This is a genomic window from Helicobacter cetorum, from assembly GCF_900198405.1.
GTDB classification, from domain to species: Bacteria; Campylobacterota; Campylobacteria; order Campylobacterales; family Helicobacteraceae; genus Helicobacter; species Helicobacter cetorum_C.
Window position 1 is genome coordinate 1 of sequence record NZ_FZMR01000008.1, and the last position, 57,671, is coordinate 57,671.

The window sequence follows — 57,671 nt, forward strand, 5'->3', positions numbered from 1 at the left end:
TTTAAGCAAACCTTAAGCTTTTAATGGTTATTATTTCACTTCCTTGTTTCAACAAGAGCTTTTAAAAAAGTCTTTTAAATACAAGGATAGCTTATTAAAGCAAACGATCTTTGAAAACTAAGCAAAATTTTAAGGAGTTCTTTTTAAAAGGAATATTCTAAATAAATTAAGAGAGATTTAATTCTTTCTTTTTGTTTTTACAATATTTTATTTGGGTTAGCATTTTGTTAAACCTTTAATTTTAAAAAGTTTCTTTCTTTTTTGTATTGTTGTAATACTTAAGAACACAACCCGTTTTATTTATAAAACGAGTTCTTGTGATACGCATTTAAAAAACGAAAGAGCTTTAGGACAAACACTTTTTTTATGGAGAGTTTGATCCTGGCTCAGAGTGAACGCTGGCGGCGTGCCTAATACATGCAAGTCGAACGATGAAGCTTCTAGCTTGCTAGAAGTGGATTAGTGGCGCACGGGTGAGTAACGCATAGGTTATGTGCCTCTTAGTTTGGGATAGCCATTGGAAACGATGATTAATACCAGATACTCCCTACGGGGGAAAGATTTATCGCTAAGAGATCAGCCTATGTCCTATCAGCTTGTTGGTAAGGTAATGGCTTACCAAGGCTATGACGGGTATCCGGCCTGAGAGGGTGAACGGACACACTGGAACTGAGACACGGTCCAGACTCCTACGGGAGGCAGCAGTAGGGAATATTGCTCAATGGGCGCAAGCCTGAAGCAGCAACGCCGCGTGGAGGATGAAGGTTTTAGGATTGTAAACTCCTTTTGTTAGAGAAGATAATGACGGTATCTAACGAATAAGCACCGGCTAACTCCGTGCCAGCAGCCGCGGTAATACGGAGGGTGCAAGCGTTACTCGGAATCACTGGGCGTAAAGAGCGCGTAGGCGGGATAGTAAGTCAGATGTGAAATCCTATGGCTTAACCATAGAACTGCATTTGAAACTGCTATTCTAGAGTGTGGGAGAGGTAGGTGGAATTCTTGGTGTAGGGGTAAAATCCGTAGAGATCAAGAGGAATACTCATTGCGAAGGCGACCTGCTGGAACATTACTGACGCTGATTGCGCGAAAGCGTGGGGAGCAAACAGGATTAGATACCCTGGTAGTCCACGCCCTAAACGATGGATGCTAGTTGTTGGGGAGCTTAGTCTCTCCAGTAATGCAGCTAACGCATTAAGCATCCCGCCTGGGGAGTACGGTCGCAAGATTAAAACTCAAAGGAATAGACGGGGACCCGCACAAGCGGTGGAGCATGTGGTTTAATTCGAAGATACACGAAGAACCTTACCTAGGCTTGACATTGAGAGAATCCGCTAGAAATAGTGGAGTGTCTAGCTTGCTAGACCTTGAAAACAGGTGCTGCACGGCTGTCGTCAGCTCGTGTCGTGAGATGTTGGGTTAAGTCCCGCAACGAGCGCAACCCCCTTTCTTAGTTGCTAACAGGTTATGCTGAGAACTCTAAGGATACTGCCTCCGTAAGGAGGAGGAAGGTGGGGACGACGTCAAGTCATCATGGCCCTTACGCCTAGGGCTACACACGTGCTACAATGGGGTGTACAAAGAGAAGCAATACTGCGAAGTGGAGCAAATCTCAAAAACATCTCTCAGTTCGGATTGCAGGCTGCAACTCGCCTGCATGAAGCTGGAATCGCTAGTAATCGTGAATCAGCCATGTCACGGTGAATACGTTCCCGGGTCTTGTACTCACCGCCCGTCACACCATGGGAGTTGTGTTTGCCTTAAGTCAGGATGCTAAACTAGCTACTGCCCACGGCACACACAGCGACTGGGGTGAAGTCGTAACAAGGTAACCGTAGGTGAACCTGCGGTTGGATCACCTCCTTTCTAGAGAAGAGCTTTTAATATTCGCTTATTAAAAGCCATTAGAGTATTATCTAAAAGAAGAACTTCTTTTTGCTTAGTTTTGAAGGATTGAGATTTATTGATTTTCTTAAATTTATTTCTCACACCTTAGCACTTAATAATTATTTTTTAGTCTTAAATTTTAATGCTTATCTTTAGATTTTTTGTAACTTTGCGAAGTTCTAGTGTTTTTAATGCTAGTTATTTTTAGTTTATCAATGGTGTTGGTTAAGTAATTGGTTGTTTTTTGGGGGGGGGTTTCAAAGAGCGGAATGAGATGTTTTGCTGCGATTTGGTATTTGGGTGTGTGGATTATATTGGTGTTTGCGACCTTCATTGTTAAGATTATTAAATATATTTTAATTAAAATATGGATTTTTCTTTTTAATATGTATTAATTTTTCAAGACTTATTAGAAAAAATAGAGTAAATTATGATATCCAGATAGTTATAGAGACTACAACGATAGAAGCAGATTAAGCTTGAAAATTTTTTAATTAAAAGATTAAATAAAAAGCATTTGTGTTGATTAAAATTTTCTAAAAATTTATTGTATCATTAGATATGTTTCAACTACTCGGTAAAATTTATTTTTAGACTTTTTTCAAAAATAATCTTAATTAATCTTCTAAGGGGAATAGCCATTAATTCTTGCTGTTTGAGCAGATAAAATAAAAAGTGATAAATTTTTTAGGTTATACCATCAATCATTTGTTTAGTAAATTTGTTAGGAGTTTTAGAAATTCAATCAGACTATATGAATGTAAAAAATTCATAAAAAACAAGCATGACAGTTAAATGGAATCTATCTTTGTTAAAAATTAAAGTTATATTTTAGCAAACACTCGCTATAATTAGAATTTGCTTAAAAAGCGTTCAAATTTTTAAGGAACAGAAATGTCATACGCAATATTTAAACATGGTGGTAAACAATACAAAGTCGTTGAGGGCGATATTGTTTTACTAGATAAAATGGATAAAGAGCCTAAGGCTCAAGTAGAATTGGCGGAAGTATTAGCCGTATCTAAAGAGGGTAATCTCTCTTGTGGGAAACCTTTTGTAGTGGGTGCTAAGGTTCATGCTGAAGTGATAAATGAGGGGCGTGCTAGAAAAGTGATTACCTTTAAGAAACGCCGTAGGAAAGATAGTAAGACTAAGCGTGGTTTTAGGAGAGACTTTACTCGTGTTAGAATCACTAAAATCGTAGCATAAATTAAGGAGTATTTAGACAATGGCACACAAGAAAGGTCAAGGTAGTACGCAGAACAATAGAGATTCTGCAGGGAGACGCTTAGGCGTGAAGAAATTTGGCTCAGAATTTGTTCGAGCAGGGAATATTATTGTGCGTCAAAGAGGCACAAAGGTGCATCCCGGTAGTAATGTAGGCATGGGTAAAGATCATACTTTATATGCACTTGTAGATGGTATTGTAAAATTTGAGCATAAAGATAGAAGTCGTAGAAAGGTTTCTGTCGTTGCTAATGAGAGTTGTGGGGAATAGAGTTTTCTTTTTATGGAATGACTTAAGCTTTTGATTTTTTGAAAAAATCCTAGTTGAAGTGCTTGTAAAAAGTCTCTACCCTTTTTAAGAAGTTGTCGTGGAGGCTTTTATGAATGGTGCTTTTTTAAAAGTTTTTAGCTTTTTTTTCTTTCTTATTTTTGGGGTTGTTTGGGGTGTTTTAGAAGCACTAGACACTTCAAATAATCTTTCTAATCAAACTAACCAAATTAGCTCACACTTACAAAAAGAGCGTTATGGAGGGACTCTTATTTATGCGCGAGCGAGCGATAGCCAGTCTTTAGACCCAGCTCTAGTTGCTGATGCAGAAAGCTATGGTGTAACAGGTAATATCTATGAAACTTTAGTGCGTTTTAAATATGGCACAACTGAATTAGAGCCGGGGTTGGCTGAGCGTTGGGAGATTTCTCAAGATGCCCTAGTTTATACTTTCTATTTAAGAAAGGGCGTGTATTTTCATACGACGAAGTATTGGGATAGACAAGTAGAAATGAAAGCTAAAGATGTTGTGTTTTCATTTGAGAGACAAATGAAAAATGCCAAGCCTTATTATAGGGCTTCTAAGAGTTATAAGTATTGGCAAGGCATGAATATGGATAATTTAATTGAAAGCATAAAAGCCCTAGATGATTATACGATTCAAATTACTCTTAAGCAAAAAGAGGCCCCTTTTTTGGCTGATTTAGGCATGGATTTTTTAAGTGTTTTGAGTAAGGACTATGCGGATTATTTAAAAGCTAATAATCGTGAAGATGAATTAGCTAAAAAGCCAATAGGCACTGGTCCTTTCAAGCTCGCTTTATGGATGAAAGATGAGAAAGTTGTGCTTTTAAGGAATGAGAACTATTGGAATAAAAGAGCGTATTTAGATAGAGTGGTGTTTCGTGTCGTGCCTAATGCCTCTATTAGAGCTTTGGCATTACGCACAGGCGAAGTTTCTATGATTTCAGCTCCTAACCCTAATGAAGTGGCTCAGTTAGAGCGATTTCCTAATATTGTTGTGGATAAAGCCACAGCCCTTTTTGTCGCATGGCTTACAATCAATCTTAAAAAACCCCCTTTTGATAAGCGATTAGTGCGTTTAGCATTAAATCATGCTATTGATGTGAACGCTTATATTAAAGTGGTTTATGAGGGTTATGCAAAAGAGGCTATTAATCCTATTCCACTAGGCATGTGGAGTTATAATGAAAAAATCAAACCTTATGAATATAGTATTCAAAAAGCCAAAGATTTATTAAAACAAGCAGGATTCAACAACGGCTTTTCTACCACACTTTATACGGCATCTAAATATAATAAAAAAGGTGCGGAGTTTATTCAAGCAAGTTTGGCTAAGATTGGCATAAAGGTTAAAATTGAATTTTTAGAATGGGGGGCTTATCTTAAAAAAGTTTCTATGGGGGAATACAACATGGGGTTTTATGGTTGGATGGCAGACACTCCAGACCCTGATAATTTCTTATATTTATTATGGAGCACGCAATCTGCTAAAGAATTACCCACACAAAATAGCGCTTTTTATGAAAGCGAAGAGTTTTCTAAATTGGTTACAAAAGCTAAAGAGGTGATTGACAAACAAGAACGCACCAAGTTGTATCAAAAAGCCCAAGAAGTATTTCATAAAGATGCCCCATGGGTGGGACTAGCTTATCCTTATACGATTGTTCCGCATTTAAAGACGATAAAAGGTTATAAGGCATCTGGTGTGAGTCTTAATCGTTTTTATGAAGTGTATTTAGAAAAATAAAGGATAAAGGAATGCTAAGTTTTATATTAAAGCGTCTTTTATGGGCTATTCCTACGCTTTTTGGGGTTTCTGTAATTGTTTTTTCTATGGTGCATTTGGTTCCGGGAGACCCTGCATTAGTGATTTTAGGCGAGCATGCCAATAAGGAGGCTATAGAAGCCTTAAGAGAACAAATGGGTTTGAATAAGCCTCTAATAGAGCAGTATTTTTTCTTTATCAATAATCTTTTGCATGGAGATTTTGGAGTTTCTTTAGTATCTGGAGAAAAAGTGGCTGAAGAATTTTTGCAACGTTTTCCAGCAACGATTGAATTGGCTTTGAGCGCACTATTAATTTCTGTTGTTTTAGGGGTTTTAGTGGGGGTTTTAGCAGGAACTAAACGCTATAGTTTTTTAGATTATACGAGCATGACTTTTGCATTAGCTGGGGTTTCAATGCCGGTGTTTTGGCTAGGGCTTGTGATGATTTATCTTTTTAGTGTGGAGTTAGGTTGGTTGCCTGTGTTTGGACGCTTAAGCGATGCCTACTATTTAGATGGACCTAGTGGTTTTTATTTGATAGATAGCTTGATTGCAAGAGATTATAAGGCGTTTATAGATACAATTAAACATTTGATTTTGCCTAGCATTGCTCTAGCTACTATACCTACGGCTATTATTGCTAGAATGACACGAGCAAGCATTATTGAAGTTTCCAAAGAAGAGTATGTTCGCACCGCTAAAGCTAAGGGGTGTTCTCCTTTTAGAGTGGTGTTTGTGCATATTTTGCGTAACGCTCTCATTCCTGTAACAACTATTGTAGGGTTAATGCTTGCAGGACTTTTAGGGGGGAGCATTTTAACAGAAACCACTTTTTCATGGCCGGGTGTGGGTAAGTGGATAGTCAATGCCTTAAATCAGCGGGATTTTCCTGTGATTCAGTCTATGAGTTTGATTATAGCAGTGTTTTATATTGGAGCGAATTTGCTAGTAGATGTTTTATACGCCTTGATTAACCCACGCATAAGGTTATCTTAAATGAATAGTTTTAAGGAATTTTACAAGCAGTTTAAAAAGAATAAAAGTGCGTTAGTTGGGGCTTATATCGTTATTTTTTTAATGCTTAGCGCTTTGTTTGCTCCCTTATTGATTAAGCATGATCCTTATACACAAAATGCACAAATACGATTGCAAAAACCTTTTTGGAGTAAAAATGGGAGCTTAGATTATGTTCTTGGCACTGATGATTTGGGGCGTGATGTTTTTGCTAGATTAATGCATGGAGCTAGGATTTCTTTAACTATTGGCATTGTAGCAATGGGTATTTCGGTGTTGTTTGGGGTTATTTTTGGGCTAATTTCAGGTTATTTTGGGGGCAAAATAGACATGCTCATTATGCGTTTTATGGATATTATGCTTGCCTTACCTTCCATTTTACTCATTATTATTGTAGTGGCTATTTTAGGACCTTCACTTTTTAACGCCATGCTTGCTATTGGGTTTGTGGGAATCCCGGGTTTTGCACGCTTAGTGAGAGGTTCTGTTATGGCAGAAAAAGAAAAAGAGTATGTCTCTGCCTCTAGGCTTAATGGCTCTAGCTCTATGCGTTTAATGTTTAAGGTGATTCTACCTAATTGCTCTGTGCCTTTAATCGTGCAAACCACTATGGGTTTTGCCTCTTGTGTGTTAGAGGCGGCTGGACTTAGCTTTTTAGGACTTGGAGCTCAACCACCCACACCTGAATGGGGGGCTATGCTTATGGATGCAATGACCTACATTACTACAGCCCCTCAATTATTAGTGTTTCCGGGAGTAATGATATTTTTAACGGTTATGGGCTTTAATCTCGTTGGCGATGGCATTATGGATGCATTAGATCCTAAGGCTTAAAGGACAAAAATGCTATTAGAGGTAAAAGACTTAAAAACTTATTTTTTTACTGATAGGGGTGTGAATAGGGCGGTTGAAAGCGTGAGTTTTGAATTAAAAAAATCTCAAACGCTCTGTATTGTAGGGGAGAGTGGGAGTGGTAAAAGTATTACTTCGCTTTCTATTTTAGGGCTGATTGAAAAACCCGGTCAAATTGTAGGGGGGAGTATTAATTTTTTGGGACAGGATTTATTGCAATTCAAAGAAAAACAGATGCAAAAAGAAATTAGGGGTAAAAAAATTGGTATGATTTTTCAAGAACCTATGACTAGTCTTAACCCTTCTTATACCATAGGTTTTCAAATTGATGAAGTTTTAAAGATTCATAACCCCCATTTAAATAAAAAAGAGTGCTTTAATTTAGCCATAGAGGCGTTAGAAAAAGTGGGTATCCCACAACCTAGAGACAAGTATTTTGAATACCCTTTTAAATTAAGCGGAGGGCAACGCCAAAGAGTGATGATTGCTATGGCTATGGTGTGTGAGCCTGAAATTTTAATCGCTGATGAGCCAACCACCGCATTAGATGTAACCATACAAGCACAAATTTTAGAGCTTATGAAAGAATTACAAGCCAAAAAAGGCACTTCTATTATTTTTATTACCCATGATTTAGGCGTGGTGGCTCAAATTGCTGATGAAGTGGTGGTAATGTATAGAGGGCATGTCGTAGAAAAAGCAAGCGCTAAAGAATTGTTTGATAATCCAAAACACCCTTATACACAAGCCCTTTTAAATGCAATCCCAAAATCAGGCAAAGAATTTCGCAAAAAGCGTTTAGTAAGCGTAGATGAAAATATAGATTATTTAAGTTTTCCTAAGGAAATTAGATGAATCTTTTAGAAGTTAGAAACTTAAAAAAGACTTATAGTATTGATAGGGGGTGGTTTAAGCCAAAAAGTCAAATCCAAGCTTTAAGGGGTGTGAGTTTTGAAATTAAGCCTAAAGAAGTTTTAAGTATTGTTGGCGAGAGTGGTTGTGGTAAAAGCACTACGGCTAAAATTTTAGTGGGTATGGAAAAGCTAGATAGTGGGGAAGTGCTGTTTAATCATCATAATTTATTAAAAAACTTGAATGATTTTAAGCCAAACGAATGGCTAGACTATAGAAAAAAGGTGCAAATGATTTTTCAAGACCCCTATTCTAGCTTAAACCCAAGGTGGAAAGTAGGTGAAATTATCGCTGAACCCTTGCTTTTAAATTCTAGGCTTTCAAAAGATGAAATTAGAGAAAAAGTTCTAGAGATGATGCAAAAAGTAGGCTTGAAACTAGAATGGATTAATCGCTACCCCCATGAATTTTCAGGTGGGCAAAGACAAAGAATAGGTATTGCTAGGGCGTTAGTTTTAAACCCTAGCATTGTAGTGTGTGATGAGCCGGTATCGGCTTTAGATGTATCCATTCAAGCGCAAGTGTTAAATCTTTTGTTAGATTTGCAACAAGAAATGGGGCTTACTTATGTGTTTATTAGCCATGATTTAGGGGTTGTGGAGCATATTAGTGATAGAATTATTGTAATGAATAAGGGTGAGATTGTGGAATTTGGCGATGTGGATAGCATTATTGAAAGCCCAAAACATGCATACACTAAAAAATTATTAAGCGCTGTGCCAAGTGTAGAAAAAATTAAAGAGAGATTTAAGGATTAAGATGTTTGTAGATAGTGTAGAAATTATTATAGCCTCTGGTAAAGGTGGGGCTGGAATGGTGAGCTTTAGAAGAGAAAAGTTTGTTATTAAAGGCGGGCCTGATGGGGGCGATGGGGGCGATGGGGGCGATGTGTATTTTGAAGTGGATAATAACACCGATACTCTAGCAAGCTTTAGAGGCACTAAACATCATAAGGCTAAAAATGGAGCTATGGGGGGGACAAGAAATTGTGCGGGTAAAAAAGGTGAAGATAAGATTATTATTGTGCCACCGGGAACGCAAGTTTTTGTAGATGATGAATTATGGCTTGATTTAGTTACACCAAAAGTTAGGGTATTAGCCTTAAAAGGGGGTAAGGGGGGCTTAGGAAACGCACATTTTAAAAGCGCTACTAAACAACACCCCACTTACGCACAAAAAGGCTTACCGGGTATTGAAAAATGCGTGCGTTTGGAATTAAAGCTCATTGCGGATATAGGCTTAGTGGGCTTTCCAAATGCGGGTAAATCCACGCTCATTTCTACCCTCTCTAACGCTAAACCTAAAATTGCTAATTATGAATTTACTACACTAGTGCCCAATTTAGGGGTAGTGAGCGTAGATGAAAAAAGCGAATTTTTAATGGCTGATATTCCGGGTATTATTGAAGGGGCTAGTGAGGGAAAAGGCTTAGGCATTAGCTTTTTAAAGCACATTGAACGCACCAAAGTTTTAGCCTTTATCTTGGATACTTCTAGGCTAGATTTGGATATTAAAGAGCAATATAAACGCTTAAGGTTAGAATTAGAAAAATTTTCGCCCACTTTGGCTAATAAGCCTTTTGGTATATTATTGAATAAATGCGATATTTTAGAGGATATTGACGCCACTATGAAGGAATTTTGTGAATTTTTAAACTTAAAAGCTGAAAGATTAAAGGCGTTTGACTTGGAGTCTTATTTAGGGTTTTTGCACCCCATTTTAATCAATGAATTTGAGAATAAAGAAAAATCAGCACTCTTTGTATTGCCCCTTTCGGCGGTTAGTGCTTTAAATTCGCATGCGCTTAAATTTGTGTTGTCAAAAACTCTCAGTTGTAATTAAATATATTTTATTTTAAAGGATAAAAAGTTGCATATTTATCATCAGTTACATCAAGAATTAGTGGATTTAGGGGTTTGTTCGCAAGATATAGAGGTATTTTTTTCAAAAAAAAATAAAAATATCGATGTGCTTAGATGCAAGAAATCAGGGGTTTTATTTTTATCTCAAATTGAACATATGGGTTTTGAATTTTATGAAAAACAGCAAGATTTTAACTATTGGGGTGTTGAATTTATAGCTTGTGGTGAAACTGCGGGGGGGGGGGGTATATAATAGCTTAGATAGCTCTTTTGAAATGCGTAAGATAGCGATTAATACACAGTTAGATTTAGAAGATATAAAAAGGCGTGTAAAATGTTTTACGCCCATTATTGCAAATAAAAAATATTTAGATGTTGGGGCTGGGAATGGGGCAATGTTGGAAAGTTTTAGGGATATTGCTTTGGAGGTAAGTGGCGTGGAGCCACAAAATAAAGTTTTAGAGGTATTGCAAAAAAGTGGCTATGAGATGTTTAAAAGCATTGATAGTGTTCCAAATGATACCTTTGAAGTAGTAAGTTTGTTTCATGTTTTTGGGCAACTTAGCACACCTCTAGATGATTTAAAGACCTTGTATTCAAAGATAAAAAAAGATGGGCGCATTATTATAGAAGTCCCTCATGCAAAAGATTTTTTATTGCAATTTTTAAAGATAGAGGCTTTTTTTGACTTTACTTTTAGAAATGTAGAGCAACTAATCGTTCATACCAGAGAAAGCCTAGTAAAATACTTAAGTTTTTGTGGATTTAAAGATATTGTAGTGCAATCTATACAGCGTTATCCCCTAGCTAATCATCTTTATTGGCTAAACAAAAAGGCTCCAAAAGGGCATGTAATCTGGAATTTTTTACGAACTCAAGAACTAGATAGTGCTTATGCTGATTTGCTAAAGAGTATGGACATGAGCGATACTTTGATTGTATATGCAACTAAGTGAGATATATTTTAAATTGTTTTATTACAATTAGTTGATTATAATTTTAGCATCAAAAAAGTGGGGGATTAATTTGTATTTTGTATTAAATTTTGTAAAAGGATTGAATGGTGTTAAGAAGTTGGGCAGAAAGGGGTGCGAGTATGCTCTCGTATTTTCCGTTTATGCAAAAGTATTATGCGGGATTAGGGGCAATTTTTATGCTCCATAATGTTTTAAAAACGCAAGAAAAAATAAAATTTGGTGATAATATGAATGTCTCACAAAAATTTTTAGAAAGTTTTATCAAGCGTTTGCAAATTAAGGGGTTTAGCTTTTTGGGTATTGATGAGTTATGTGAGAATTTAATCAAAGAAAAGAGAATGAAAAAAGCGGTAGTGTTTAGCTTAGATGATGGGTATAAAAACACTTATACGAACGCTTATCCCTTATTTAAGGCGTATAATGTGCCTTTTGTGGTGTTTGTAGCGACTAAGTTTATAGGCACAGAAAATCATATGAGCATGCAAGAATTAAAAGCGTTACATAAGGATAAGCTTTGCACGCTTGGAGGGCATACACATAGCCATTATTCTTTAGCGACACTTGAAAATAAAGAGAGTGTTATAGAAGAAATCAGTTTAGCTAATCGCATTTTAGAAGAAAATATCGGTGCAAAAATCAAGCATATTGCTTATCCTTATGGCTGTAAGAATAGCACGCAATTAAGAGAAGTAGAAGTGGTTAAGGAGTTAGGTTTAATAAGTGCTTGTAGCACAAGGCGTGGGGCGATTTATAAAGAGCATAAGGATTACCTTTCATGTTTGCCTAGAATTATTTTGAGAGAAAATTCTTCTTATAGGGCTATAGGGCGTTTAAGAAAAGCTCGTATTGTAAAATTTGGGGGGGGGGGGGCAGTTATTTGCCTAGAAATAATTATAATAAAGCCAAGTATAAAAAGGCGGTCATAAATTTTTGAAAATCTTACATATCAATGCCACAGAAAGTGGCGGAGCAGCAAAAGCATGTTTGAGATTGTATGAAGCTTTATTAAAAGCAAATATAAAAAGCGAAGTTTTAGTTCAAGAAAAAACAAGCGATAATGCTTTAGTACATAGCGCTAATTCTAAATTAAAAAGGATATTCAATAAAATCCGCCCTTATTTAGACAAAGCCCCCATTCTACTCTATCCTAATCGCACCAAAGCCCCTTTTAATCTCGCATGGCTACCCTTTACTCAGTGTTAAAAGAAATTGATAGAATAAACCCTAATATTGTGCATTTGCATTGGATTGGGCGTGGAATGCTACCCATAAGAGATTTAGCTAAAATCAAACAACCTATCGTATGGAGTTTGCATGATATGTGGGCTTTTAGTGTTGGAGAACACTATATACAAGATGGATTAAAAACAACTTTATTAAATCAATATTGCTATAGCTCTAAGCAAAAGGCGTATCAAAAAATCCCTAACATGCATATTATAGGCTTAAGCCAGTGGCTTAGTTCTTGCGCTAAAGAAAGCGCACTTTTAAAAGATAAATTCCATTATTGTTTGCCTAATTGTGTGGATATAGATTTATTCAAACCTTTAGATAAAACATTTTGTAAAAAGCTTTTAAATATTTCTTCTACTAAAAAGCTTGTAGGTTTTGGAGCGATTAATGCGACAAATGATAAGAGAAAAGGCATAGATTTATTATTAGAAGCCTTAAAACTTTTAGATAAGAATTTAGACATTGAGTTAGTTATTTTTGGAGCTAATGAACCTAAAAACCCTATTGATTTAGGTTTTAAAACGCATTTTTTGGGGCATTTAAATGATGATTTTAGTTTGGTTGCTTTATATAATCTTTTAGATTGTGTGATTGTGCCAAGTCGCCAAGAAAATTTAAGCAATGTAATAATGGAAAGTTTAGCGTGTAAAACACCTGTTATAGGCTTTGATATAGGGGGTAATAGCGATTTAATAGAGCATCAAAAAAATGGTTATTTAGCAAAACCTTTTGAAATACAAGATTTAAAAAATGGCATTGAATGGGCAATAAATACCCCTAATTATGAAGAATTGTGTCAAAACGCTAGGATTAAGGTGTTAGAAAATTTTAGCGATGAGGTAGTGGCGCAAGAATATATTAAGTTGTATGAAAATATATTGAAAACATGCTAGATTATGTAGTTGTTACGCATTTGCCGACTTTTTATAAAATCAATTTGTATAATGAGCTGGCGAAAAATTTAAAGATTTTTGTGGTGTTTTTAGCCTTAGATACGAATGAAAAAAGAGCTAGTGATTTTTCACATTTAGAAAATATTTCTTTTGAATACTTGCTTTTAAGCAAAGATTGCTTACAAAATCGCCCTGTGTTAAAAAATATTTTAAAGTTAAAAACCCTTTTAAAAAACCGCCCTACTAAAAAGGTGCTTATAAGTGGGTGGGATTGTTTGGAATTTTGGGCTTTGAGATTTTTAAATTCTAAGGATAAAAACGCCATTGTAGTGGAATCTAGCATTTATGAGAGCGAGATTAAAGGCTTAAAAGCATGGCTAAAAAAATTCTTTCTAAAAAAAATGAGCCTAGCTTTTGTGTGTGCTAAGGCTCATAGAGAGCTTTTAAAGACTTTAAATTTTAAAGGCGAAATCAGAGAAACTTTAGGCGTGGGTATCATTAATAAAATAAATTTTGAGCCTAAGCCTAGAAAATATTCTCAAAAATTCTTGTTTGTAGGGCGTTTGATTAAAGTTAAGAATTTAGAATTATTGATAGAAGTTTTTAAGGAATTACAAGATTATCATTTAAGTATAGTAGGGGTAGGGGAATTAGAAGAGAGCTTGAAAGAGCTTGCAAAAGGTGCTGTAAACATTCAGTTTTTAGGGGCTGTAGCTAATTCAAAATTGCCCTTTATTTATTTAGAGCATGACATGCTGATTTTAGCGAGTTTGAAAGAAACATGGGGGCTAGTTATAGAAGAAGCTTTGTATTACCAAAGACCTGTTATAGTGAGTGAGAATTGTGGAGCGAGCGCATTAATTCAACATGGTGTTAATGGTTTTATTTTTAACCCTACTCATAAAGCTTTATTAAAAGAGATTATGCTTAATTTAAATGATGAAGCTTATCAGTTATTATTAGAAGGTGTAGAAAAATTTAGCATAGATAAAAAGGATAAAAAACAAGTGGCTGTGTATAGCTGTGATAGGGATTAAAGTAATTTTAAGAATGCAAATAAGGATTAAAATTTGTTATTTTGAGTGATTGTAGCTATAAGCATGCTTTTTTACACTACAATAACAAGTGCCTTTAAGAGAAAATTACAAAGGATTTAAGATGAAAAAATTAATGTTAGTATCTTTATGTTTAGCAGGATTTTTACAAGCTGTGAATTTGGATATGTCTTCGGCTAAGATGACATGGACGGCTTTTAAAACTAAGGCTAAAACGCCAGTGAGTGGGAGCTTTGATAATATTACTTATAAATTAGGTAAATCTCAAAATAACTTGAAAACCCTTTTAGAAGGGGCAACTGCGAGCATGGATAGCTTGAAAGTCAATTTGGGCGATGAAACTAAAAACAAGAATGTTAAAGAAGCCTTTTTTGCTCTTTTTAAAAACGCTAATATTAAAGTAACTTTTAGAAATGTCATAGAAGGCGAAAAATTAGGCTCTCTTACTGCCTATGTGAAAATGAATGAAAAGCTGGTGAAAGTCCCTATGCAATACACTATCACAGATAATAAGCTTGTGATTAAGGGGGTCTTGGATTTATTGAGTTTTAGTTTGAAAAATGAATTAGCGAGTTTGGCTAAAAAATGCGAAAGCCAGCATGAAGGCTTGACTTGGTCGCAAGTTGAGATTCAATTTGAAAGTTTAATTAAGGAATAAATGAGAATTATGGAGTTATTGCATAGTATTAATGATTTCAATGAAGCTAAGCAAGTGATTGCTGGGGGGGTTAATTCACCTGTAAGGGCGTTTAAGAGTGTTAAAGGCACTCCACCCTTTATCTTAAAAGGTAAGGGGGCGTATCTTTATGATGTAGATGGCAATCACTATATAGATTTTGTGCAGAGCTGGGGGCCTTTGATTTTTGGGCATGCCAACGAAGAGATTGAAGAAAGTATCATCAATGCCTTAAAAAAAGGCACTTCTTTTGGAGCCCCTACAGAGTTAGAAACCACTTTAGCTAAGGAAATCATTACAAGTTATGATGGCTTAGATAAGGTGCGTTTAGTCAATAGTGGCACAGAAGCGACTATGAGTGCGATACGCCTTGCTAGAGCTTATAGCCAAAAAGATGATTTGATTAAATTTGAAGGGTGCTATCATGGGCATAGCGATTCATTGTTAGTTAAAGCAGGCAGTGGGTGTGCGACTTTTAGCACGCCATCATCTTTAGGCGTGCCAAGTGATTTTAGCAAACACACTTTAGTGGCTCGCTATAATGATTTGAACTCTGTAGAAGAATGCTTTAAAAAAGGCAATGTAGGTTGTGTCATTATTGAGCCTATTGCGGGGAATATGGGATTAGTGCCAGCTAAAAAAGAGTTTTTGCTTGGCTTAAAAGCCTTATGTGAAAAATATCAAGCGGTGTTGATTTTAGATGAAGTGATGAGCGGGTTTAGGGCTAGTCTTAGTGGTTCGCAAGAATTTTATAATATTGTGCCGGATTTAGTAACCTTTGGTAAGGTAATAGGTGCAGGACTTCCTTTAGCGTGTTTTGGAGGGCGTGCTGAGATTATGGACTTGCTCTCACCTGTTGGGGGCGTGTATCAGGCTGGCACTTTAAGTGGTAACCCCCTAGCGGTGAGTGCGGGACTAAGCGCGCTTTATAAACTTAAAAGAGACAAAACTCTTTATGCTCGCTTAAACGCTTTAGCGATTCGTTTGACTCAAGGCTTAAAAGAGAGCGCTCAAAATTACAATATCGCTTTACAAACGCTTAATAGGGGGAGCATGTTTGGCTTTTTCTTTAACGAAAGCGAAGTATGCAATTTTGATGACGCTTTAAAAAGTGATACGGAGATGTTTATAAAGTTCCATCAAAAAATGCTTAAAAAAGGCGTGTATTTAGCATGTTCAAGCTTTGAAACCGGCTTTATTTGTGAGCCTATGACTGAAGAGATGATTGATTTGGTTATTTTAAAAGCTAGTGAGAGTTTTGATGAGATTATCAAGGGCGTGTGAATTTTTGTGAAAAAGCCAAAATATTACAAGCTTATAGAAGGGGCGAATTATTTAAGCCTTGGATTGTCTATGGTCGTGGCAATTCTTATTGGCGTGGCGATTGGTTATGGGCTTAAAAAACTTACGGGTATTTCATGGCTTTTTTGGCTTGGGGTTGTTTGGGGCGTTTTAGCAAGTTTTTTGAATGTCTATAAGGCTTATAAAAACATGCAAAAAGACTATGAAGAATTAGCCAAAGACCCTAAATACACCCATAAAACAAACATATGATAGATGCAAAAAAACCCATGTGTCAAATCAAATGCTTGTTGATTTTACTAGCTATCAATATTATTAGTGTCATAATCATTGGTTATTTCAAAATATTTCAAGGGGTTTTGAATTTTGAAGGGGGTTTTTTAGGGTTTTTTATCGTAGTGTTGTCTTCGTATTATGGTATTAAAAAGCAGTTAAGAGAAAAAAATTTAGAAAATCCACAAGAGAAAGAAAATAACCCTACAAAGTTTCAAAAATTCGCCCTAGGTTTGGAAATGTCTTTTAATTTATGGCGTTTAGGGGGGTATATCGTTTTATTAGGTATTTTAGGTTTGCTTTTGTATTTTCATCTTTTTAATGGGCTGATGTTTCTTGTGGGCGTGTTTGTTGGTTCGCTTTCTAGTGCGTTACTAAGATTTTTGAAAAATAGGTAGGCTTTTTGGAATACTTGCTTGTAGGGGTTTTAGGGCATATTGACCATGGAAAAAGCTCGCTAATAAGAGCGATGAATGGGTTTTGGGGGGATAGTTCTAAAGAAGAAATGAGACGCTCTATTACGATTGAGCCTAGCTTTTCGCATTTAGAGTTGGAAAATAGAATGATTGCCTTTGTGGATACGCCAGGGCATGAGAGCTTGATTTCTAAAACGATTAATGCGAGCTTGAGTTTGGATTTGAGCTTGTTAGTTGTGGATATTAATGAAGGGATAATGCCTCAAACTAACGAGCATTTGCTTGTATTGAACGCTTTAAACATTCCTTTTTTATTAGTGTTGAATAAATGCGATTTGTGCAAAGATTTAGAGAGTAAAAAAGCTCAAATTTTAAAAAATCTTCCTCAAAGTGTGGGGGTTATAGAAACAAGCATTTATGATAGCCAAAGCATAGAGAATTTAAAACAAGCCCTTTTGAATTATGCAATAACGAATAAAAATGGAAAAAAAGACGGCTTTTTTAGAATGTATGTAGATAATGTGTTGCATAAACATGGCTATGGCACGATTATTTTAGGCACCATTTATCAAGGCATTATCCATAAGGGTGATAAGATTTTCATTAATGATTTGAAAAAAGAAAGTGTAATCAGAGCCTTACAGGTTCATAAAGTTGAAGTAACAAATGCACAAGCTCATAGCAGAGTGGCACTCAATCTTAAAAATATAGAGACTAAAGAGCTTAAAAATGGCATGTGCATAAGCCCTAAAGCCAAAATGCGTGGGTTTGATAAAATAGATATTTTTACTCGCACCCCTTTAAAACACTTGCAATGCGTGAATATTCAAATTGGTGCTAAAAAATCTCTTGCTAGAGCGCTAAGTTTGGGCGAGAATTTTTATACTTTAGAATTAGAAGAGCCTTTTTTTGTGTGTTTTAAGGATTTGGGGGTAGTTAGTGTGGCTAATAGGGTGGTGGGGGGTTTAGAAGTTTTAAGCCCGATTACTGACCCCTTAAACAAAGCGTTAAAATTAGAGCTTTTAAAAGCCCTTAAAATTGATGGTTTTAAAAAAGCCTTTGAATTGCTAGCCTTAGGGCATTTAAAAGGCTTTGGGCTAGGGTGTGTGGAGCAACGCTTTAATCTCAAATTAGATGAAGCTTTAGAAATTGCCAAAGAAACGAATTTACTTTTAGATGAAGAAAATGTAACCTTGTATTCTTTGAAAGCCTTAGAAAGACGCATTAAATTCTATCGTTCTAAACTCTCTTCAAGCACTCTTTTTGGAGCGAGTGATTTTTTAAGCCTTCAAGCTTTAGAAACTTTAAGAGAACTAGGCGAATTAGACAAAAAAGATGGTTTGTATCTCAAAAAGGGCTTAAAGATAGATAATATTAAAAATAAGCTTAGCCAAAGCATGCTTGAATTTTTAGAAAATCCTACGCCCCTAGCCCCCTATAATCTCTATGAGACTTTAGACTTAGATAGAGTAACGGGCGATAATTTATTAAAAGGCTTGACTAAGGCTAAAAAAGTGGTGCGATTGAATAAGAATGTGTTTGTGGGAGCCATAACGCTTAGCAAAATTTTAGCTCAAATGCGTTCTATCATTCTTAAAGATGGTTTTATAGATGTGAGTAATTTTAAAAAGCATTTAGAAATCTCTCGTAAATATTTAATCAACTACTTAGAATACTTGGATAGTTTTAAGGATATTAAGCGTGAAAAGGACAGGCGGTATTTAGGGTAAGAGCATAAAAACTAATCTCCTACTTTTTTGGTATCGGTTTGAATTTTGATAGGAAAAAGAACCACAAAACTTAAAACCAAACAAACACTATAGAATAGCAAAAACCAAAAAATAGCCCAAATACCCTAAGAACACGCTAAAGATATACGAAAAAAGTGCTTGAAAAATACCAAAAGAAAATGTAAGCCAAGAAGAAGCTCTAGCAAAATGTTGTGTGCCGACAATATTTAAAGCCATCATGTTAGTTAGATTGACATTGGCGGTTGTGGTTGCTCCCATCATAAATATGCTTTTACAGAGAGACTTGGTGGAAAAAAATGGGTAAAAAACATGCTATAGATTTTAGAATAAGTAAAAATATATGTGCTTTTTTAATCCCTAGAATGTGAGCGATTGAGCCACTTAGCAAAGAGCCAAGTGTTGCTAAGAAAACAAAAAAACGCCCATGAAGTTCCATCAATAGTGGGAGAGATATTTAAATTACGAATTAAATAATCAACCCAAAAAAGTGTGTGTGGCAAAAAACCAATTGCATTAAGGGCGTAAGAGATAATGAGTAGCCATAAAAAAGGGGGTAGTTTAAACTTGTTTTCTTCTTGTTTGTTTGGCTTATTCACAAAAGAAAGATTTTTTAACCAAATCAATGCACAAACAAATGCTATAAAGCAACTACTTCCTAGAAAAATCCATGTCAACTTGATATTGTAGGAACTAATAAGGGGCAGAATAAACTAACTCAAAGATAGCACCAATGCCTATACCACTAAAAATAAACCCACCTATTTTGGCTCTTTGATTTTCCTTGATGTATGGTAAAGATAGTGGGGCGGCTAAAATCATCAAAGCGCTACTAGCCACGCCCTTACAAAATAAGTGGTGGGATTAAGACAACATAGCCAAAACGAGCTAGACCGTTAGATACAAAGGTTCCTAAAAAGCAGACAAATACACGCATTTTTTAGTCCTTAACAGAAACTACAAATAATAAAAACAAGATTTATTTTTGTGTTATATTGAAACTTGTAGGTCTATGGTGTATAATGCGAGCGAGATAGAATTAAAATTAAGGAGTGTTTATGCCATTTGTTAATGTCCGTATCACAAAAGAACAAGGTTGCCCTACAACTGAACAGAAAAAGGAGCTTATTGTGGGAATTACAGAGCTTTTATCAAAAGTGCTTAATAAGAACAAGGCTTCTGTGGTTGTTATTATTGATGAAATAGACACTGATAACTATGGGTTAGGTGGAAAGAGTATTACTGAAGTGAGAAAACATTAAAATTATAGTTATTGATGGTAATTTCATGGTTAGTTATTCTTTTTAGTGGGTTAATCATAGGATCTGGTGAGGTTTGTGTTATATTCCTACAGCGAAAATGGTTGAATTGGTGTTTGTGTGCTAAGATAAAAAACTCATTATAAAAAGGATAGTATGTTTATCTCAATCGTTTTTTTCTTGGTTTTATGTGTGCTAAACTACGCTACTTTTAGACTTTTAAGAGCGTTTTTAACCTTAAAGAAAATATCTCAATACGCTTATTTAGGGTTTTTTATTCTTTTATGTGTGGGGGAAGGGGTTTTTGCTTTTTATAAAAATGCCATGTCTAGCCATCTATTTGTTTTAACTTCAGCTTGTTCGTTTATTACCTTTATCTTATTTGTTTTTGCCCTAAGCTTTTATGGCTTTTCCTATTCTATAGAAAAAATAGATTTTTTAAATTCAAGGCGTAAAAGCTTAAAAAATTTTTTGAAATTAGGATTTTATCTAGCGTTACTAGGGTATTTTTGGCGTGGGTTTTATGAAGGGCTTGCTCGCCCAAAAATCAAAGAAACCCCTATTTATTTAGATAAATTAGACAAAGAATTAAAGGTTATTTTACTAACAGATATGCATGTAGGACGCTTATTGCAAAGTGAATTTGTAACCTACATTGTAGAAGAAGTCAATCAAAAAGAAGTGGATATGGTTTTAATTGGAGGGGATTTAGTAGATGATAATATTGAAAAAGTCAAATCTTTTTTACTACCCTTAAACAATCTCAAAAGCACTTATGGCACTTTTTATGTGCCAGGAAACCATGAGTATTATCATGGTATAGAGCCGATTTTATCGTTTCTTAAAACTCTTAATATAACGATTTTAGGCAATGAGTGCGTGGATTTGAATGGAATTAATTTGTGTGGGGTGTATGATTATTATGCACGAAAGCATAAAAATTTTGCCCCAAATATTGATAAAGCCTTGCAAAAGCGTGATATCAATAAGCCTACCATTCTTTTAGCTCATCAGCCTAAACAAATTAAAAGCATAAAAGAAACCCACTCTATAGATTTAATGCTTTCAGGGCATACGCATGCAGGCCAAATCTTTCCGTTTAGTCTTTTAGTTAAATTAGCTCAAACTTATTTGTATGGTTTATATAAGCATAGCAACACGACACAAATTTATGTGAGTAGTGGGGCGGGATATTGGGGAGTTCCTTTAAGGTTTTTAGCCCCTAGTGAGATTGCCTATCTTAGGCTTTTGCCTAAAAAAGCTTAGATTAGGGACTAATTAACAAACTTTTTAATAAGTTTGTTGCAGAAAGCCTTTTTTGTTAGGACTTAACAACATTACCTTTTACAATAAAACAATGTTTAATCACAAGAAAACGCCATGACCAAGTGTGGGAGACGGACACATTTACTAGAGTGTGTCTAGCATTACCTAATTGCTCTAGGGCGTTTGCTATAGCTCTTTCTAAAGCATTCTCACTTTCAGAGCCTATGGGGATTTCACGATAGGCAAAAGGAATAAAATTATCCTTATAATAACATGCCTTACCTACAACGAACTCTGAACTTTGGTTTTTAATGCCGTTGCTATTGAGAGAAATCATACCTAAATTACCTAGTTGTTGCGAACAACCCGTAATTAAAAGCACGCCTAAGCCTAGCGTTACTTTAGCTATTTTATTTTTCATAAAAACTCCTTATTTAAATTTTAAAAAATAGCGGAGCTGTATTTTCAAAAAAAAAAAAAACAAATAGTAAACAAACTTTTAAAAATTAAATTTTTAAAAATGATAAACATGGCTTGCATTCCAAGTTACATACCCTCCCCATATTCCAGAAGCGCTAATAACTTGATGGTTTTTTAGGTATCTTTGAATAATATATGTATATTTTTTATAGTTTATAATTTGTAAAAATATTAAAATATAATAATTACTTTTTATAAAATATTATAAAAGAAATAAAAAATTAAAAAAAAATTAAATAAAAACGAAATATAGTCAAGCAACTTATATAATGTAAAAGTAAAATCGTTGAAAGATTTATAAAACCCAACACCTTGTAAAAATATCCAAAATTGGAGTTTATATAAAAAATAGAAGAGCATAAAAACAACTATTGGGAAGAAGAGAAAGGAGGGGGAGATGACTCTTCTACACCAATAGTGCCAACCAAACCTTGCGGAATGGTTGGATTTGGTTATTATACAATAGAATTATGATTTTAGGTAAAAATTTTTGATTTTTATTCAATCTAAGAAAAATATTTTCAAAAAAAAGAAGAATTTAAAAAATTTAAGTTTTTTTTAAACTAACTTAAAATTATGATATAATCAGCGTTAAAATACTCTTAAAAAATGTAGGGGTCAATACACCATGCGTGTTTTACTTATTGAAAACAATTCTGTTTTAGGCAAAGAAATTGGGGAGTGCTTGAATGAGCGTGGCTTTATGGCTGATGTAGCCGAGAGTTTAGAAGATGGGGAATATCTTATTGGTATTAGGAATTATGACTTAGTTATGGTTAGCGATAAGAATGCTTTTAGCCTAGTTTCTAAAATCAAAGAGAGGCATGCCTCTATTGTGGTTTTGGTCTCTTCTAATAACCCTACAAGCGAGGAAGAAATCAATGCGTTTGAACAAGGGGCTGATGATTATATCGCTAAGCCTTATCGTAGTATTAAGGCTCTTGTAGCAAGGATTGAGGCTCGTTTGAGATTTTGGGGGTCTAATGTCATTGAAATTGAAGATTTAATTATTAGCCCTGATGAAGAAAAGATTATTTACAAGGGGCGTGAAATTGAAGTGAAAGGTAAGCCTTTTGAAGTGCTTACGCATTTAGCAAGGCACAGAGACCAAATTGTGTCAAAAGAACAGCTTTTAGACGCTATTTGGGAAGAGCCTGAGCTAGTTACCCCTAATGTAATTGAAGTCGCTATCAATCAAATCCGCCAAAAAATGGATAAACCCCTTAATATTTCCACCGTGGAGACTGTAAGGCGTAGGGGTTATCGCTTTTGCTACCCTAAGGGAGGGTGTGAGGAATAGTTTTTAGCTATGAGCTAGATTTTCTTCTACTTGCTCTTTAATGTCTGTATAACTAAAACTCTCTTTAAAGCCATCAATCTTACCCCCACTAGCATTTTTGTGTCCGCCCCCATTAAAGCAAATTTTACTCAATTCACTCACATCGCAATTTCCATTAGCCCTTAGACTTACATTCCCTTTGGCATTCACATCTATATAGAAATCAAATTCCGGATTTTGTGTTAAAAAGAGATTGGCTAACACACTAATTCCCCCCATAGAATAACTTAAAAACCCTTTTTTATCTTGGTAATAAACGCAACAATCTTCTTTTTTTAAAGAGAGTAAATTCACTTGTGCGTTTGAAGAGATATTATCCATTGTTTCTGTAATAGGATTACCCCCTAAAGCGATTTTTTTAAGCTTAAAAAGGTCGTTATCATAAGCTACAGCGGCATTTTCTAAGAATAAGTAGTTTTTAACTTCTTCTAAAAGTTTTAATTTATAGTTACGATTTTCATCATCAAACATAAAGCGGTTTAATTCTGTGCTTTGACTAATCATGCGCATGCACACTTTGCCTAATTCAAAGCCATAACCTTGTGTGTCCCAAATATCTACAGAATTGACCATTTCTACGAGTAAATCTAGCCAAGCAATATGGCTAGGCTCCAAGATAGCATAATGCGTTTTTAAAAACTCATAAACAATTTTAGTAGCACAGTGCTTAGTGTCTAAAAAATACCAATGAAAACTCTCAGCCACTTCTTTACCGCTAATGTGGTGGTCTAGGAGTTGGATTTGAATGTCTTTGTTTTGCAAGCGGTATTCTTGGGCTTTATCTTGCAAATATTGTGCCTCGCCTAAACTCAAATTTAAATCACTAATAAGAATAAGAAACCTTGTCTCACTAGATTGAGCGATTGCATTTAAAATTTCATAAATTCGTGCTAAGACTTCACGCCCGTAATTAGCATTATAGCATTGAATGTTGGTAAAAAATTGTCTTGAAATAAATTGGCATGCATAACCATCTAAATCAATGTGCGAAAGGTGATAAACTTGCATTATTCTCCTTATTTTATAAATTAAAAGTTGATGTGTATTGTGTCTAAAGCCTCAAAGTTAGAGTTAGGGTCTAATTCAGCATGACTTAAAACAACCACATCAATTCTAGCTTGTTCCATTTGACTAGAAAGGGCTTTTCTTAAATTGGGTTCTACAATCAAAATAACTGGAGCAATACCTTTTTGTAGGACTTTCATAGATTCTTCAGAAATAACTTCAATGAGTTTTTGTAATTCGCTTACATTTAGTAATAAGCTTTTAGAAGTGCCATTTTCTCGCAATTTATTGAGTAAAAATTGTTCGCTATCTGTAGAAAAAGTCAAAAATTTCAAACGTCCATCTTCAGACTTAAAGGCGTTGGTAATCACCCTAGAAAGTCTTGCTCTCACTTGTTCAGTTAAGATATTCACATCATTTTGAACCAGTGGAGCGACATCGGTAATGGTTTCTAAGATAGTAAGCATATCTTTAATAGGAATTTTTTCATGCAATAAGGCTTGCAAGACTGAGCGAATCGCACCGGTGGGGATTTTTTTACTTTCTTCTACAATAGTAGGATAGTCTTTAGCTAGGCGTTCTAAAAGAGATTTAACTTCATCTTTAGTGATAAAATCTTCAGCGTATTTTTTCACTAATTCACTCGTGTGTGTAGCAATCACCGTGCTAGGGTCAATGATAGTATAGCCTTGAATAATGGCTTCTTCTTTATCCTTAGTATCAATCCATAAAGCATCCATGCCAAAGGCTGGCTCTTTAGTGGGAATGCCTTCAACTTCTTTGCTTACAAATCCGGTATTCATAGCTAAAAACTTATCAGGCATAACAGCTCCATCGCCTATCACTATGCCCTTAAGCTTGATTTCATAATGCGTTGGGGGAAGTTGTAAATTATCTCTAATTCTAATTTGGGGCATTAAGAAACCATAATCGCTTGCTATTTTTTTTCTAATACCCCTAATTCTTTCTAGTAAATCACCCCCTTGTTTCATATCAGCCAAACTAATGAGCTGATAACCTAAAGCAAGCTCTAAAAATTCAATTTTTAACACTTCATCAATCGCTTGTTCTTCTTCTCTTTTAATATCCTCTTGGCTTTTGGTTTTGCTAGTTGTAGGGGCATGGGCTTGTGTTTTAGTGCTAGGAGATTTTGCGTTAATGTCAACGCCTAATTTTTTACCTAAATAATTTTCAAACTTAGTGAGTAGTCCGTCTTTTCCTTCTCTACTAATAAGCCATGCAATAAATAAAAAGAGTGTTCCTACAAACGCTAAAGAAAAGCTAGGAAGACCGGGAATTGTCGCAAAAAGTAATAATATTGCTCCTACAATTACTAAAGTTTTACTTTTATTAGTGAGCTGAGTGATAAGTTTAGAAGCAAAGTCTTCTTCTTCATTTTGTGTGGTGCGAGTAGCCACAATACCGGTAGCTGTGGCAATGATTAAAGCAGGAATTTGTCCGACTAGCCCATCGCCAATAGTTAGAATGGTAAAAGTGCTAGCACTAAAACTCATGCTCATATCTCTTTGAAACACGCCTACTAAAAATCCCCCAATAATGTTGATAAGCGTAATGACAATAGAAGCAATCGCATCACCTTTAACAAATTTGCTCGCACCATCCATTGCACCATAAAAATCCGCCTCTTGACTTAGAGCAGAACGGCGTTTTTTAGCCTCCTTATCATCAATTAACCCTGAATTTAAATCTGCATCAATAGCCATTTGCTTTCCAGGCATGGCATCTAGGGCAAACCTAGCCCTTACTTCAGTAACCCTAGTAGAACCATTAGTAACGACTAATAAATTCACTAGCACCAAAATACTAAAAATAATGGCTCCAATGACATAATTCCCACTAACGCTAAATTCGCCAAAGGCTGTGATAATATCACTTACCGCACTAGGTCCTTTATAGCCTTGTGTTAAAATCATTCTAGTGGTAGCGACATTTAAGGCTAGGCGATATAGGGTTACAATGAGTAGTAAAGTAGGAAAAGCACTAAAATCCGTAGGCTTATCAATATAAAGCCCAATTAAGATAATTAATACTGATAGAGCAATAGAAATGGTGAGTAAAAAATCCAATAAAAAAGGCGGTAATGGCACGATAATGATGGCTAAAATTGCAATTACAAAAACGACTACTGCTAGGTCTTTGGATTGCAAAAAGCGTTTAAAGACAGGAAAAGTCTTTTTAAAAGCTAGTTTTGAGCGTTCATTTGCCATTTTTAGTGTTGATTACCTTATTGTTAGTTTAGCATTTTTGTTTGATAGTGTATTATAGTATAAAGTTATCTCAAGGCTTGAATAAAAAAGTTAATTTTACGATATAATCACTTTTTTTAATTTTAATTACCAATTAGGAGGTCATTATGGCTTTAAATCTGGAGAAAAAACAAGAAATCATTAAGGCGTTTGCCATTAAAGAAAATGATACCGGTTCTTGTGAAGTGCAAGTGGCGTTATTAAGTGAAAGAATTAAATCGTTAACAGAGCATTTAAAAGCTAACCCAAAAGACCATTCAAGTCGCTTAGGGCTTTTGAAATTAGTCGCTCAAAGACGCAATTTGCTAAAATACATTAAACGCACTGAACATGCACGCTACATGGTTTTGATTGAAAAGCTAGGCATTAAAGACAGATAGTTTTTATCAGTTTAGGATTAGGATATGGTGAGTCTGTGTTGAAAGGGCGTTTAAGGGCATTTTTCAATACAGACCTTTTTTTCACTCTTATTTTTGCTCTTTTTTTTCTAACTTCATTCAAAAAACCTTCAGCACAAATTTTAATAGTTGTGTTAGTGGGCGGTGCTATTTTTTATTTTTTAAAATTTAAAATTAAGCCTTTTTTAAATTCTTTGGTATTTTTAGAGGCTAGACATGTTTTTATCGCCTCAATCTTAATGTTTTTGAGCGTGTTGCCTAACATGTTTTTTGATAATGGGTTTTTATTCAGCTTGCGTTCGCTTAACATGCCTTTGGTGTATGTGCTTGGGGCGTTGAGTATCTTTTGCTTGCTCAATACACAAAGGAAAATATCTTTAGATTTTCAATGGCTTTTTAAGTCTATGTTAGCCACCACTTTTCTAAACGCTATTATTGCATGCTCGCAAGTAGCTTACTATAAAATACACCATAGTATGTCCTATCGTGCCGATGGTTTAAGCACGATTGTAGGGTTTTCTACTTTGAGTTCTATTGCTGGATTTGGGTGTTTAGCCTATGCTTTAGGGCAAGACAATCTTCAAGAGCGTTATAAATATTCTTGTGGGGTTGTTTTAGCCTTTTTAATTGTTTTATTGAATGATACACGAAGCGCGTTGCTTGCATTTGTGGTTACTTTTATAGCATTAATGGCTTGGGCTTTTATAGCTGATAAAAATAAAAAGCGTTTGTTAGTGCATACGCTTATTTTATTGGGCGCTTTTTTGGGTGTTTTTTTTGCTAATAAAACGCTTTTATATCATCAAAATATGAGTGAAAAAACCCAATTTCAAAAAGATATTGAATTATATAGCCAAAAAAATGACCCCAATACTAGCATAGGCATGCGTTTAGCGAGATGGAAAGAGGCGATAGAGATTTTTAAAATGTCTCCATTAGTTGGAATGAGCATTAAAACTCGTTGTGATAAACAAGCTGAAATCATTGAGCGGGCTAAGTCTTATAGAGACCCTAGCACAGTGGATTGCAAAGAAAAGTATGACAATGAGTTTTTTAATACCCTTTCTAGTCAAGGGATAGTGGGTATTATTGTGCTAATTTATTTTTTAGGAAGTATAGGTGTGTTTTTTTATAAACGCTTGAAACACTGCCTACTTGATTATCAAAAAGGACAAGATTTTTCTTGTGTAGCTCTTAATTTAATGCTTTTAAGTATGCTAGTCTATTATATTGTGTTATGCGTAGGATTTGACCCATTCCATTTCTTTATTGAGGGGAGTTTTTTTGTTGGAATGGTTGTTATGGGTATTCTTTTAAAAGCGAATTCCGAGTCTTTTGGCACTCGTATATTAAAGGTTAAAAACTAGAACTTATGATATAATGCACTCCTATTACTATCAAGGAGAGATTTATGAAGATTTTAGTTATTCAAGGACCTAATCTTAACATGCTAGGACACAGAGACCCTAGACTTTATGGCATGGTAACCTTAGACCAAATCCATGAAATCATGCAAACTTTCGTTAAGCAAAGCAATTTAGATGTGGAATTAGAGTTTTTTCAAACAAATTTTGAAGGCGAAATTATTGATAAAATCCAAGAGAGTGTAGGCAGTGATTATGAGGGCATTATCATTAATCCCGGAGCGTTTAGCCACACTTCTATTGCGATTGCTGATGCGATTATGTTGGCAGGTAAGCCTGTGATTGAAGTGCATTTGACTAACATTCAAGCGAGAGAAGAATTTAGAAAAAATTCTTACACCGGAGCGGCTTGTGGAGGCGTGATTATGGGATTTGGTCCGCTTGGTTATAACATGGCTTTAATGGGAATGGTTAATATTTTAGCAGAGATGAAAGCTTTCCAAGAGGCACAACAAAACAATCCTAATGGTCCAGTAAATAACTAATAAGGCCTAAAATAAGATGAAAGAAGATAGCTTGCAAACGCATTTTACCACTGATGAAAATGCGATGTATTTTGAATGCGCGTATAGTTGCGATAACGCCTTGTTTTTGCAATTAGAGAGTCGTGCGTTCTTTATCACTGACTCTCGCTATACTCAAGAGGCTAGAGAGAATATCCAATCTAAAAATGGCATTCTAGCTGAAGTGGTAGAAACAAGCGATTTAGTGCAAAAAGCTATTGAATTGATTCAAAAAAATCCGGTTCAAAAACTCTTTTTTGACCCAAACCAAGTGAATTTGCAAACTTATAATCGTTTAGCTACAGCAATAAGTGCTAAAACGGCCTTAGAAGGTGTGCCTAGTTATCATCGTCAAAAACGCATTGTTAAAAGCGAGCATGAAGTCAAACTTCTCAAAAAATCTCAAGCGTTGAATGTTGAGGCTTTTGAGAATTTTGCTGAGTATGTGAAAACGATTTTTAATGAAAAAAGTTCGCTTAATGAGCGGTTTTTACAACATAAGGTTAAGGACTTTTTGACTAGAGAAGGAACTTATAATCTTAGTTTTGAGCCTATTTTAGCCTTGAATGCAAATGCAAGCAAGCCCCATGCTTTACCTAGTTCTAAAGACTTTTTAAAAGCGGCTGATAGCGTTCTTTTAGATATGGGAATAAAGTATGAGCGTTATTGCTCTGATAGAACTAGAACGGCTTTTTTTGACTCTAAAGACTTTTCTTTCAAAAAAGAACAGAGTTTTAAGGATAAAGAGCATCAAAAGATTTATGATGTTGTTAAAGAGGCACAAGAAAAGGCTATTTCTAATATTAGAGCAGGCATGACGGGCAAAGAGGCGGATAGTTTAGCTAGACAAGTGATAGAAAAGCATGGCTATGGGGAGTATTTTACTCATAGCACAGGGCATGGCATTGGTTTGGATATTCATGAGCTCCCTTATATTTCGCCACGAAGTGAAACGATACTAGAAGAGGGTATGGTTTTTTCTGTAGAACCCGGAATCTATATTCCTAATTTTTTTGGGGTGCGTATTGAAGATTTGGTTGTAATTAGAAATTCTAAGGCTGAACTTCTTTAATGCGAGAGATTCTTTTGACTCGTTTTTTTCCAAGTGTTTCTAAAGCTAGAATAAGTTTTCCTAATAGGGTTGTGCTAGGACTTGGAGGGAATATCAAAAACCCTTTAAAGACATTAGAAAAATGCTATCTATGGCTCAAAAATCATCAAGCTATAGGAAAGCTTTCAACTTCGCCTATTTATTTAAATCCTCCCTTTGGCTATGTTAAGCAGTCTTATTTTTATAATGCTACTCTTGTGCTTAGGACAAGTTTGAGTTTGCGTAAGTTTTTTGCTCTAGTGTTTTATATAGAGAGGCGTTTTGGGCGTAAAAGAAAGCGTGATTTTAAGGATGCTCCAAGGACTTTAGATATTGATATTATTGCCTTTAATAAAGTGGTTTTAAATCAAGTTTATTTAACCTTACCACATCCTAAATGGAATGAAAGAGATTCCGTATTAGTGCCTTTAGCCTTGCAACAAATTTTTTTTAAAAGAGGGGAATTAGAGTGAAATTCTACACTTATAGCGGAGAAACAGCAGCTGAGGCTCTAAAAATAGCGCAAAGCCACCATGGCGTAGACGCCTTAGTGTTTAAAACTCAAGAAATCCGTAAAAAAACGCTCACTTCTTCAGGACTTTATGAAATCGTTGTAGCTGTTGAAGAAGAAAAGGAAAGTGAGGAGCAACCCAAAGAACCCTTAATCCCAGAAAGTCTATATGATGAGAATGCTAGTGAAGAAGATGTGGTTGTGCAGCTTTCAAACACTGTGGAAGAAATGCGTAAGATTGCTGGCGTTGTAGAAGGTTTGCCAAGCTCCAAAAATCAAACAAAAAAATCTCAAACTCAAGAAAATTCATTAGACGACATACTTTTAGATACACCTAGAGTGGAGGGTAGTTTTTTAAAGCCCTTAAAAAATAATGATAATAGACAAGAGATAAATAAACAACAAGAAGAAATTAAAGGCATTCAAAATCAGCTCAATAAAATTGTAGATAGTATTAAACTTATTGAGAACATGTTTTGGGACGAGAAAAATCCCGGTGGTAGTCTTGTTAATATTCCTCAAGAGTTTGCTGAAATTTATAAATTAGCCAAACAAAGCGGCATGAAAACAGACCATTTAGATAAAATCATGCAGTTAAGCTTGGAGCTTATGCCTTTAAGAATGCGAGAAAATTCAGTAACGGTTAAACGCTATTTTAGAGAGCTTTTAAGAAAAATGATATTGTGTCGCCCTGAAGATTTGAGTTTGAGAGAAAAGCGTATTTTAATGCTTGTAGGACCTACAGGCGTGGGAAAAACAACCACTCTAGCCAAATTAGCTGCACGCTATTCTAAGATGTTAGATAAAAAATATAAAGTAGGCATTATTACCTTAGATAATTATCGTATTGGAGCTTTAGAGCAATTAAGCTGGTATGCTAATAAAATGAAAATGAGTATAGAAACCGTGATTGATGCAAAGGATTTTGCTAAGGAAATTGAATCTTTGGAATATTGTGATTTTATTTTAGTGGACACTACAGGGCATTCACAATATGACAAAGAAAAAATTGCTAGTTTAAAAGAATTTGTAGATGGAGGTTATAATATTGATGTGTCTTTAGTGCTTTCAGTTACGACTAAGTATGAAGACATGAAAGATATTTATGATTCTTTTGGGGTTTTGGGGATTGATACTTTGATTTTTACTAAATTAGATGAGAGTAGGGGGCTAGGGAATTTGTTCTCGCTTGTGCATGAGAGTCAAAAACCTATTAGTTATCTTTCTGTCGGGCAAGAAGTGCCTATGGATTTGAGAGTAGCCACTAATGAGTATTTAGCAGATTGTATGCTAGATGGTTTTACTAATCCTAATAAGGAACGAGTATGAGCAATCAAGCAAGCCACCTAGATAGTTTTATTGGCACTAAAACCTCAAAGAGTTTTTTTAAAAATAGGGGAAACACTAAGTTTATCGCTATAACAAGCGGTAAAGGAGGAGTAGGAAAATCTAATATTAGTGCTAACTTGGCTTATTCTTTATACAAGAAAGGTTATAAAGTAGGAGTGTTTGATGCAGATATTGGGTTAGCGAATTTAGATGTTATTTTTGGAGTGAAAACTCATAAAAATATTTTGCATGCCTTAAAAGGCGAGGCTAAGCTAAAAGAAATCATTTGTGAAATTGAGCCGGGGCTTTGTCTCATTCCCGGAGATAGTGGCGAAGAGATTTTAAAATATGTTAGTGGGGCAGATGGATTAGATAAGTTTGTAGATGATGAGGGAGTTTTAAGCTCTTTAGATTATATCATTATTGATACAGGAGCTGGGATTGGGGCGACCACTCAAGCGTTTTTGAATGCGAGTGATTGTGTGGTAGTGGTTACTACGCCTGATCCATCAGCCATTACTGATGCGTATGCGTGCATGAAGATTAATTCTAAAAATAAAGATGAATTGTTTCTAATTACAAATATGGTGTCTCAGCCTAAAGAGGGTAAAGCAACTTATGATAAATTAGCTAGAGTGGCTAAGAATAATATTCCTGCGTTGAGATTGAATTATTTAGGAGCTTTAGAAAATAGCCCGCTTTTAAAGCGTTGTATTAGAGAGCGTAAGGTTTTAAGAAAGATTGCCCCCAACGATTTGTTTTCGCAATCCATTGACCAAGTAGCATTTATTTTAACTTCTAAATTAGAAAAAGGTTCTTTGGAAACTCCAAAAGAAGATTTTAAGAGTTTCTTTAAGCGGTTTTTAAGATATTTGGGATAGCTTATGAGAATACAGAACTTCATACATTTTTCCATTGTGGTAGGGTTTTTCTTAGGGTTGGCGTTTGCTATGTTGAAATTCAGTCAGCCAGAGACTATCTTGCTTTGGACCATTATTTCTACGCTTGGTTTTTATCTAATGGCACTTTTGTTTGCCTCTATTTTTATTGCTTGCACGGACTTGGATACTTGCTTATTTGATAAAAAAGGCACTGAAGAGCGTTTAACGCATTTTAATCATGAGTTCAAAAACAGAGAAAAAGAAGTTTCAAGTATTTTGAACTATATTAGAAGTTATAATTTTGATGATGGGCAATAGAATGCAAGATTTTGAAAATTTTGAAAATAACGAAAGTTTAGAAAAGTCTGCGAGCATGGGAAAAGTCCTTAATGCTTATGATAAACAGCAACATCTCAATCAAGATGAATTAGCTTTGCAATATTTACCGGCGGTGCGTGCTATGGCGTTTCGCTTAAAAGAGCGCTTGCCTAGTTCTATTGATTTTAACGACCTTGTTTCTATTGGCACTGAAGAGTTGATTAAATTAGCTAGGCGTTATGAAAGTGCGTTAAATGACTCTTTTTGGGGCTATGCTAGAATGCGTGTTAATGGAGCGATGTTAGATTATTTACGCTCTTTAGATGTGGTTTCTCGCTCCAATAGAAAGCTTATAAAAAGCATTGATAGTGAAGTAACTAAATATCTCAATGAGCATGGCGAAGAGCCTAGCGATGAGTATTTAGCGCAAGCTTTAGGTGAAGGGATTGAAAAGATTAGAGAGGCTAAAGTAGCATCTGATGTGTATGCTTTAGTGCCTATAGATGAGCAATTCAATGCGATTGAGCAAGACCAAATCACTAAAAAGATTGAAACTGAAGAGTTATTAGAGCATATTCAAAAAGTGCTAAGCCAAATGGGCGAAAGAGAACAGACTCTTATCCAACTCTATTATTTTGAAGAATTGAATTTGAGCGAGATTAGAGAAATCTTAGGCATTACAGAATCACGCATTTCTCAAATTATTAAAGAAGTGATTAAAAAAGTGCGTAAATCTTTAGGGGTTAAGAATGGCTGATATTTTAAGCCAAGAAGAAATTGATGCGCTTTTAGAAGTCGTTGATGAAAATGTAGACATTCAAAATGTCCAAAAACAAGATATTGCTCCCCCACGCAGTGTAACTCTCTATGATTTTAAGCGTCCTAATCGTGTGAGTAAGGAGCAACTACGCTCTTTTAGAAGTATCCATGACAAAATGGCTAGAAATCTCTCTAGTCAAATTTCTTCTATCATGCGTTCTATTGTAGAAATTCAGCTTCATAGTGTTGATCAAATGACTTATGGCGAATTTTTAATGAGTTTGCCTAGTCCTACAAGCTTTAATGTCTTTTCTATGAAGCCAATGGGTGGAACGGGAGTTTTAGAGATTAATCCTAGCATTGCTTTTCCTATGATTGATAGATTATTAGGGGGCAAGGGAAGTGCGTATGAGCAAAATAGAGAGTTTAGCGATATTGAATTGAATTTGCTAGATACGATTTTACGCCAAGTGATGCAGATTTTAAAAGAAGTTTGGGCACCGGTGGTAGAGATGTTTCCTACTATTGACGCTAAAGAATCTAGTGCGAATGTGGTTCAAATTGTGGCGCAAAATGAAATTGCTATTATGGTGGTTTTAGAAATTATTATTGGGCATAGTCGTGGCATGATGAATATTTGTTATCCGGTCATTTCCATTGAAAGCATTCTTTCTAAAATGGGGAGTAGGGATTTAATGCTTTCAGAAACTAATTCTAAAAAGAGTCGCAATAAAGAATTGCAAGCCCTACTAAGTGGGGTAAGTGTGGATATGATGGTCTTTTTAGGCTCAGTAGAATTGAGTTTAAAAGAAGTGCTAGATTTAGATGTGGGGGATACCATTCGTTTAAATAAGGTAGCCAATGATGAAGTGAGTGTGTATATCCATAGAAAAAAGCGCTATTTGGCGAGTGTTGGGTTTCAAGGGTATAGAAAGACTATTCAAATCAAAGAAATTGCTTATAGTGAAAAAGAGCATACCAAAGAAATTTTAGAAATGCTAGAAGAACAGCGTAAAAATAAAGTGGGCAATATTATTAAGGCAGAAGAAGAGTAAAAAATGCAGGATTTTATAAAACTTTTTATTCAAGAGATTATTTCTACTTTAGAGGGGCTAGTTGGTAAAGCTCCAAGCGTAGAAGTAAAGGCAGAAATAGATAACACGCAAGAGGCATGGGCAAGTTTGATTAGCGTGCCTTATGCAAGAGTTGTAGTGAGTGTTTCTGGGGGGAGTGAGAGCAATATTGAATTATTGGCTCCGGTAAGTCTAGTTACTTCATTAAGCGATTTAATGCTAGGAGGTGAGGGGACTAGCAAAGAAGAAATGGATAATGATGATTTAGATGCGTTTAAAGAAATGGCGTCTAATATCTTTGGAGCGGTTGCTACAAGCTTGAAATCTCAAGAGTTGCTCCCTAAGTTGAATTTTACTACCGCTAGCGCAGAAATCGCTAATGAACTTCCTAAGCAAGAGGCTTATGATAAAGCTATTGTGCTTTCTTTTAACATGGACGCCCTTGAAGAGAGTCAAATGATTTTATTAAGCACTCAAGCCTTTAGCGCTCAATTTGGCTCTGCAGACACCACTACAGAAAACTCTGCTAATCAAGAGGGAGGGCATGAAGAATCACAAGGTCATGAATCGCATGTTTTAGAGGGTTCTGAAATCCGTAATATCGGCATGCTTTTAGATGTGAAATTGAATGTTAAGGTGCGTATCGGTCAAAAAAAGATGATTTTAAAAGATGTGGTTTCTATGGATATTGGAAGTGTGGTAGAGCTTGATCAATTAGTCAATGACCCCTTAGAAATTCTAGTAGATGATAAAATTATTGCTAAAGGAGAAGTGGTGATTGTAGATGGGAACTTTGGTATACAAATCACAGATATTGGAACCAAAAAAGAACGCTTAGAGCAATTAAAGGATTAATAAGCTATGGCAATTTTTGGAGAATTATGCTCGTTAGGGCATTTGTTTAAGAAAACGCAAGAATTAGAAGTCTTGCATGGGTATTTAAAAGATGCTCTAAATGCAGAACATGCTATTTATCAACGCATTTTAAAACTGCCTTTAGATACAGAGCATAAGTTTGATTTAGGATTTGGTATGTTTGCTATAGAACAAAGCTATTATTTAGAACATGCTAGAGAGAGTGCGAAAGGTTTTTTTGAAAGCCATCAAAAATATGTGGATTTTCAGCTGATTGTAAAAGGTGTTGAAGGGGCTAAGGTTTTAGATGTAAATAAGGCTATTATTAAAACCTCTTATGATGGAAAGAAAGATTTAATCGTTTATGAGTCAGTTTGTGAAACTTCATTTTTGTGCTTGAAAGAGGGGGTGTTAGCAATATTTTTTGAAAATGATGCGCATGCGTTGAAGTTCTATGAAGAGTCTTTTAAGCGTTATACTACAGAGACCATTTTTAAAGTGGTTGTTAAAGTGCCTAAAGAATTAATTAAGTTAAAGTTATAAAAATGAGTGTACTGAGTGTTTTATTAGGAGTTTTTTTTAGTATTTTAGGGGCAACGGATGCTTTAGAGCTTCCCGGAGTTTATAAAACCCAAGCTTTTTTATACATGAAAAGTTCTTATGTGGAATTTTTTGAATATAAAGGAAAGTTTTATGCTTATGGTATTCAAAATTCTGATGGTTCTAGCGCTAAAAAAGATAAGAATAATCCTAACCCTAAATTGAGAAATCGCAGTGATAAGGGCGTGGTTTTTTTGAGTGATTTAGAGCAAGTGGGACACAGATACTACAAGGGGGGGAAAGCGTATAATTTTTATGATGGAAAAACCTATTATGTGAAAGTGGTGCAAAATTCAAACGGCGATTTAGAGTTTACGCCAAGCTATGATAAATGGGGGTATGTAGGTAAGACTTTCACATGGAAACGCCTAAACCATCAAGAAATTGAGGCCTTAAAAATCAAGCGTTTCAATTTGGGCGAAGTCATTCGCACTATCCCCTAAGCCTACCCCCCTTCTTTTAAGCTTAGAGTTTAATCTTTAAGAAAGTCTCTCTTCATCTTGGCAGTCTTTGCACCAAACAAATAATTTCATATCATGGCTAATGAGTTTGGCTTCATATTTTCTAGCGACTTCGTTTTGGCGCTCTTCAATCTCTTGGTCAGCAAACTCAATAATCTTACCACAATGCAAGCAAATGATATGGTCATGGTGTTCTTTAGCGGCAATTTCATAGCGCCTTCCACTTTTTGAAGTCTCTAAAGTGCAGATAAAATTTTCTTTTTCTAAGAAATTTAAAATGCGATAGACTGAAGAAATGCTTGTGTTTTTATCTTTTTGACGGATACAATGTGTGATTTCTTCAGGGCTTAGGTGCGTGCCACTACGATATAGCACGCTTACTACCTCTTCTCGTTGTTTAGAGTTTTTCAATCCATTTTTTTTGATTGACATTCTCAAACGCTCTAAAATAGATTCCAAAGTTTCTAATCGTTTCATGGCTAAAATGGTTCCTTTTTAAGATGTATTGTTTTTACTAAAATGCTATTTGCAATGACAATATTATAACATATAACAATGAGATGATATCTTAATAAAACTCATTATTATTTCAATGGGTCTTTAGAATACTGCAGAATGTGAAATATTTTCTTGTGATTAGAGCTTTTAGGTAAGAAAAAATTAGCCTTTAATATTCATTAACTACAGCATAGTTTAATTAATCGCCTTAAATTTTAAGAATAAGAAATCAAAGAAGGGAGTTTTTATGAAAGCAATGGGTTATCAGAATTTTTTTGTGTCATTAATAGTTCTCTTATTGGGAGCTTGCTCTAATCCTAAGGTAAGCAAACAAGGTTTTTTTAGGAATGTTCCTAGCTGGCTAGTAGAAGATAGGAGTTCTTACATTCTTCAAGCGGTTGGCACTTGGAATGTTACACCCAATGTCAATGAGGCTCAAGCGATTGATAGATCCACTTTGCGTGCTGAGGAGCGTGTCGCTTATCAAATTACAGAAAAAGTCCATACCGTTTATGTGAAATCTAAAGATGAGCAACACAAAAAGCATAGTTTTACAGCCATAAGAGAGATTGAGGGGGCGATTTTAAAGGGTATAAAGGGGCAAACCGAAAGGATTCAAGAATGGACTAATCCTTATAATAACGAAGTGTTTGTTATGGTAAGAGCTAAGTCGTATAACGCAGATATTTTGCGTAAAAGTTTGGAAAGAATCCCCTCTTTAGATGAAAAAACGATAGCAAAAATTTTAGAGGCTATCGCTCAAATCTTTAAAGAATCTTTTAGTTATGATGAGGCAGATATTCCTAGAGAAATGTAGGGTTTTAACCCTTAATTTTTTCTAACCATTCTTTTAGGGTTTTTTCAAACCCTATCCCTTGAGAATACACAAACTTTAGAGGTTTTTCTAAATAATCTTGTTTAACATAGCCATTATAATCATGTGGGTAGAGGTAGTCTTTTGCATGGGGGAGTAAATGTTTTGGCACCGGATAAATCACCCCTGATTTAATCGCATCTAATGCACTATTAATCGCATTATAAGCCGTATTAGACTTGGGCGAACAAGCTAAATAAATCACGCATTGGCTTAAAATAATCCTAGCTTCAGGATAGCCGATTTGTTTGACTGAAAATAAGCATGAAGTAGCTAAATTAAGGGCGTTTGGATTAGCATTGCCTATGTCTTCGCTCGCAAAAATAACAAGTCTTCTTGCGATAAATTCAGGATTTTCTCCGCCAGCAATTAGGCGTGCTAGATAATATAAAGAAGCGTTTTCATCACTTCCCCTTAAAGACTTGATTAACGCACTGATGAGATTATAATGGGTATCATCACTGCAAGCTCCATCATTTAAACTATGGGGGCGTAAGGATTTTAGAGTTTCTAAAGTGATAGGATTTTCTATTTTAGCACTCAAATCTAAGAGATTTAATAACGCTCTAGCATCACCGGCACTATTATTCAAAAGATAAGCTTTAGCACTAGGTTCTATTTGTTTGTCTAGCAATTTTAAGGCTTTAGAGCAAAGTTTTTCTAATTCGCTATTTTTTAGGGGGGTTAGTTCAAAAATGAAACTTCTTGAACGAATGGCATGAGTTAGGCTATAGCGTGGGTCTTGCGTGCTAGCCCCTAAGACTAGTGCATGGTCTTTTTCCATAATGGGGAGTAAAAATTCTTGCTGGGTTTTATTCAATCTGTGGGTTTCATCAATAAAAACAATCGGTCTTAAAAGGGTGTTTTGGTAATTTTTGAGCTTAAGACGCAAATCATCAAGCTTAAAATCCGTCGCATTAAACGATAGAATAGGGCGCTCTAAAGTATGAGCGATGATTTGAGCTAAGCTTGTTTTACCCACACCAGGGGGGCCATAGAAAAAGGCATGCGGAAAGTGTTTGGAGCATAAGGCTTTAAATAAGGGGGTATCTTTTCCTATTAAATGCTCTTGCCCTAAAAAATCTTCTAGGCTTTTTGGGTTTAAAAGAGAAGTTAAGCTCATTTTTTAAATAAAATTAATTCATAAGAATCAGTAGGGGTCTTTAAATTTTTCGTTAAGATCGTGTTATCTTTAGAGTGTTTGTGAAGAGCGTTTTGTAATTCTCTATTTAAGCTATCTAATTCGTCTAATTTTTCTTTCAAGCGTAAAATAATATCTACGCCCGCTAGATTAACCCCCATATCTCTTGTAAGGCGTAAAATAGTCTTAATTTTATCAATATCTCGTTGAGAATACAGACGCATTTTTCCGTCGGTTCTACTAGGCTCTATCAAGCCTTCTTTTTCATATTGCCGCAAGGTTTGAGGATGCACATCTAGGATTTTAGCTACAACGCTAATTAAATAAAGCGGTTCATCATAATCACACATGACATATCCCTTATAATTCTTTTTCTAATAACGCTTTTAATTCACTAGATAATTCTTCAACTTTAGGCAAGATTAAACGAGCCTGTAAATACAAATCTCCTGTATGCGAAGTTTTTCTATTTTTAACCCCTTGGGCTTTAATACGGAATTTTTGCATAGCTTTTGTGTTAGGTGGAATGGTTAAGGTTAGGGTTTTATGCCAAGCCACGATTTCAATTTTACCCCCAAAAAGAGCCGTTTTTAAGGGTAAATCAAAGATTTGAATAATATCATCTTTTTCACGCCTATAAATTTCATCTTCTTCAATATGGATTTGTAAGAGCAAATCACCCCTAGTCATTCGCCCCATTTTCCCCTTATTACGCACCCTAATTTTTTCGCCTTCTTCTACGCCGATAGGGATTTTGATACTAAAGGTCTCATTATTGATGGTTACTTGTTTTTTATTACCCAAAATCGTATCTAGCACAGAAACATTGAGATGAGTAACCATATCTAAATTTTCAGCCTCAAAGTTAGAAAAACCAAAATTAGAGAACCCTTGAGAAGTGCCAAAGCCTTGTGAAAAGCCTCCCCTTCCAAAAATAGAGCTTAAAATATCGTCTAAATTTTCGCTAGAACCACGACTTCTAGCAAAATCGCTAAAGTGTTGTCCGCCAAACATATTGTCTCCAAATTGGTCGTATTGACGGCGTTTTTCTTCATCGCTTAAAATTTCATAAGCGGCGTTGATTTCTTTAAATTTTTCTTCGGCTTCTTTAGTCTTATTCAAATCAGGATGGTATTGTCTAGCCAAACGGCGATAGGATTTTTTGATTTCATCTTGACTGGCGTTTTCGCTCACATTTAAAGTTTGGTATAAACTCTTACTCATGGATACTTACCTTTAAAATAGTTTTATTGGAGTGAATGCTATCATAAATCTTTAGTGTTAGTCAATCAAGTTAGTTGATAATTATTGCTAATTTATCTTTAATTGAAAGGTTTTTCAAGGTTTCAGCACGATTAAATCTAATTTTTATTACAATATTGAATTTTAAGATAGTAGAGGCTATCCAATCTTACTTGCTAAAACAGAGACTAACTTTTAATGAAATATAAAAGAAAGCGTTATTATTTTTTATGGTGTGGATTATTTTTAGGACTATTACCTTTAAAAGCTTTAGATATTAAGGTTAGTCCCTTTGGTCATTTAGGACTTTTATACAATCAAGGGGCACAGAAAAATCCGCATAGTTATGTGGGGTTTTTGGCACGCCTTGGAGTGGATTTTTCTCTAAGTAATGGGTGGTCGTTTGGCATTGGAGCTATTGGGGCTTGGAATGCTTATAACAAACAGCGTTTAGCAAATGTTTATATTAGTTTGGGTAATCTCTTTGGTAGCGTTCATAATGTGCAACCATATTTGAGCGCAGGGGATTTATCTGATATTTATGCTAAGTATTTTTCTAAGCATTTGAAAATTGCTGGGGGGCGTTACAATACGGATTTTGTGGATTTTGATTGGATTGGGGGCAATATTCAAGGGGCATCTATTGCTATAGAGCAGAGTCAATCGGTGCGTTATTTTGGTATCTTTATGGATAGCATGCTTTATAATGGGCATCAAGTCAATAAAGAACAAGGCAATCGTATCGCCACTACTTTAAACACTCTAGCCTCTTATGACCCTGTTTCAAAAGGTCTTTATGTTGGAGGGGAAGTGTTTGCACTAGGTGCAGAATATCAAAAAAAGGGTTTTAAGGCTGTTCCTTTTGTTTTGATAGATACTCGCTTACCTATGCCTTCAAAGACGGCTTTAGTGCAAGTAGGGGGTAAAATGGAATATACCACTTCTATCGCTAAAGGTCTTACTTCACATACTCTTGTGCAAGGCATGTATCAATATGGCAATACTGATGCAAGCACTAATGCTAGAAACGCCGGCTTGTTTATGATAGACCAAACCTTTAAATACAAGATTTTTAATTTTGGCATGGGTTTTTATATTGTTCCAGCACCAAATAATAAGGGCTATTTATGGACTTTTAGTGATAGGACAAAGTTCTATGGTCGTGGGATTAATGCCCCTGGTGTGCCAGCCATTTATTTTGCTAACTCCACGATTTCAGGCTATGTGTTTGGGGGGTTGAAGACTAAAAGGGTGCGTTTAGATGCCATGATAGCTTTTGGAGATTACCAAGAATATTCTTTAATGAGTAGCTATAGGATTTGGACTTATAAAAGTTTGGCTTTTGATGCGGGTGGAGGGTATGTGTATGCTTATAATTCTAAAGCGACACGAAAGAGTATAGGGAGCAGTTCTTTTGTGTTTTTTGGAAAATTTTCATTTTAGAAAATTTAGGGCTTATGCTTGCGAAAATAGGGTTTTTTATGCTTGAAGTGAGGTTCCCAAAGCTTGATTATGCCATGCTGAATCATTTGATGCATATTCACTAAGCGCATGTTTAACAAAGCCTTTTTTGTTGCCTCTTCATCGCTTAATTTTTCTTTAGTTTTAAAGGCTTGAATGGTTTGTCTCCATAATTCAGCCTCATCGGCTTGGTCGTTTAAAAAATCTTTATAATTGACTTCTCCAATTCCTTTAACCCCTCTAATATTATCCCCTTTATCTCCTACCACACACTGATAGTAGGCAAAAAAACATGCCTCTTTTTTACTGACATTTAAAAAGGTTTCTGTTTTGAGATTGAAATGAGAGCCTCTGTTAGAATATAAAACATCTTTATCCATGCTTGCTATGATGTAGTGGTTAGGGTTTTTCTTTTTATAATAAGAGATGATGTCATCAGCCTCATACTCAAAACAATGCTCGCCTTGAATTTTAGCCCCTTTTTTTAAGGGGTATTTTTCAATTAAAGCGATTTTAAGGGCTTTTAAGAGCGCTCTAAAATCATCATCAAATTTGCGTCGTTTTTGCTTGTAGTAATCGCATAGTTGGTAGCGAAAACTCTCTCTGCCTCTAGTGATAAAAAAAAGAGTTTTAGAGCAATTAGTCTTACGCATGATAGATAGGATTTGAGTGGTAAGAAAGATTACGCCCACTTCTTGCAAGCTACAAGTTGCAAATTTTTTAGGGAGTGTTTTATTAGAAAGCAAGCGTCTTACAATATTAGGAATCACGCAATCAATGTCCAAAAGCAAGGTTTGGTTTTGCTTGGGGTGCTTTCTTTTTTGGGACGCTTGTTTAATGATAAATCCTTAATATAATCAATTTTTAATTTTACAAATTATGAAAAAAGCATTCGGTATTATAACAAGATATTTTAATTCTTTGTTGTTTTAAAAGGCTTATTTTGGGGTTATCTAAGTAAGCCTATAAGGGCTTAGAAAGAGTTTATTTGCGTGGTAAATTATATTTGCGACGCTTTTCCCAAAGACTCTTGCGACTAATGCCAAGCTTACTAGCTAATTCTGTATCAGTGCATGTAGAAGAGAAATGTCTGATTGCCTCTTTTTCATATTCTTGTAGAGAGAGAAATTGTGAAGCATTAAATAAGGCTAGGGGTTTGCTTTCACTTTCTATTTTGACAATGTGTGGAAAATCTATAGGGTCTTTATGGGTATAGGATAAAACAATAGGGCAAGAGAGAGCTAATTCTAAGAGTCTTAATTGCTCATCTTTTTTAAGCTCTTCTAAATGAGTGATGTAAAAAGGTCTATCTAGCTTGTCTTTATTCTTGTGTAGTTCTTTTAAGGTGGCATTTTTTAAAGAAAAGAATGCAAATTCCATTTGCTTTGTTTTAGCGTATTGCAATAAATAAGCATCGGCAAGATTCTGCGAAAGGGTGTGGATTAAAAAAGGTGGTTTATGGGGAAAATAATCCGGTAGGGGCAATTCAGCATGGATAAAATCCAAATAACTTTCATAAAAACCAATGCGAGAAGTCATTTCTTGATAGGCTTTATGGTATTGGATTTTGCGTAATAGCTCATCCATTTTAAAAGGCTTTAAGATATAATCTCTAGCACCTGCTTGTATAGGTTTACTCACGCCATCTTCATTGACATGTGAGGCCATCATAATAATGATTTGCTTAGAATTATAACGCACAAAATGTTCACAACGCCCTTGAGTGCAAACCTTAGAAGAAACCAAAATCACATCATAAGATTCTTTGTTTTCTTCTGAAATACTAGAAATAATCTCGCAAACATGCCCTAAATCATGCAAATTGTGAGAGATACTCCTTGCAAGAGCTAAATTATCTTCAATAATTAAAATTTTCATTGATATTCCTTTATACTATTTAAATTTTCAAAATTTTGTTGGTAACGCATGCTTACATGTGCTTGGACTAATAAGCCCTCTTTATTTCCAATAAAGCCCATTTTTTCCATAGTGCTTGCCTTTAAGCTGATTTGAGATTTTTCTAAGCCTAGAATTTGGCTTAAACTCTCTAAAATCATGGGTTTATAAGGAGTGATTTTAGGGATTTCACTCAGTATAGTAGCTCCCATTTCAAACAATTCAAACCCAATGCTTTGAGCGAAATTTAGCACAATTTTTAAAAGTTCTGTAGAATGAGCGTTTTTGTAATGGGGGTCATTATCAGGAAACCACTCGCCAATATCCCCTCCTTTAATCGCTCCTAAAATCGCATCAGTAATCGCATGTAAAAGAGCATCACCATCGCTATGGGCTTTTAATCCAAAATCACAATCTAAAGTAACTCCTCCTAAAACCATAGGCTTATCTTTAGTGAATGCATGAGTGTCTATGCCAATTCCTATGAAAGTGTCCCTAGAGGGGTTAAAAAAAGGCCTAAAATGCCTTAAATCATCGCTTGTAGTGAGCTTGTGTAATTTACTACTGCCTTGAATATAACTTACCATTTCAGGGTATTTTTTTAAAATGGCTGTGCTTTCGTCTTTGAACTCCCCTTGTTTAAGAGCCATTTTAAGGGTATCAGTATGGCTTAGCTGTGGGGTTTGAATGAGTTTAATCGCTTCTCTGTCTAAAGTCTCGTTATAATAGATAGCTGTATCATAGCAAGGTAAATAGGGAGCTATGCAATAATGATTGGTTTCTTTAAGGGTTAAAAACAAGTTGTTTAGCACTTCTATATCTATAAATCCCCTAGCTACATCGCTTGTTAGCACATAGGGAGTGTGAATAATTTTAAGGGCGTTATTTACGGATTCTTGTCGTGTTTGTCCGCCGATTACAAGCTTGATTTCTGGGTAATGGCGTTTGATATAAATGTAATCTAACTTGCTAACTACTAAGATAATTTCATTGAAATCTAGGGCTTGTTGAAAATCTTTATAAACCTTTAGCCATAAAGGAGTGTGATTGGAGCGTAGCCATTGTTTTTTTAGTCGATAAGAAAAGCGCCTAGACTCTCCTGCACAAAGCAAGATAACGCTTGTTTGTTGGATAAGAACTTGAGGCGTGTTTTCTAAATCTGTTTGAGTTAGGGGTTCTTCTAGGGTTTCTAAAGAAATCTTAAAATCTTCCCCATTAACACGAATTAATGCCATAATACTAGCAACTCGTTTTGAGTGGTTTTAAAAAAGGTGTGTTTTCTTTGTATAGCTTTCATTGAAATCACTTAACCAAAATAGTGCGATAACCTTGATTCAAATCAAAGATTAAGAAACGCTTGGGTTTGCCTTTATATTTGTCTAGGGCATGGTTGAAATTAGCGACATTCTTAATCTCTACATCTTCAATTCTAGTGATGATATTACCTTGTCTAAAGCCGACTTGTTCTGCTGGAGAGTTCTCTTTCACTTGATTGATGATTACCCCTTGAATTTCATCAGGTAAGCGCATGGATTTTTTAGCTTTTGGGGTTAAATCTTCTACTTTAAGCCCACTCACTTGACCTTGTCCATTACCTTGAGTAGAGGTTGTTTCTTTTTTGTTGGGGTTTTTTCTCTCTGCTAGGGTGAGTGTGAAAGTGCGTTCTTTTTTGTCTCTAATGACCTTTAAAGTAACCCTTTGGTTAGGTAGCATAGAGCCGATGAGGTTTTTTAGTTCGTTAGAATTTTTAACTTTTTTGCCATTCACTTCAGTGATTAAATCCCACACTAAAATTCCTGCTCTTTTAGCTGGAGAGTCTTTTTCTACGCTAATAACTACAGCTCCTTCTTTGCCATCATAAGAGCTTTGTAAATCATTGTTAGCATCTTGTAAGCCTACGCCTAAATAGCCTCTTTCAATTTTTCCGGTTTTAATGAGTTGAGAAACAATATTTTTAACCATGTTAGAAGGGATAGCAAAGCCAATGCCATGGTTGCCTCCGGTTTTTGAAATAATAGCAGTGTTAATTCCAATAAGTCCCCCACGACTATCAATTAAAGCACCTCCAGAATTGCCCGGATTGATAGAGGCGTCAGTTTGGATATAATTTTCGTAATTATTGAGATTGATTCCGCTTTTATTTAGTGCCGAAACAATACCTTGAGTAACCGTTTCGCCTACACCAAAAGGATTACCAATAGCAAAAACTAAATCGCCTACTAAAATATCATTAGAATCAGAAAATTTGATTGTAGGTAGATTGTCTTTTGTAATGCGAATTACGGCTAAATCACTATCTGCATCGGTGCCAACAAGTGAGGCAGAGTATTCTTTGGTGCTACCGGGTATGGTAACTGTGATTTTATCCGCCTCATTAATTACATGGTTATTGGTAACAATATAGCCATCTTTAGAGATAATCACTCCACTACCTAAAGCTCTTTCTATTCTGTCCTTAGGCACTGCACCACCTAAATCCCCAAAAAATTGTTGGAAGAATGGGTCGCTAAACATACCCCCACCCATAAAATTATTTTTAATCTTCTTTTCAGTGGAGATGTTAACGACTGCTTTAATAGAGTCTTTAATAGAGTCGTGGTAAGAATAAATCGTATCATCTTTAGAGGGAACGCTCACTCGCTCTTTGACTTTTGGCATGTCTTGGATTTCAATATTATGAGCGTTTAGGTTTAAAGCTAGGGCTAATGAAATAAAAAAGGCTTTTTTCATCATGGTCATTTTCCTTCAGTGCTAAATAATAGATTTCAAAATAAAATTAAAAGAGATTATATCAAATCTCTTTGCATTTTCTTGTTTTGCTTGGTTTTTTGTGTGAAATGGTAGCCAATATAACAAATTAAAGCAAAAATAAGCGTTAAAATCATGCCAATGCGTTGTTCTTTATCCATTGCTGAACCAATCACGCCTATAACACAGCCTGTAATGCCTACAATTTGTAAGAAAGGCAAGAAAGGAGCCTTATAGGGCAAATCATCTAAAGAGTTTCCTGCTTTTAGGTATTGCCTACGGAATGCGTATTGTGAAACAGATACGCTCACCCACACAATAATCACCGTGAAACTAATCACATTAATAAAAGCCTCTACAATGCTTTCTTTGGCATAAATTTGAGTTAGAAGCCCTATAAGAGAGAAAGCGATAGAAAAATACATGGCGTTTATGGGTGTGCCTTGTTTATTGAGTTTAGAAAACACGCTAAAAAACATTTTTTGTTGAGAAAGTCCATAAATCATACGACTTGCTCCATAAAGCCCTGAATTAGCAGTAGAAAACATCGCTGTAATAATAACGGCGTTCATAATATCCGCTACATAAGGGATTCCAACCCCTACAAAAGGCAAATTAATGCGTTCTAAAACACTTACAAAAGGGCTTTGTGTAATAGAAGAATCATTCATGGGTAAAAAAACTGAAATCACAAACACAGAGCCTAAAAAGAAAAATACAATCCGCCATAAAGTTGCTTTAATCGCTTTTGGCATAACTTCGCTTGCATTTTTAGTCTCGCCTACAGCTACGCCAATGACTTCTGTGCCAGTGAAAGCAAAAATAACAGCGAGCATAGCGCTAAAAACAGCTGTGCTACCATTAGGAAAAAAGCCTTTATCGCCAAAATGAAAGTTGGCAAAAATAGAACTAAACCCATTTAAATAGATTTGATAGATAATGCCAATAACTCCAATGCCTATAAAAGCGATAACAGCTAGGACTTTAATGAGGCTAAAAACAAATTCGCCTTCGGCAAAAATTTTAACCGAAAAAAAATTTAATAAAAACACCAAAAGAATACAAGTAATGACCCAATAATGAATAGGGATAGTAGGAAACCAGCGCTGCATAAGCATGCCAATAGCGATATATTCTAATGCAACTGTAATCACCCAACCAAGCCAATACATCCAAAAAACCATGTAGCCTGTGCTAGGTCCTATGAATTTAGCCGCATAGTCGCCAAAACTTCCTGTAGTAGGATAAAAACTCGCTAATTCGCCCAAAGAGAGCATGATACAATAGACCACAAGCCCCCCAAAACAATAAGCTATTAATGTCCCTAAGGGGCCTGCACTTGCGATATTCCCCCCAGTGCCTACAAAAAGACCTGTGCCAATAGCTCCCCCAAAGGCAATCATTAAGAGATGACGCATTTTCATGTCTCTTTTAAGCCCGCCTTGCTCTTCTTTTTCCATGCGACACCTCCTAAAAAATAAAAATATGAAAAGAGATTATAACAAAATCTTAAACTATAACTAAAATGAGACCAAAAAGCTAGAGAGAGTTTTTAATTATTGTTCTTTATAATACTTAATAGCGTAGTCTAGCCCTGAATATAGGGTTGCAAAAACAGCGATAGCTACAAAAACATGAGCATAAGTAAAATTAGCTAGTAGAGAGGATATGGCTAAGACTTGAAACACGGTCTTATATTTGCCTAATTTGCTTACAGCAATATCTCTTTGTTCATTAGCAGCTAAGACTCTAAGCCCTGAAATAAAAAATTCACGCCCTAAAATGATAAAGGGAATCCATGCATCCACACGCCCTAAATGCACCAATCCTAAAAAAGCAGATAGAATAAGCATTTTGTCTGCTAGAGGGTCAAAGACCTCTCCAAAGCGCGATTTCGCCTTATAACTTCTAGCAATATAGCCATCTAACAAATCCGTGAGTGCCGCAAATAGAAAAATAAAAGTAGCAAGCGCATTGATTTTTTCAAGGGTAAAACTAGCAAAATAAGTATGCGTATTTAAAAGCAAGAATAAAAGAAATAGCGCTAAAAGTATGCGTGAAATCGTTAAGAAATTAGGTAAAAGTTTTAAGAATCTCATTGTTTTAAATAAACTTGTGAAAAATGCAAAAAAGAACGCCCTAGTAAGATTAAGGCGATACTCATCAAAACCATAGCAATAGCCAAAAGAGCCATGCTAAGAAACTGCCCTACTAAAACGCCTACTAATGCCAACATCATAGAAAAAAGTAATAATCTAAACCCTACAAAAAAATTTTTCTCTTTGGTGCAGAAACTAAGTTCTCTATAAAGTCTGTATAAATAAAAAATAGAAAGGGCATTGCCTATTAGCGAGAGAGTATTTTTTTGACTAGGGAGCAAGTAGCCTAGTAAGGAGCATAGAGCCACAACCACAAAACTAAAAGTAAAACATTCAAATATGTATAAGTTACGGCTTAGCTTAGAAAGTTGATAAAAACCAATCGCTCCAGCAATAAAACCTAAAGCACATAGCAAGAAAGCGAGCAAAAAGAGATAGGCAAAGGGGTGTTGACTGACAAATAATGAGGTAACTTGCGAGGCTTTCATTCCGCTAAATGCGATGAAAAGAATACAAAAAATAACTGCACTTAAGGGTGCAAAGAAATAATAGAGTAGGCACTTTTTAATGAATTGCAACTCTTTGCTGTGGTTGATATGGATAGTATTTTGCAAAAAAAGTCTTTACTTAAAGGTGGTTCCACCATCTACGACAATGGTTTGTCCAGTAAGCCAAGCGCTTTGCTTTTCATCACATAGAAAATACGCTGCTCCGGCTAAATCATCAGGATTACCCATGCGTTTTAGAGGGGATTGCTCTTCTACTTTTTCCTTAATTTCAGCATAATCAGGGAATGCCTTTAGGGCGTCTGTATCAATAGGCCCTCCGCTAACAGCATTCACTCTAATATTAAATTCGCCTAAGTCTGTGGCAGCGTATTTAATCATGGTTTCTACAGCGTTTTTGGAGTTACCATGTCCAGCATAGTTTGGCATATAGACAAGATTTCCTGTAGAACTTAAGCTCACAATCGCCCCACCACCAATTTTTTGCATGCGTTTAGCTGCTTCTTGAGCTCCTACAACAAAGGCTAAGACGGTTGCAGTATAAATATTATTTAACCCCTTAGGTTTTAGGCGCATAAAAGGAGCAAACCCTCCTACAACCGAACGCCCATAAATAATAGCATTAGAAATAAAAAAATCCACTCTATCAAAATCAGCATCAATTTGCTTAAAAAGTTCCGTGTATTGCTCTGGCTCTAAGACATTAAGGGGGTATGCTTTGGCTTTAATGGAATACTTTTTTTCTACATCTTCTATAATTTTATTAGCCTCTTCAATATTTTTATTATAAGTGAAAGCAATATTCACGCCATTTTGAGCAAAGCGGTATAATATAGCCTTGCCAATGCCTCTTGTAGCACCACTAATAACAAGCGTTCTGCCTTTCATGTGAAGGGGTTGATTGTAATGGTCTTGATTCATAAAATAACCTCATATTGTCGTAAAGTTTTTTCTAAGATTTGCAAACTCTCTTTGCTTGGAGAGACTAGGGGCAATCTATAGCTTGGAGAATGGATTAAGCCCGCAAGATACATGGCGGTTTTTATAGGGATAGGGTTAGTTTCTATAAAAAGGGCTTGGTGCAAATCAAAAAGTTTGTTTTGAATTTCTAGGGTTTTTTGATATTCGTGCTTGAGTGCGTAATCTACCATTTGTGAAACTAAATTAGGCATTAGATTACCTGTTACTGAAATTACTCCACTGCCACCTGAAAACATAATGGAGTGATTGAGTAAATCTTCCCCACTAAAAATTTTAAAATCCTTTTCATGGTGGTGTATTTCTACTATTCTTCTTAGAGAGCCAGAGGCCTCCTTGATAGCTTTAATGTTAGAGACTTCTCTAAAAAGCTTTAAAGCAGTTGGCACTTCAATAGATACACCCGTGCGGCTTGGAACATCATAGAGCATGATAGGAATTTCTATAGATTGTGCAATAGCTTTATAATGCTCAAATAAGCCTTGTTGAGTGGGGCGGTTGTAGTAGGGGCTTACGCACAAAATAGCGTCTGCACCTATTTTTTGAGCGAACTTAGCTAAGGTTAGAGATTCGCTAGTGGCATTACTGCCTACTCCAGCTAAGACTTTCATGCGTGAATTTGAGAGTGTGGGGGTATTTTTGCAAGTTTCTACAGCAATTTCAATACATTTCATATGCTCTTTATGAGTGAGTGTAGCGGATTCTCCGGTAGTGCCTACAGGAACGCATGCATCCATGCCTTGTTTGATTTGTCTTTTGATGAGATTTTCATAGGCGACTTCATCAACGCTTAAATCTTCTTTAAAAGGCGTGATTAATGCACTAGATGAGCTAAACTGCATATAAACTCTTCTTAAGGTTTTAAAAACACAGTCGTTGACTGAGCGTCTTTAAAATATGTATTAGCCACGCGCACTAAATCGCTGATTTTTAGGTTAAAAAATTGTTGCTGATAGGTTGTTAAGCCTTGAATATCATTTTGCACTAAATAGTCTGCAAAAAGCCCGGCAACATCACTAGAATTTTCTAAATTGGAAATGAAGTTAACCTTTTGATTGATTTTTAGTTTGTCTAACTCAGTTTGAGTGATTTGACCTTTTTTAAGCTTTTCTAAAAGAGCTACAATTTCCTTCTTAAGAACTTCAGCTTTAACATTAGGATTACCCCCAGCAATGAATAAAAACACGCTTTCATCTTGCAATTGCATGTTATTAGAAAATGCTTGAGAGGCTATGCGTTTTTTATCTACTAATTCCTTTTGTAGCCAACTACTATTCCCACCGCTTAAGAGCATGCTAATAGCATCTAAAGCTACTTGGTCTTCGTGCTTGAAAGCTGGCACTTTGTAACCAAGTGCTACCCATTCTAATTGCACGCCATCTTTATGCACGACTGCCATTCTAGCTCCGTCTTGCTTAGGCTCTTGCATATGGGGGCTAGGAATAGCTTTTTCATCAAGGTTTTTTAAGGGTTCAAAATGTTTTTTAGCTAATTCAAAAACTTTTTTAGAATCAACATCGCCTACAACTAAAATAATGGCGTTTTTAGGTTGGTAATAAAGGGCGTGGAATTTTCTAATATCTTCTATAGTCCAATTTTGAATGTCTCCCATAAAGCCAATAGGTGTCCAATGGTAAGGGTGATAGACATAAGCGGTGTTAAAGAAACGAAAATAAAGCATGCCTATAGGGGAATTATCAGTGCGCCACAATCTTTCTTCTGCTACCACTTGTCGTTCAGGCAAGAACTCATCTTCTTTTAGATTTAAAGAACCCATAGTCTCAGCAAATAGCTCTAAGGATTTATCTAAGTTAGCTTGACTAGTTTTAATAAAATAGCGTGTGATGTCAAAGCTCGTAGAGGCATTACTCACACCTCCAAAACGCTTAACAATCTTATCAAATTCGCCGGCTTTGAGATTTTTAGTGCTTTTAAAGTTTAAATGCTCTAGCATGTGAGCGATACCGCTCTTCCCCATGATTTCGTTTCTAGAACCTACTTTATAAAGCACATCTACTTCTATAACTCCACTCTTATTAGCTAAAGGAACGCTCACGACTTGCAACCCATTTTTTAGGGTAACGCTCTCATGTTTTGGTAAATAAGATTTTGCGTGCATGCTCGCTCCTAAAGCCAATAATAAGACAGAACAAAGCCTCAAAAGTTTTTTATAAGAACCTAAAAACCCAAAATTATTCATCGCAAATTTGCTCCTATAGCCTCTTTGACGCTAGAAAATCCATCTTTTTGAAGTAATTTTACCAAATCTTTAAGGATATTTTGGCATAAATTTGGCCCCTCATAGATAAAAGCGCTATAAATTTGCAATAAACTCGCTCCCATTTTAATCCTTTCATAAGCCTCTTTAGAATCGCTAATACCCCCAACAGAAATTAAAATGGTCTCTTTAAAAAAGGCTTTAGCTAACTCTTTAAAGACCTCACGACTTTTTTTAGTCAAACATTTTCCACTTAAGCCTCCCACTTCTTTAGGAGCATAAACAAGGCTTTTATCAATAGTGGTGTTAGTGGCGATAATCCCACTTGCTCCTGCTTTAATCGCACTATTAACAATTTCTAGCATGTCATCTGTCTTTAAATCGGGGGCGATTTTTAAAAATAAAGGCTTATTAGTATGATCCCTAGCCATATTAAAAAGTTCGCTCACAAAAGTTGTGTTTTGTAAATCTCTTAAATTAGGAGTGTTTGGCGAAGAAAGGTTGAAGGTATAGTAATCGCCAATATTGAGACATTTTTCTAAAACCGCCTTATAATCTTCTAGGGCGTTAGCTTGTTCTATATGTTTGTTTTTTCCAAGGTTTATGCCAATAGGGACTTTATAGGGGACAAAGCGGTTGAAATTACGCACGCCCAAAATCGCCCCATAATTATTAAAACCCATAGCATTTTGCAAAGACTCTTCTTCAACATGTCTAAAAAGCCTTGGTTTTTCATTCCCACTTTGAGCCTCATTAGTGAGAGTGCCAGCCTCTATATGCCCAAACCCAAAAGTTTCTAATGCTTTGAGTAGTTGGGCGTTTTTGTCAAAACCTGCGGCTAATCCTAGGGGGTTAGGAAAATTTAAGCCTAAAATTTCATTTTTTAATCTAGGGTTTGCATAGCCAAACTTAGCATGCGTTAAAGCACACCAAAAGGGCATTCTAGAAAGCACCCTTAAAGTGTTGCAAGCTCTATCATGCACTACTTCTGCATCAAGGCTAAAAAAATACTTTTTCAATAATGAATAAAACATGTTGAAAGTCCTTTATTTAAACATAAGCACTATTAACTCCCTAAACTTATAGGGTGGTTTTCAAAGTAATCTTGTGAATTTAAGGGAGAGTTTTGGTTTGAAATCTTTTTATAGTTCCCTTTAAAATCCAATTCATAGCGTTTTGTCGTGTCTTGTAATTGAATTTCTAAAATGCGTAATAATTTATTAGCAATAGCATTGTTTGTAGCTGGCACTAATAATTCCACGCGCCTTTCTAAATTTCGTGGCATCAAATCTGCACTAGAAAAGTATATATTATCATGTTTGAAATAATAAATGCGTGCATGTTCTAAATATTTTCCTACAATAGAATACACTCTAATATTCTCGCTTAAGCCTTTGACTTGGGGTTTTAAACAACAAATTCCCCTAATTATCAAATCAACTTTAACGCCTTTTTGAGATGCTCTATAAAGCCATTCAATGATTTCGCTATCCACTAAAGCGTTAGCTTTTAAAATGATATGACCTTCTTTTGAATGTTTGATTTCTTTTTGAATGAATTCAATCATCTTGGCCTTGATTTGTTTAGGAGCCATGCTTAAAGTGTTTAATGTGCTTTCTGTTGCACTACTAGTGAGTAATGAATGGAAAAGTTTAATAATGTCGTTAGCGATTTCTTTTTGAGCGCTAAAAAAACTCACATCAGTATAAATTCTTGCGCTTAAAGGGTTGTAATTACCGGTGCTTAAATGGGTAAAATGGCGTAATTGCCCATCAATTTGCTTAGTAATAACAAGCATTTTAGCATGCACTTTAAGCTTAGAAATACCATAAACAACCAAAGCCCCAGCTCTTTCTAAAGCCTTTGCCCAATGCAAATTGCTCTCTTCATCAAAGCGGGCTTTTAATTCTACTAAAACACTCACTTGTTTTTTACTTGCTGCCTCAATCAAGGCTTTGACAATAGGGGAGTGTTTGCCCACACGATAGAGAGTCATTTTAATTGAGAGGGTTTGAGGGTCATTAGAGGCTTGTTCTATCAAATCAATCACAGGCTCAAAGCTTTCATAAGGGTGAAACAGCAATAAATCTTGTTTTTCTATAGCCTTAAATAAATCTTCTTCATTTAGGGGGGGCAAAATTTTGGGCGTGAAATTAGGCGATTTAAGCGTTTTGAAATTGCTATGATTGACTAACTCCCACAAATCCCCTAAGCCTAGCATGACAGCACTTTTATACACATGGGTGCCAGAGAGTTTAAGTCTGTCATGGGAGTGGGTTTGAAAACTTCGTAAAGAAGTTAAAAGAGTGCTTAAAAGCTCTTCATTCCCTCTTTGAGTTTGCAAACGCACGATTTCGCCTTGATTTCTTTTTCTCAAGCTTTCACTCATCAAATCCCCATAATCATGTGCCTCATCTTCAGCGATTTCAATATCTGCATCGCAAGTTACCCTAAAAACCATGCATTCTAAAATTTCATGCCCTAAGAACAATTCCTCTAAATGCGCCTCTATAATCTCTTCAGCTAATACAAATAGCCCCTCTTCTAATTCTATAAAACGAGCTGTGAAAGTGGGTAATTTGATGAGTGCATAAGAGACATTTTGAGTTTTTTTCTCTTTGATTTTGGCAAAAAGTGCGAAAGTCAAGTTGGATAAAGGCGGAAAAGTGTGTGCTGAATCAATCTTAATGGGTAAGACTAAGGGGTATAGTTGCTCTAAGAAATAGGTTCTAGCTTTAGCTTTTTGTTCAAATTGGAGTTTGTTATAAGGGGTTATGCAAAGCCCTTTTTTAGACAGCAAAGCTTGAATTTTTTGAAATTCTAATTCCATTTCTTCAATTTCAAGCACTAAATAGCGTTCAATCTTTTCTAGTTGTTCTTCAGGACTTGCACCATCAGTGCCTTTAGAGACGATTTTGTGTTCATAGAGTTGTTTAAGTCCAGCTACTCTTATCATGTAAAATTCATCTAAATTAGTGCCATAAATGGCTAAAAATTTCAAGCGTTCTAATAGGGGTAAACTCTCATCTTTAGCCTCATTTAAAACACGAGTGTTAAAGCCTAACCATGAGAGTTCTCGGTTGAAGAATTTATTCAATAGAAATCCTTTTTAATGGCAATGTTTAATATAAAAGTTTGTTTAGTGTGATTATATAATGAAAATTTTAATAACCTTAATGGCAAGCGAGTAAAGTTAGTGGATAATGGTCGGAGTAGCGGGATTCAAACCCACGACCTCACCCACCCCAAGGGTGCGCGCTAATCAGGCTGCGCCATACTCCGCAATAAAAGGCGAGTATTATAATGTAAGTTTGCTTAGTTATTGCTTATTTAGTTGGATATTCCATAAAATTAAAAAACAACTTTGATGTAAAAAGTCTTTTAAAATCTCTTTTGTTTGTGTGATAAAGAATGGAATATTTTTTTCTTCAATGTGTAATAAAATAATTAAAACACTCTGTAAGATATGAGCGATACTCCCTTCAAATAAAATGCCTAGTGCTGGGTTTTTAGCACTTGTTGTTTGATTCAATGCATTTAAATAATCTACCCATTCAAACACTTCTTTTTTAGTTTTACATGGCGTATCTAGATGCTTAGAAAAATCGTTTTTAAAATCAAGAAGATTTTTTTGCCAAGTTTTTAAATCGTTAAAGGGATTATTTGGGGGGCTAAAGGCATTTTTAAGATTTTTTATGGCTTGGTTTTTATCAAAATTTTTAGGTTTAAAATCATTATGTTTTAAACTTTGAGCGTTTTTGATTTTAGCTCCATAGCTTAAATTATAGACTTTTTTAGGCTTATAATAATTAAGGGCTTCTTCAATCCTTTCTTTAGAGAGTAAAAAGAGTGAATCACTAAAGCTCTCATAATCTTTGAAATTACTTTCTATACGCATTAAATGTGTCGTAGTGATTTCTTTTTCATTTTTATAATAGGAATTTTTAGCGTGTTTTTTAAACCCTTTAATATAAGCGCAATCTAAAGCGCACAAATAGATTTCATCACTTAATAAAGAAGCTAGGGCTACTCCAGCATTACCCACAAAGGGTGCAGCGAACTCTATATTTAAAGGGCTTACATACGCACACGCACTCCCCCCACGCATAAACAAAAATGCTTCTTTGGCTAAATTAAAGGCGTTAGGATTGAGCATGTTAGCCCCAATTAGGGGGGTGTCTTTTAAGGGGGCAAGTTCCAAAACTTCTTTGAGATAATCTATGCGTTCTACTTCTATTTGAAAATCCACTTTGATGCCATGCTTTTTTAAGGGCTTTAAAGCGGTTCCGCATGAAAAAATGATGAAATTTTGTTGATTTTCTTTTAAAAAATCTAAGAGCAAATCTAGGCTTGGCCCATTACCTACCACGCAAATTGGGGCGTTAATCTTTTTAGGTTTAGTCTTTAGGGTTTTGTATAGGGGTAGGTTTTTAAGCGTGTGATTAAATCCTAGCATTTCATCTTCAAAACTTCCCCACCCCCTTAAGGCTTGTTTATAATAGCTTTGAATGCTTTCTTTCATATGAATGTTAAAAGCGCTTTTATAGGGCATGATTTCTAGTTTCAAAAAAGAATGCGTAACAGGGCGTTTCAAAAAATCCATTTTTAATTCATTAGGATTAAAAAACCCTTGAATAAAGAGTTTAGCCCCATGCTCAATCAATTTTTTATAACCCACAAAATAGCAACTGATTTTAAACAAATCTAAATTTTCTTCAAACAAATAAAGCGCATGAAACGTATAACCTTTAGCTTGTAAAATCGCTAAAAACAAACCATCTAATATACCATAAATCATCGTAGGGGGCAAAAATTTTTGTCCTAAAGAGCAGTGTTTATGGGTATGATTTGTTTGTAAAAAGCTTAAGATTTTATGCGTAGCTTTAAGAGTTAAAGGAAGTTTATCGCTATTTTGATTTTGCAAGTAATTTAAAGAAAGGTTATTATTATCTAACGAGTATCTAGGATTATTTAAGGGGTTATGAGCCATGTTAAAAGCGATTTCTATCATTTGGTTTTTAGGGTAGCTTAAAGCATTAGTAGGCGTGTGTAAAAGATTAAAGCTATTATTTTCAAATAACAATTGATAGTTTTTAAAAGGCGTATTAAGAGCGTTAAAAAGACTAGGGTTATAGGATTTAAAAAAGAGTAAATTATCCCTAAAACGCTTGGAAATTTCTTTTTCTAAAAACGCTGTATCAAAAGATTTTAAAGCTTGCAAAAAATCCACTTCTAACCCTCTTAAATTTTTTAATTTTAGGAATAATAGCGAACATGTTACTATAAAACTAGTTTTCAAATTTTTTAAGTTGTTTCAACATGGTATTGTAAAACAGATATTTTTTTATATGCAACTAAGTATGAAATTTTTAATTGGAAGTTGAATGATAGAATATGCAAGTTTTTATATGATAAAATATGAGTAAAATATAATAGTTTTATTGAATGATAGCACAGATATTAGTTATCATTATAATACTATATAAAATAATCTATATTTATCTAATATTAGCCTTAATGGAATAAAAACTAAAGCACAAAAAGGAGCAAAGCTCACTGATTATACTCTTTATACAATTCTATTAAGTGTTTGGTAGAGCTATCAAAATAAGCGTTGCTTTTATGCCCTTCTAGTTCTTGTAAAATCGGCACGGCTAATTCTTTGCCTAGCTCTACACCCCACTGGTCAAAGCTATTGATATCCCAAATAACCCCTTGCACAAAGACTTTATGCTCATAAAGAGCCACTAATGCCCCCATATTGCTTGGTGAAATCTCTTCTAATAAAAGGACATTAGATGGGCGA

General features: G+C 35.3%; 59 protein-coding genes, 1 tRNA gene, 1 rRNA gene and 1 pseudogene (1 of these 62 running past the window's edge). 38 read left to right on the forward strand and 24 right to left on the reverse strand.

The genetic code is table 11. From position 1 onward, the window contains the following. Positions 1–363: 363 nt before the first annotated feature. Positions 364–1,866, forward strand: a 16S ribosomal RNA gene (locus tag C6H25_RS03170). Between the two features lie 160 nt (positions 1,867–2,026). On the opposite strand, the gene C6H25_RS03175 is transcribed toward C6H25_RS03170, so the two are convergent. Then, positions 2,027–2,221, reverse strand: coding sequence for a hypothetical protein (locus tag C6H25_RS03175; protein WP_104748025.1), 195 nt, complete (start codon positions 2,219–2,221; stop codon positions 2,027–2,029). Between the two features lie 560 nt (positions 2,222–2,781). On the opposite strand from C6H25_RS03175, the gene rplU reads away from it, so the two are divergent. The 19 genes from rplU (at position 2,782) to selB (ending at position 18,368) form a co-directional block, all read left to right on the forward strand. Further along, positions 2,782–3,096 carry a 50S ribosomal protein L21 gene (gene rplU, locus C6H25_RS03180; protein ID WP_104748026.1) on the forward strand — a complete coding sequence of 105 codons (315 nt, stop codon included), beginning with the start codon at positions 2,782–2,784 and terminating at the stop codon, positions 3,094–3,096. Between the two features lie 19 nt (positions 3,097–3,115). After that, positions 3,116–3,385 carry a 50S ribosomal protein L27 gene (gene rpmA / locus C6H25_RS03185; RefSeq protein ID WP_104748027.1) on the forward strand — a complete coding sequence of 90 codons (270 nt, stop codon included), beginning with the start codon at positions 3,116–3,118 and terminating at the stop codon, positions 3,383–3,385. Between the two features lie 109 nt (positions 3,386–3,494). Further along, positions 3,495–5,153 (forward strand): ABC transporter substrate-binding protein, encoded by a 1,659-nt coding sequence (locus tag C6H25_RS03190; protein WP_104748028.1) that lies wholly within the window; start codon positions 3,495–3,497, stop codon positions 5,151–5,153. An 11-nt stretch (positions 5,154–5,164) separates the two neighbouring features. Further along, the gene (locus C6H25_RS03195) at positions 5,165–6,169 is read left to right on the forward strand and encodes an ABC transporter permease (protein WP_104748029.1); all 1,005 of its coding nucleotides are present in this window, start codon (positions 5,165–5,167) and stop codon (positions 6,167–6,169) included. After that, positions 6,170–7,021, forward strand: a complete 852-nt coding sequence (locus tag C6H25_RS03200; protein ID WP_104748030.1) for an ABC transporter permease — start codon at positions 6,170–6,172, stop codon at positions 7,019–7,021. A gap of 9 nt (positions 7,022–7,030) precedes the next feature. Continuing rightward, positions 7,031–7,894, forward strand: a complete 864-nt coding sequence (locus tag C6H25_RS03205) for an ABC transporter ATP-binding protein (RefSeq protein WP_104748031.1) — start codon at positions 7,031–7,033, stop codon at positions 7,892–7,894. After that, positions 7,891–8,709, forward strand: coding sequence for an ABC transporter ATP-binding protein (locus C6H25_RS03210; protein ID WP_104748032.1), 819 nt, complete (start codon positions 7,891–7,893; stop codon positions 8,707–8,709). The genes C6H25_RS03205 and C6H25_RS03210 overlap by 4 nt, the downstream gene beginning before the upstream one ends. Before the next feature lies 1 nt (position 8,710). Beyond that, positions 8,711–9,793: a GTPase ObgE gene (gene obgE, locus C6H25_RS03215; RefSeq protein ID WP_104748033.1), complete on the forward strand. Its 1,083-nt coding sequence runs from the start codon at positions 8,711–8,713 to the stop codon at positions 9,791–9,793. 27 nt (positions 9,794–9,820) lie between these two features. Then, complete coding sequence (locus tag C6H25_RS03220) at positions 9,821–10,066, forward strand: hypothetical protein (protein ID WP_104748034.1); 246 nt, start codon at positions 9,821–9,823, stop codon at positions 10,064–10,066. A 22-nt stretch (positions 10,067–10,088) separates the two neighbouring features. Continuing rightward, the gene (locus tag C6H25_RS03225) at positions 10,089–10,769 is read left to right on the forward strand and encodes a class I SAM-dependent methyltransferase (RefSeq protein ID WP_158653863.1); all 681 of its coding nucleotides are present in this window, start codon (positions 10,089–10,091) and stop codon (positions 10,767–10,769) included. A 104-nt stretch (positions 10,770–10,873) separates the two neighbouring features. After that, positions 10,874–11,716, forward strand: a complete 843-nt coding sequence (locus C6H25_RS03230; RefSeq protein ID WP_104748036.1) for a polysaccharide deacetylase family protein — start codon at positions 10,874–10,876, stop codon at positions 11,714–11,716. 4 nt (positions 11,717–11,720) lie between these two features. Next, on the forward strand, positions 11,721–11,993 hold the full coding sequence (locus tag C6H25_RS08825; RefSeq protein WP_233707316.1) for a hypothetical protein: 273 nt from the start codon (positions 11,721–11,723) through the stop codon (positions 11,991–11,993). Beyond that, positions 11,969–12,916: a glycosyltransferase gene (locus C6H25_RS03235; RefSeq protein ID WP_233707317.1), complete on the forward strand. Its 948-nt coding sequence runs from the start codon at positions 11,969–11,971 to the stop codon at positions 12,914–12,916. Before C6H25_RS08825 ends, C6H25_RS03235 begins: the two co-directional genes overlap by 25 nt. Further along, positions 12,910–13,953 (forward strand): glycosyltransferase, encoded by a 1,044-nt coding sequence (locus C6H25_RS03240; protein ID WP_104748037.1) that lies wholly within the window; start codon positions 12,910–12,912, stop codon positions 13,951–13,953. The genes C6H25_RS03235 and C6H25_RS03240 overlap by 7 nt, the downstream gene beginning before the upstream one ends. 121 nt (positions 13,954–14,074) lie before the next feature. Then, positions 14,075–14,629 carry a polyisoprenoid-binding protein gene (locus C6H25_RS03245; RefSeq protein WP_104748038.1) on the forward strand — a complete coding sequence of 185 codons (555 nt, stop codon included), beginning with the start codon at positions 14,075–14,077 and terminating at the stop codon, positions 14,627–14,629. Positions 14,630–14,638: 9 nt separating this feature from the next. Then, positions 14,639–15,931: a glutamate-1-semialdehyde 2,1-aminomutase gene (gene hemL, locus C6H25_RS03250; protein WP_104748085.1), complete on the forward strand. Its 1,293-nt coding sequence runs from the start codon at positions 14,639–14,641 to the stop codon at positions 15,929–15,931. 6 nt (positions 15,932–15,937) lie between these two features. After that, positions 15,938–16,201: an AtpZ/AtpI family protein gene (locus tag C6H25_RS03255; RefSeq protein ID WP_014659903.1), complete on the forward strand. Its 264-nt coding sequence runs from the start codon at positions 15,938–15,940 to the stop codon at positions 16,199–16,201. A gap of 17 nt (positions 16,202–16,218) precedes the next feature. Further along, complete coding sequence (locus C6H25_RS03260; protein ID WP_104748086.1) at positions 16,219–16,620, forward strand: hypothetical protein; 402 nt, start codon at positions 16,219–16,221, stop codon at positions 16,618–16,620. A gap of 5 nt (positions 16,621–16,625) precedes the next feature. Continuing rightward, positions 16,626–18,368, forward strand: a complete 1,743-nt coding sequence (gene selB, locus C6H25_RS03265) for a selenocysteine-specific translation elongation factor (RefSeq protein WP_104748039.1) — start codon at positions 16,626–16,628, stop codon at positions 18,366–18,368. A gap of 11 nt (positions 18,369–18,379) precedes the next feature. On the opposite strand, the pseudogene C6H25_RS03270 reads toward selB, so the two are convergent. Then, a pseudogene (locus C6H25_RS03270) lies at positions 18,380–19,323 on the reverse strand (YbfB/YjiJ family MFS transporter). 121 nt (positions 19,324–19,444) lie between these two features. On the opposite strand from C6H25_RS03270, the gene C6H25_RS03275 reads away from it, so the two are divergent. Continuing rightward, on the forward strand, positions 19,445–19,648 hold the full coding sequence (locus C6H25_RS03275) for a 2-hydroxymuconate tautomerase family protein (RefSeq protein ID WP_104748040.1): 204 nt from the start codon (positions 19,445–19,447) through the stop codon (positions 19,646–19,648). 153 nt (positions 19,649–19,801) lie between these two features. Then, positions 19,802–20,911, forward strand: a complete 1,110-nt coding sequence (locus C6H25_RS03280; protein WP_104748041.1) for a metallophosphoesterase — start codon at positions 19,802–19,804, stop codon at positions 20,909–20,911. A 55-nt stretch (positions 20,912–20,966) separates the two neighbouring features. Here the strand turns inward: C6H25_RS03280 and C6H25_RS03285 are convergent, their stop codons facing one another. Then, a complete protein-coding gene (locus C6H25_RS03285) occupies positions 20,967–21,332 on the reverse strand; it encodes a hypothetical protein (protein WP_104748042.1) in 366 nt (121 codons plus the stop codon). A 687-nt stretch (positions 21,333–22,019) separates the two neighbouring features. Between C6H25_RS03285 and hsrA the strand changes: the two genes are divergently transcribed. Beyond that, positions 22,020–22,691, forward strand: a complete 672-nt coding sequence (hsrA, locus tag C6H25_RS03290; RefSeq protein ID WP_104748043.1) for a homeostatic response regulator transcription factor HsrA — start codon at positions 22,020–22,022, stop codon at positions 22,689–22,691. Between the two features lie 3 nt (positions 22,692–22,694). Here the strand turns inward: hsrA and C6H25_RS03295 are convergent, their stop codons facing one another. Together C6H25_RS03295 and flhA are read right to left on the reverse strand one after the other, a co-directional pair. After that, positions 22,695–23,738 carry a DHH family phosphoesterase gene (locus tag C6H25_RS03295; RefSeq protein ID WP_199768930.1) on the reverse strand — a complete coding sequence of 348 codons (1,044 nt, stop codon included), beginning with the start codon at positions 23,736–23,738 and terminating at the stop codon, positions 22,695–22,697. Between the two features lie 20 nt (positions 23,739–23,758). After that, complete coding sequence (gene flhA, locus C6H25_RS03300) at positions 23,759–25,963, reverse strand: flagellar biosynthesis protein FlhA (protein ID WP_104748045.1); 2,205 nt, start codon at positions 25,961–25,963, stop codon at positions 23,759–23,761. A 146-nt stretch (positions 25,964–26,109) separates the two neighbouring features. On the opposite strand from flhA, the gene rpsO reads away from it, so the two are divergent. Genes rpsO through C6H25_RS03365 form a run of 13 tightly spaced genes read left to right on the forward strand, consistent with a single transcriptional unit; the run spans position 26,110 to position 36,186 of the window. Next, complete coding sequence (gene rpsO, locus C6H25_RS03305) at positions 26,110–26,382, forward strand: 30S ribosomal protein S15 (protein WP_104748046.1); 273 nt, start codon at positions 26,110–26,112, stop codon at positions 26,380–26,382. Positions 26,383–26,417: 35 nt separating this feature from the next. Further along, a complete protein-coding gene (locus C6H25_RS03310) occupies positions 26,418–27,767 on the forward strand; it encodes an O-antigen ligase family protein (RefSeq protein ID WP_104748047.1) in 1,350 nt (449 codons plus the stop codon). Between the two features lie 44 nt (positions 27,768–27,811). Then, positions 27,812–28,309, forward strand: a complete 498-nt coding sequence (gene aroQ / locus C6H25_RS03315) for a type II 3-dehydroquinate dehydratase (RefSeq protein WP_104748048.1) — start codon at positions 27,812–27,814, stop codon at positions 28,307–28,309. Positions 28,310–28,325: 16 nt separating this feature from the next. Further along, entirely contained in the window at positions 28,326–29,399 is a 1,074-nt protein-coding gene (locus C6H25_RS03320; protein ID WP_104748049.1) for a M24 family metallopeptidase, read from the forward strand. Beyond that, positions 29,399–29,890: a 2-amino-4-hydroxy-6-hydroxymethyldihydropteridine diphosphokinase gene (gene folK, locus C6H25_RS03325; RefSeq protein WP_104748050.1), complete on the forward strand. Its 492-nt coding sequence runs from the start codon at positions 29,399–29,401 to the stop codon at positions 29,888–29,890. Before C6H25_RS03320 ends, folK begins: the two co-directional genes overlap by 1 nt. After that, entirely contained in the window at positions 29,887–31,257 is a 1,371-nt protein-coding gene (flhF, locus tag C6H25_RS03330; RefSeq protein ID WP_104748051.1) for a flagellar biosynthesis protein FlhF, read from the forward strand. Before folK ends, flhF begins: the two co-directional genes overlap by 4 nt. Then, on the forward strand, positions 31,254–32,138 hold the full coding sequence (locus C6H25_RS03335; RefSeq protein ID WP_104748052.1) for a MinD/ParA family protein: 885 nt from the start codon (positions 31,254–31,256) through the stop codon (positions 32,136–32,138). The genes flhF and C6H25_RS03335 overlap by 4 nt, the downstream gene beginning before the upstream one ends. Positions 32,139–32,141: 3 nt before the next feature. After that, the gene (locus C6H25_RS03340; protein ID WP_104748053.1) at positions 32,142–32,456 is read left to right on the forward strand and encodes a hypothetical protein; all 315 of its coding nucleotides are present in this window, start codon (positions 32,142–32,144) and stop codon (positions 32,454–32,456) included. Next, positions 32,434–33,213 (forward strand): RNA polymerase sigma factor FliA, encoded by a 780-nt coding sequence (locus tag C6H25_RS03345; RefSeq protein WP_104748054.1) that lies wholly within the window; start codon positions 32,434–32,436, stop codon positions 33,211–33,213. The genes C6H25_RS03340 and C6H25_RS03345 overlap by 23 nt, the downstream gene beginning before the upstream one ends. After that, entirely contained in the window at positions 33,206–34,270 is a 1,065-nt protein-coding gene (fliM, locus tag C6H25_RS03350; protein WP_104748055.1) for a flagellar motor switch protein FliM, read from the forward strand. The genes C6H25_RS03345 and fliM overlap by 8 nt, the downstream gene beginning before the upstream one ends. Positions 34,271–34,273: 3 nt before the next feature. Further along, positions 34,274–35,143: a flagellar motor switch protein FliY gene (fliY, locus tag C6H25_RS03355; RefSeq protein ID WP_104748056.1), complete on the forward strand. Its 870-nt coding sequence runs from the start codon at positions 34,274–34,276 to the stop codon at positions 35,141–35,143. Positions 35,144–35,149: 6 nt separating this feature from the next. Then, the gene (locus C6H25_RS03360; RefSeq protein ID WP_104748057.1) at positions 35,150–35,686 is read left to right on the forward strand and encodes a YhcH/YjgK/YiaL family protein; all 537 of its coding nucleotides are present in this window, start codon (positions 35,150–35,152) and stop codon (positions 35,684–35,686) included. Positions 35,687–35,688: 2 nt separating this feature from the next. After that, positions 35,689–36,186, forward strand: coding sequence for a DUF2147 domain-containing protein (locus C6H25_RS03365; protein ID WP_104748058.1), 498 nt, complete (start codon positions 35,689–35,691; stop codon positions 36,184–36,186). Between the two features lie 36 nt (positions 36,187–36,222). Here C6H25_RS03365 and C6H25_RS03370 read toward each other — a convergent pair whose 3' ends face one another. Continuing rightward, on the reverse strand, positions 36,223–36,681 hold the full coding sequence (locus tag C6H25_RS03370) for a transcriptional repressor (protein ID WP_104748059.1): 459 nt from the start codon (positions 36,679–36,681) through the stop codon (positions 36,223–36,225). A gap of 268 nt (positions 36,682–36,949) precedes the next feature. On the opposite strand from C6H25_RS03370, the gene C6H25_RS03375 reads away from it, so the two are divergent. Beyond that, positions 36,950–37,519 (forward strand): hypothetical protein, encoded by a 570-nt coding sequence (locus C6H25_RS03375; protein WP_104748060.1) that lies wholly within the window; start codon positions 36,950–36,952, stop codon positions 37,517–37,519. 4 nt (positions 37,520–37,523) lie between these two features. On the opposite strand, the gene C6H25_RS03380 is transcribed toward C6H25_RS03375, so the two are convergent. From C6H25_RS03380 to C6H25_RS03390, 3 genes are read right to left on the reverse strand one after another with little or no spacing between them, the layout of a single operon-like run. Further along, positions 37,524–38,699, reverse strand: a complete 1,176-nt coding sequence (locus tag C6H25_RS03380; RefSeq protein ID WP_104748061.1) for a replication-associated recombination protein A — start codon at positions 38,697–38,699, stop codon at positions 37,524–37,526. Further along, positions 38,696–39,067: a heat shock protein transcriptional repressor HspR gene (locus C6H25_RS03385; RefSeq protein WP_104748062.1), complete on the reverse strand. Its 372-nt coding sequence runs from the start codon at positions 39,065–39,067 to the stop codon at positions 38,696–38,698. Before C6H25_RS03385 ends, C6H25_RS03380 begins: the two co-directional genes overlap by 4 nt. Positions 39,068–39,077: 10 nt before the next feature. Beyond that, on the reverse strand, positions 39,078–39,941 hold the full coding sequence (locus C6H25_RS03390) for a DnaJ C-terminal domain-containing protein (protein WP_104748063.1): 864 nt from the start codon (positions 39,939–39,941) through the stop codon (positions 39,078–39,080). Between the two features lie 216 nt (positions 39,942–40,157). On the opposite strand from C6H25_RS03390, the gene C6H25_RS03395 reads away from it, so the two are divergent. Beyond that, positions 40,158–41,402 carry a hypothetical protein gene (locus C6H25_RS03395; protein WP_104748064.1) on the forward strand — a complete coding sequence of 415 codons (1,245 nt, stop codon included), beginning with the start codon at positions 40,158–40,160 and terminating at the stop codon, positions 41,400–41,402. Between the two features lie 5 nt (positions 41,403–41,407). On the opposite strand, the gene C6H25_RS03400 is transcribed toward C6H25_RS03395, so the two are convergent. The 15 genes from C6H25_RS03400 to pgi form a co-directional block, all read right to left on the reverse strand. Next, the gene (locus C6H25_RS03400) at positions 41,408–42,211 is read right to left on the reverse strand and encodes a 5'-3' exonuclease (protein WP_233707318.1); all 804 of its coding nucleotides are present in this window, start codon (positions 42,209–42,211) and stop codon (positions 41,408–41,410) included. 193 nt (positions 42,212–42,404) lie between these two features. Beyond that, positions 42,405–43,298, reverse strand: a complete 894-nt coding sequence (locus tag C6H25_RS03405) for a response regulator transcription factor (protein ID WP_104748066.1) — start codon at positions 43,296–43,298, stop codon at positions 42,405–42,407. Continuing rightward, positions 43,295–44,551, reverse strand: coding sequence for a bifunctional 2-C-methyl-D-erythritol 4-phosphate cytidylyltransferase/2-C-methyl-D-erythritol 2,4-cyclodiphosphate synthase (locus C6H25_RS03410; RefSeq protein ID WP_104748067.1), 1,257 nt, complete (start codon positions 44,549–44,551; stop codon positions 43,295–43,297). The genes C6H25_RS03405 and C6H25_RS03410 overlap by 4 nt, the downstream gene beginning before the upstream one ends. 67 nt (positions 44,552–44,618) lie before the next feature. Beyond that, on the reverse strand, positions 44,619–46,049 hold the full coding sequence (locus C6H25_RS03415; RefSeq protein ID WP_104748068.1) for a Do family serine endopeptidase: 1,431 nt from the start codon (positions 46,047–46,049) through the stop codon (positions 44,619–44,621). A 53-nt stretch (positions 46,050–46,102) separates the two neighbouring features. Then, positions 46,103–47,524, reverse strand: a complete 1,422-nt coding sequence (locus C6H25_RS03420; protein WP_104748069.1) for an amino acid permease — start codon at positions 47,522–47,524, stop codon at positions 46,103–46,105. 96 nt (positions 47,525–47,620) lie between these two features. Beyond that, positions 47,621–48,163: a CDP-diacylglycerol--glycerol-3-phosphate 3-phosphatidyltransferase gene (pgsA, locus tag C6H25_RS03425; protein ID WP_104748070.1), complete on the reverse strand. Its 543-nt coding sequence runs from the start codon at positions 48,161–48,163 to the stop codon at positions 47,621–47,623. Then, entirely contained in the window at positions 48,160–48,777 is a 618-nt protein-coding gene (locus tag C6H25_RS03430; protein WP_104748071.1) for a hypothetical protein, read from the reverse strand. Before C6H25_RS03430 ends, pgsA begins: the two co-directional genes overlap by 4 nt. A 9-nt stretch (positions 48,778–48,786) precedes the next feature. After that, positions 48,787–49,590: an enoyl-ACP reductase gene (locus C6H25_RS03435; protein ID WP_104748072.1), complete on the reverse strand. Its 804-nt coding sequence runs from the start codon at positions 49,588–49,590 to the stop codon at positions 48,787–48,789. Beyond that, positions 49,587–50,489 carry a 4-hydroxy-tetrahydrodipicolinate synthase gene (gene dapA / locus C6H25_RS03440; RefSeq protein WP_104748073.1) on the reverse strand — a complete coding sequence of 301 codons (903 nt, stop codon included), beginning with the start codon at positions 50,487–50,489 and terminating at the stop codon, positions 49,587–49,589. The genes C6H25_RS03435 and dapA overlap by 4 nt, the downstream gene beginning before the upstream one ends. Positions 50,490–50,500: 11 nt before the next feature. Further along, positions 50,501–51,847: a M16 family metallopeptidase gene (locus C6H25_RS03445; protein ID WP_104748074.1), complete on the reverse strand. Its 1,347-nt coding sequence runs from the start codon at positions 51,845–51,847 to the stop codon at positions 50,501–50,503. Continuing rightward, on the reverse strand, positions 51,844–52,899 hold the full coding sequence (locus C6H25_RS03450) for a quinone-dependent dihydroorotate dehydrogenase (RefSeq protein ID WP_104748075.1): 1,056 nt from the start codon (positions 52,897–52,899) through the stop codon (positions 51,844–51,846). The genes C6H25_RS03445 and C6H25_RS03450 overlap by 4 nt, the downstream gene beginning before the upstream one ends. Positions 52,900–52,931: 32 nt before the next feature. Continuing rightward, positions 52,932–54,962, reverse strand: a complete 2,031-nt coding sequence (gene ppk1, locus C6H25_RS03455) for a polyphosphate kinase 1 (protein ID WP_104748076.1) — start codon at positions 54,960–54,962, stop codon at positions 52,932–52,934. Between the two features lie 107 nt (positions 54,963–55,069). Then, positions 55,070–55,147 (reverse strand) — tRNA-Pro (locus C6H25_RS03460). Between the two features lie 37 nt (positions 55,148–55,184). Next, complete coding sequence (locus C6H25_RS03465; protein ID WP_104748077.1) at positions 55,185–57,095, reverse strand: motility associated factor glycosyltransferase family protein; 1,911 nt, start codon at positions 57,093–57,095, stop codon at positions 55,185–55,187. A gap of 323 nt (positions 57,096–57,418) precedes the next feature. Then, a protein-coding gene (gene pgi, locus C6H25_RS03470) for a glucose-6-phosphate isomerase (protein ID WP_104748078.1) crosses the window boundary here: on the reverse strand, positions 57,419–57,671 show its 3' end. Its footprint extends 1,385 nt past the window's final position; 253 of the gene's 1,638 nt are visible here — the last part of the coding sequence; the start codon falls outside the window, past its right edge; its stop codon occupies positions 57,419–57,421.

Bases quoted from the DNA above. Each gene is read 5' to 3' on its own strand.
- C6H25_RS03175 (WP_104748025.1), bottom strand. From the start codon at position 2,221: ATGAAGGTCGCAAACACCAATATAATCCACACACCCAAATACCAAATC.
- rplU (WP_104748026.1), top strand. From the start codon at position 2,782: ATGTCATACGCAATATTTAAACATGGTGGTAAACAATACAAAGTCGTT.
- rpmA (WP_104748027.1), top strand. From the start codon at position 3,116: ATGGCACACAAGAAAGGTCAAGGTAGTACGCAGAACAATAGAGATTCT.
- C6H25_RS03190 (WP_104748028.1), top strand. From the start codon at position 3,495: ATGAATGGTGCTTTTTTAAAAGTTTTTAGCTTTTTTTTCTTTCTTATT.
- C6H25_RS03195 (WP_104748029.1), top strand. From the start codon at position 5,165: ATGCTAAGTTTTATATTAAAGCGTCTTTTATGGGCTATTCCTACGCTT.
- C6H25_RS03200 (WP_104748030.1), top strand. From the start codon at position 6,170: ATGAATAGTTTTAAGGAATTTTACAAGCAGTTTAAAAAGAATAAAAGT.
- C6H25_RS03205 (WP_104748031.1), top strand. From the start codon at position 7,031: ATGCTATTAGAGGTAAAAGACTTAAAAACTTATTTTTTTACTGATAGG.
- C6H25_RS03210 (WP_104748032.1), top strand. From the start codon at position 7,891: ATGAATCTTTTAGAAGTTAGAAACTTAAAAAAGACTTATAGTATTGAT.
- obgE (WP_104748033.1), top strand. From the start codon at position 8,711: ATGTTTGTAGATAGTGTAGAAATTATTATAGCCTCTGGTAAAGGTGGG.
- C6H25_RS03225 (WP_158653863.1), top strand. From the start codon at position 10,089: ATGCGTAAGATAGCGATTAATACACAGTTAGATTTAGAAGATATAAAA.
- C6H25_RS03230 (WP_104748036.1), top strand. From the start codon at position 10,874: ATGGTGTTAAGAAGTTGGGCAGAAAGGGGTGCGAGTATGCTCTCGTAT.
- C6H25_RS03235 (WP_233707317.1), top strand. From the start codon at position 11,969: ATGGCTACCCTTTACTCAGTGTTAAAAGAAATTGATAGAATAAACCCT.
- C6H25_RS03240 (WP_104748037.1), top strand. From the start codon at position 12,910: ATGCTAGATTATGTAGTTGTTACGCATTTGCCGACTTTTTATAAAATC.
- C6H25_RS03245 (WP_104748038.1), top strand. From the start codon at position 14,075: ATGAAAAAATTAATGTTAGTATCTTTATGTTTAGCAGGATTTTTACAA.
- hemL (WP_104748085.1), top strand. From the start codon at position 14,639: ATGGAGTTATTGCATAGTATTAATGATTTCAATGAAGCTAAGCAAGTG.
- C6H25_RS03260 (WP_104748086.1), top strand. From the start codon at position 16,219: ATGTGTCAAATCAAATGCTTGTTGATTTTACTAGCTATCAATATTATT.
- C6H25_RS03275 (WP_104748040.1), top strand. From the start codon at position 19,445: ATGCCATTTGTTAATGTCCGTATCACAAAAGAACAAGGTTGCCCTACA.
- C6H25_RS03280 (WP_104748041.1), top strand. From the start codon at position 19,802: ATGTTTATCTCAATCGTTTTTTTCTTGGTTTTATGTGTGCTAAACTAC.
- C6H25_RS03285 (WP_104748042.1), bottom strand. From the start codon at position 21,332: ATGAAAAATAAAATAGCTAAAGTAACGCTAGGCTTAGGCGTGCTTTTA.
- hsrA (WP_104748043.1), top strand. From the start codon at position 22,020: ATGCGTGTTTTACTTATTGAAAACAATTCTGTTTTAGGCAAAGAAATT.
- C6H25_RS03295 (WP_199768930.1), bottom strand. From the start codon at position 23,738: ATGCAAGTTTATCACCTTTCGCACATTGATTTAGATGGTTATGCATGC.
- flhA (WP_104748045.1), bottom strand. From the start codon at position 25,963: ATGGCAAATGAACGCTCAAAACTAGCTTTTAAAAAGACTTTTCCTGTC.
- rpsO (WP_104748046.1), top strand. From the start codon at position 26,110: ATGGCTTTAAATCTGGAGAAAAAACAAGAAATCATTAAGGCGTTTGCC.
- aroQ (WP_104748048.1), top strand. From the start codon at position 27,812: ATGAAGATTTTAGTTATTCAAGGACCTAATCTTAACATGCTAGGACAC.
- C6H25_RS03320 (WP_104748049.1), top strand. From the start codon at position 28,326: ATGAAAGAAGATAGCTTGCAAACGCATTTTACCACTGATGAAAATGCG.
- folK (WP_104748050.1), top strand. From the start codon at position 29,399: ATGCGAGAGATTCTTTTGACTCGTTTTTTTCCAAGTGTTTCTAAAGCT.
- C6H25_RS03335 (WP_104748052.1), top strand. From the start codon at position 31,254: ATGAGCAATCAAGCAAGCCACCTAGATAGTTTTATTGGCACTAAAACC.
- C6H25_RS03340 (WP_104748053.1), top strand. From the start codon at position 32,142: ATGAGAATACAGAACTTCATACATTTTTCCATTGTGGTAGGGTTTTTC.
- fliM (WP_104748055.1), top strand. From the start codon at position 33,206: ATGGCTGATATTTTAAGCCAAGAAGAAATTGATGCGCTTTTAGAAGTC.
- fliY (WP_104748056.1), top strand. From the start codon at position 34,274: ATGCAGGATTTTATAAAACTTTTTATTCAAGAGATTATTTCTACTTTA.
- C6H25_RS03360 (WP_104748057.1), top strand. From the start codon at position 35,150: ATGGCAATTTTTGGAGAATTATGCTCGTTAGGGCATTTGTTTAAGAAA.
- C6H25_RS03365 (WP_104748058.1), top strand. From the start codon at position 35,689: ATGAGTGTACTGAGTGTTTTATTAGGAGTTTTTTTTAGTATTTTAGGG.
- C6H25_RS03370 (WP_104748059.1), bottom strand. From the start codon at position 36,681: ATGAAACGATTAGAAACTTTGGAATCTATTTTAGAGCGTTTGAGAATG.
- C6H25_RS03375 (WP_104748060.1), top strand. From the start codon at position 36,950: ATGAAAGCAATGGGTTATCAGAATTTTTTTGTGTCATTAATAGTTCTC.
- C6H25_RS03380 (WP_104748061.1), bottom strand. From the start codon at position 38,699: ATGAGCTTAACTTCTCTTTTAAACCCAAAAAGCCTAGAAGATTTTTTA.
- C6H25_RS03385 (WP_104748062.1), bottom strand. From the start codon at position 39,067: ATGTGTGATTATGATGAACCGCTTTATTTAATTAGCGTTGTAGCTAAA.
- C6H25_RS03390 (WP_104748063.1), bottom strand. From the start codon at position 39,941: ATGAGTAAGAGTTTATACCAAACTTTAAATGTGAGCGAAAACGCCAGT.
- C6H25_RS03395 (WP_104748064.1), top strand. From the start codon at position 40,158: ATGAAATATAAAAGAAAGCGTTATTATTTTTTATGGTGTGGATTATTT.
- C6H25_RS03405 (WP_104748066.1), bottom strand. From the start codon at position 43,298: ATGAAAATTTTAATTATTGAAGATAATTTAGCTCTTGCAAGGAGTATC.
- C6H25_RS03410 (WP_104748067.1), bottom strand. From the start codon at position 44,551: ATGGCATTAATTCGTGTTAATGGGGAAGATTTTAAGATTTCTTTAGAA.
- C6H25_RS03415 (WP_104748068.1), bottom strand. From the start codon at position 46,049: ATGATGAAAAAAGCCTTTTTTATTTCATTAGCCCTAGCTTTAAACCTA.
- C6H25_RS03420 (WP_104748069.1), bottom strand. From the start codon at position 47,524: ATGGAAAAAGAAGAGCAAGGCGGGCTTAAAAGAGACATGAAAATGCGT.
- pgsA (WP_104748070.1), bottom strand. From the start codon at position 48,163: ATGAGATTCTTAAAACTTTTACCTAATTTCTTAACGATTTCACGCATA.
- C6H25_RS03435 (WP_104748072.1), bottom strand. From the start codon at position 49,590: ATGAATCAAGACCATTACAATCAACCCCTTCACATGAAAGGCAGAACG.
- dapA (WP_104748073.1), bottom strand. From the start codon at position 50,489: ATGCAGTTTAGCTCATCTAGTGCATTAATCACGCCTTTTAAAGAAGAT.
- C6H25_RS03445 (WP_104748074.1), bottom strand. From the start codon at position 51,847: ATGAATAATTTTGGGTTTTTAGGTTCTTATAAAAAACTTTTGAGGCTT.
- C6H25_RS03450 (WP_104748075.1), bottom strand. From the start codon at position 52,899: ATGTTTTATTCATTATTGAAAAAGTATTTTTTTAGCCTTGATGCAGAA.